The 55640-nt window shown below is 67.2% G+C and carries 62 protein-coding genes (1 of these 62 running past the window's edge); 9 read left to right on the top strand and 53 right to left on the bottom strand.

Annotated elements, in window-relative coordinates:
* The 4 genes from Q4A20_RS05195 to Q4A20_RS05180 all read left to right on the top strand — a co-directional run.
* Positions 1–172, top strand: partial view of an ABC transporter permease gene (locus Q4A20_RS05195; protein ID WP_303121036.1) — the 3' end only. 587 nt of this gene lie to the left of the window's left edge; only the last 172 of its 759 coding nucleotides appear in the window; the start codon falls outside the window, past its left edge; it ends in the stop codon at positions 170–172.
* Positions 169–1008: an ABC transporter permease gene (locus Q4A20_RS05190; protein ID WP_303121034.1), complete on the top strand. Its 840-nt coding sequence runs from the start codon at positions 169–171 to the stop codon at positions 1006–1008. The genes Q4A20_RS05195 and Q4A20_RS05190 overlap by 4 nt, the downstream gene beginning before the upstream one ends.
* A gap of 107 nt (positions 1009–1115) precedes the next feature.
* Complete coding sequence (locus Q4A20_RS05185) at positions 1116–2279, top strand: sensor histidine kinase (protein WP_303121032.1); 1164 nt, start codon at positions 1116–1118, stop codon at positions 2277–2279.
* Positions 2276–2989: a response regulator transcription factor gene (locus Q4A20_RS05180; RefSeq protein WP_303121030.1), complete on the top strand. Its 714-nt coding sequence runs from the start codon at positions 2276–2278 to the stop codon at positions 2987–2989. Before Q4A20_RS05185 ends, Q4A20_RS05180 begins: the two co-directional genes overlap by 4 nt.
* 138 nt (positions 2990–3127) lie before the next feature.
* Here Q4A20_RS05180 and Q4A20_RS05175 read toward each other — a convergent pair whose 3' ends face one another.
* A complete protein-coding gene (locus tag Q4A20_RS05175) occupies positions 3128–4855 on the bottom strand; it encodes a bifunctional ADP-dependent NAD(P)H-hydrate dehydratase/NAD(P)H-hydrate epimerase (RefSeq protein ID WP_303121041.1) in 1728 nt (575 codons plus the stop codon).
* Positions 4856–4981: 126 nt separating this feature from the next.
* The gene (glmS, locus tag Q4A20_RS05170) at positions 4982–6919 is read right to left on the bottom strand and encodes a glutamine--fructose-6-phosphate transaminase (isomerizing) (RefSeq protein WP_303121028.1); all 1938 of its coding nucleotides are present in this window, start codon (positions 6917–6919) and stop codon (positions 4982–4984) included.
* A gap of 169 nt (positions 6920–7088) precedes the next feature.
* On the opposite strand from glmS, the gene coaA reads away from it, so the two are divergent.
* Positions 7089–8087, top strand: a complete 999-nt coding sequence (gene coaA, locus Q4A20_RS05165) for a type I pantothenate kinase (protein ID WP_303121025.1) — start codon at positions 7089–7091, stop codon at positions 8085–8087.
* 7 nt (positions 8088–8094) lie between these two features.
* On the opposite strand, the gene Q4A20_RS05160 is transcribed toward coaA, so the two are convergent.
* Together Q4A20_RS05160 and Q4A20_RS05155 are read right to left on the bottom strand one after the other, a co-directional pair.
* Positions 8095–8295 carry a hypothetical protein gene (locus Q4A20_RS05160; RefSeq protein WP_303121023.1) on the bottom strand — a complete coding sequence of 67 codons (201 nt, stop codon included), beginning with the start codon at positions 8293–8295 and terminating at the stop codon, positions 8095–8097.
* A gap of 162 nt (positions 8296–8457) precedes the next feature.
* Complete coding sequence (locus tag Q4A20_RS05155) at positions 8458–8652, bottom strand: hypothetical protein (protein WP_303121021.1); 195 nt, start codon at positions 8650–8652, stop codon at positions 8458–8460.
* Positions 8653–8749: 97 nt separating this feature from the next.
* Here Q4A20_RS05155 and Q4A20_RS05150 point away from each other — a divergent pair, with 97 nt between their 5' ends.
* The gene (locus Q4A20_RS05150; protein WP_303121019.1) at positions 8750–10306 is read left to right on the top strand and encodes a Re/Si-specific NAD(P)(+) transhydrogenase subunit alpha; all 1557 of its coding nucleotides are present in this window, start codon (positions 8750–8752) and stop codon (positions 10304–10306) included.
* 4 nt (positions 10307–10310) lie between these two features.
* Positions 10311–11792: an NAD(P)(+) transhydrogenase (Re/Si-specific) subunit beta gene (locus tag Q4A20_RS05145; protein WP_303121018.1), complete on the top strand. Its 1482-nt coding sequence runs from the start codon at positions 10311–10313 to the stop codon at positions 11790–11792.
* A gap of 123 nt (positions 11793–11915) precedes the next feature.
* Here the strand turns inward: Q4A20_RS05145 and glmM are convergent, their stop codons facing one another.
* The 4 genes from glmM to truA all read right to left on the bottom strand — a co-directional run bounded on the left by glmM (position 11916) and on the right by truA (position 15605).
* Positions 11916–13274 (bottom strand): phosphoglucosamine mutase, encoded by a 1359-nt coding sequence (gene glmM / locus Q4A20_RS05140; RefSeq protein ID WP_303121016.1) that lies wholly within the window; start codon positions 13272–13274, stop codon positions 11916–11918.
* A gap of 138 nt (positions 13275–13412) precedes the next feature.
* Positions 13413–13904 (bottom strand): 30S ribosomal protein S9, encoded by a 492-nt coding sequence (gene rpsI, locus Q4A20_RS05135; protein ID WP_303121014.1) that lies wholly within the window; start codon positions 13902–13904, stop codon positions 13413–13415.
* A gap of 39 nt (positions 13905–13943) precedes the next feature.
* A complete protein-coding gene (rplM, locus tag Q4A20_RS05130; protein WP_303121012.1) occupies positions 13944–14387 on the bottom strand; it encodes a 50S ribosomal protein L13 in 444 nt (147 codons plus the stop codon).
* Between the two features lie 237 nt (positions 14388–14624).
* Entirely contained in the window at positions 14625–15605 is a 981-nt protein-coding gene (gene truA / locus Q4A20_RS05125; protein ID WP_303121010.1) for a tRNA pseudouridine(38-40) synthase TruA, read from the bottom strand.
* 676 nt (positions 15606–16281) lie between these two features.
* Between truA and Q4A20_RS05120 the strand changes: the two genes are divergently transcribed.
* On the top strand, positions 16282–17040 hold the full coding sequence (locus Q4A20_RS05120) for an ROK family protein (protein ID WP_303121008.1): 759 nt from the start codon (positions 16282–16284) through the stop codon (positions 17038–17040).
* Between the two features lie 94 nt (positions 17041–17134).
* Here Q4A20_RS05120 and rplQ read toward each other — a convergent pair whose 3' ends face one another.
* The 22 genes from rplQ to rplN form a co-directional block, all read right to left on the bottom strand.
* Positions 17135–17737 (bottom strand): 50S ribosomal protein L17, encoded by a 603-nt coding sequence (gene rplQ, locus Q4A20_RS05115; RefSeq protein ID WP_303121006.1) that lies wholly within the window; start codon positions 17735–17737, stop codon positions 17135–17137.
* A 30-nt stretch (positions 17738–17767) separates the two neighbouring features.
* Positions 17768–18769: a DNA-directed RNA polymerase subunit alpha gene (locus Q4A20_RS05110; protein ID WP_303121004.1), complete on the bottom strand. Its 1002-nt coding sequence runs from the start codon at positions 18767–18769 to the stop codon at positions 17768–17770.
* A 170-nt stretch (positions 18770–18939) separates the two neighbouring features.
* A complete protein-coding gene (gene rpsK, locus Q4A20_RS05105) occupies positions 18940–19341 on the bottom strand; it encodes a 30S ribosomal protein S11 (protein ID WP_303121002.1) in 402 nt (133 codons plus the stop codon).
* 57 nt (positions 19342–19398) lie between these two features.
* Positions 19399–19773, bottom strand: coding sequence for a 30S ribosomal protein S13 (gene rpsM / locus Q4A20_RS05100; RefSeq protein WP_303121000.1), 375 nt, complete (start codon positions 19771–19773; stop codon positions 19399–19401).
* Positions 19774–19932: 159 nt separating this feature from the next.
* Positions 19933–20046, bottom strand: coding sequence for a 50S ribosomal protein L36 (rpmJ, locus tag Q4A20_RS05095; RefSeq protein ID WP_009748913.1), 114 nt, complete (start codon positions 20044–20046; stop codon positions 19933–19935).
* 33 nt (positions 20047–20079) lie between these two features.
* A complete protein-coding gene (gene infA, locus Q4A20_RS05090) occupies positions 20080–20301 on the bottom strand; it encodes a translation initiation factor IF-1 (protein ID WP_303120995.1) in 222 nt (73 codons plus the stop codon).
* Positions 20302–20491: 190 nt separating this feature from the next.
* Entirely contained in the window at positions 20492–21136 is a 645-nt protein-coding gene (locus Q4A20_RS05085) for a signal peptidase I (RefSeq protein WP_303120993.1), read from the bottom strand.
* A complete protein-coding gene (locus Q4A20_RS05080; RefSeq protein ID WP_303120991.1) occupies positions 21114–21731 on the bottom strand; it encodes an alternate-type signal peptide domain-containing protein in 618 nt (205 codons plus the stop codon). The genes Q4A20_RS05085 and Q4A20_RS05080 overlap by 23 nt, the downstream gene beginning before the upstream one ends.
* 61 nt (positions 21732–21792) lie before the next feature.
* Positions 21793–24441, bottom strand: a complete 2649-nt coding sequence (locus Q4A20_RS05075; protein WP_303120990.1) for a sialidase family protein — start codon at positions 24439–24441, stop codon at positions 21793–21795.
* A gap of 173 nt (positions 24442–24614) precedes the next feature.
* A complete protein-coding gene (gene map, locus Q4A20_RS05070) occupies positions 24615–25496 on the bottom strand; it encodes a type I methionyl aminopeptidase (protein WP_303120988.1) in 882 nt (293 codons plus the stop codon).
* A gap of 20 nt (positions 25497–25516) precedes the next feature.
* Positions 25517–26101 carry an adenylate kinase gene (locus Q4A20_RS05065; RefSeq protein WP_303120987.1) on the bottom strand — a complete coding sequence of 195 codons (585 nt, stop codon included), beginning with the start codon at positions 26099–26101 and terminating at the stop codon, positions 25517–25519.
* Positions 26098–27390, bottom strand: a complete 1293-nt coding sequence (gene secY, locus Q4A20_RS05060; RefSeq protein WP_303120985.1) for a preprotein translocase subunit SecY — start codon at positions 27388–27390, stop codon at positions 26098–26100. Before secY ends, Q4A20_RS05065 begins: the two co-directional genes overlap by 4 nt.
* Before the next feature lie 343 nt (positions 27391–27733).
* The gene (gene rplO, locus Q4A20_RS05055) at positions 27734–28204 is read right to left on the bottom strand and encodes a 50S ribosomal protein L15 (protein WP_303120983.1); all 471 of its coding nucleotides are present in this window, start codon (positions 28202–28204) and stop codon (positions 27734–27736) included.
* A gap of 1 nt (position 28205) precedes the next feature.
* Positions 28206–28421, bottom strand: coding sequence for a 50S ribosomal protein L30 (gene rpmD / locus Q4A20_RS05050; RefSeq protein WP_303120981.1), 216 nt, complete (start codon positions 28419–28421; stop codon positions 28206–28208).
* Positions 28421–29128: a 30S ribosomal protein S5 gene (rpsE, locus tag Q4A20_RS05045; RefSeq protein WP_303120979.1), complete on the bottom strand. Its 708-nt coding sequence runs from the start codon at positions 29126–29128 to the stop codon at positions 28421–28423. The genes rpmD and rpsE overlap by 1 nt, the downstream gene beginning before the upstream one ends.
* 31 nt (positions 29129–29159) lie before the next feature.
* On the bottom strand, positions 29160–29534 hold the full coding sequence (rplR, locus tag Q4A20_RS05040; protein WP_303120977.1) for a 50S ribosomal protein L18: 375 nt from the start codon (positions 29532–29534) through the stop codon (positions 29160–29162).
* Positions 29535–29536: 2 nt separating this feature from the next.
* Positions 29537–30076 (bottom strand): 50S ribosomal protein L6, encoded by a 540-nt coding sequence (gene rplF / locus Q4A20_RS05035; RefSeq protein ID WP_303120975.1) that lies wholly within the window; start codon positions 30074–30076, stop codon positions 29537–29539.
* A gap of 21 nt (positions 30077–30097) precedes the next feature.
* Positions 30098–30496, bottom strand: coding sequence for a 30S ribosomal protein S8 (rpsH, locus tag Q4A20_RS05030; protein ID WP_303120973.1), 399 nt, complete (start codon positions 30494–30496; stop codon positions 30098–30100).
* 58 nt (positions 30497–30554) lie between these two features.
* The gene (locus Q4A20_RS05025) at positions 30555–30740 is read right to left on the bottom strand and encodes a type Z 30S ribosomal protein S14 (protein WP_092532989.1); all 186 of its coding nucleotides are present in this window, start codon (positions 30738–30740) and stop codon (positions 30555–30557) included.
* A gap of 1 nt (position 30741) precedes the next feature.
* Positions 30742–31323: a 50S ribosomal protein L5 gene (gene rplE, locus Q4A20_RS05020; protein ID WP_303120971.1), complete on the bottom strand. Its 582-nt coding sequence runs from the start codon at positions 31321–31323 to the stop codon at positions 30742–30744.
* Positions 31324–31325: 2 nt separating this feature from the next.
* A complete protein-coding gene (gene rplX / locus Q4A20_RS05015; RefSeq protein ID WP_303120969.1) occupies positions 31326–31670 on the bottom strand; it encodes a 50S ribosomal protein L24 in 345 nt (114 codons plus the stop codon).
* Between the two features lie 3 nt (positions 31671–31673).
* Positions 31674–32045, bottom strand: a complete 372-nt coding sequence (gene rplN, locus Q4A20_RS05010; protein WP_303120967.1) for a 50S ribosomal protein L14 — start codon at positions 32043–32045, stop codon at positions 31674–31676.
* 437 nt (positions 32046–32482) lie between these two features.
* Between rplN and Q4A20_RS05005 the strand changes: the two genes are divergently transcribed.
* Complete coding sequence (locus Q4A20_RS05005) at positions 32483–32848, top strand: Imm51 family immunity protein (protein WP_303120965.1); 366 nt, start codon at positions 32483–32485, stop codon at positions 32846–32848.
* 316 nt (positions 32849–33164) lie between these two features.
* Here the strand turns inward: Q4A20_RS05005 and rpsQ are convergent, their stop codons facing one another.
* The 23 genes from rpsQ to Q4A20_RS04890 form a co-directional block, all read right to left on the bottom strand.
* Positions 33165–33398: a 30S ribosomal protein S17 gene (rpsQ, locus tag Q4A20_RS05000; RefSeq protein ID WP_103063304.1), complete on the bottom strand. Its 234-nt coding sequence runs from the start codon at positions 33396–33398 to the stop codon at positions 33165–33167.
* 71 nt (positions 33399–33469) lie between these two features.
* A complete protein-coding gene (gene rpmC, locus Q4A20_RS04995) occupies positions 33470–33718 on the bottom strand; it encodes a 50S ribosomal protein L29 (protein ID WP_303120962.1) in 249 nt (82 codons plus the stop codon).
* Positions 33718–34137, bottom strand: a complete 420-nt coding sequence (rplP, locus tag Q4A20_RS04990) for a 50S ribosomal protein L16 (protein WP_303120960.1) — start codon at positions 34135–34137, stop codon at positions 33718–33720. The genes rpmC and rplP overlap by 1 nt, the downstream gene beginning before the upstream one ends.
* A 3-nt stretch (positions 34138–34140) precedes the next feature.
* Positions 34141–34941: a 30S ribosomal protein S3 gene (rpsC, locus tag Q4A20_RS04985; protein ID WP_303120958.1), complete on the bottom strand. Its 801-nt coding sequence runs from the start codon at positions 34939–34941 to the stop codon at positions 34141–34143.
* Positions 34941–35318, bottom strand: a complete 378-nt coding sequence (rplV, locus tag Q4A20_RS04980; protein ID WP_303120956.1) for a 50S ribosomal protein L22 — start codon at positions 35316–35318, stop codon at positions 34941–34943. Before rplV ends, rpsC begins: the two co-directional genes overlap by 1 nt.
* Before the next feature lie 30 nt (positions 35319–35348).
* A complete protein-coding gene (gene rpsS / locus Q4A20_RS04975; RefSeq protein ID WP_092533016.1) occupies positions 35349–35627 on the bottom strand; it encodes a 30S ribosomal protein S19 in 279 nt (92 codons plus the stop codon).
* 12 nt (positions 35628–35639) lie between these two features.
* Positions 35640–36476, bottom strand: coding sequence for a 50S ribosomal protein L2 (gene rplB / locus Q4A20_RS04970; RefSeq protein ID WP_303120953.1), 837 nt, complete (start codon positions 36474–36476; stop codon positions 35640–35642).
* Positions 36477–36497: 21 nt separating this feature from the next.
* Positions 36498–36803 (bottom strand): 50S ribosomal protein L23, encoded by a 306-nt coding sequence (gene rplW / locus Q4A20_RS04965; RefSeq protein WP_303120951.1) that lies wholly within the window; start codon positions 36801–36803, stop codon positions 36498–36500.
* Complete coding sequence (rplD, locus tag Q4A20_RS04960; RefSeq protein ID WP_303120950.1) at positions 36800–37447, bottom strand: 50S ribosomal protein L4; 648 nt, start codon at positions 37445–37447, stop codon at positions 36800–36802. The genes rplW and rplD overlap by 4 nt, the downstream gene beginning before the upstream one ends.
* Positions 37448–37451: 4 nt before the next feature.
* On the bottom strand, positions 37452–38114 hold the full coding sequence (gene rplC, locus Q4A20_RS04955; protein WP_303120948.1) for a 50S ribosomal protein L3: 663 nt from the start codon (positions 38112–38114) through the stop codon (positions 37452–37454).
* A gap of 11 nt (positions 38115–38125) precedes the next feature.
* A complete protein-coding gene (gene rpsJ, locus Q4A20_RS04950) occupies positions 38126–38434 on the bottom strand; it encodes a 30S ribosomal protein S10 (RefSeq protein WP_003786051.1) in 309 nt (102 codons plus the stop codon).
* Positions 38435–38760: 326 nt separating this feature from the next.
* Positions 38761–39648, bottom strand: a complete 888-nt coding sequence (locus Q4A20_RS04945; protein ID WP_303120932.1) for a class C sortase — start codon at positions 39646–39648, stop codon at positions 38761–38763.
* Positions 39649–39877: 229 nt separating this feature from the next.
* Positions 39878–40954, bottom strand: a complete 1077-nt coding sequence (locus Q4A20_RS04940; RefSeq protein WP_303120930.1) for a SpaH/EbpB family LPXTG-anchored major pilin — start codon at positions 40952–40954, stop codon at positions 39878–39880.
* Positions 40951–41391, bottom strand: a complete 441-nt coding sequence (locus Q4A20_RS04935) for a SpaA isopeptide-forming pilin-related protein (RefSeq protein WP_303120928.1) — start codon at positions 41389–41391, stop codon at positions 40951–40953. Before Q4A20_RS04935 ends, Q4A20_RS04940 begins: the two co-directional genes overlap by 4 nt.
* A 650-nt stretch (positions 41392–42041) precedes the next feature.
* Positions 42042–43232: an elongation factor Tu gene (gene tuf / locus Q4A20_RS04930; protein ID WP_303120926.1), complete on the bottom strand. Its 1191-nt coding sequence runs from the start codon at positions 43230–43232 to the stop codon at positions 42042–42044.
* 200 nt (positions 43233–43432) lie between these two features.
* Positions 43433–45568 (bottom strand): elongation factor G, encoded by a 2136-nt coding sequence (gene fusA, locus Q4A20_RS04925; RefSeq protein ID WP_303120924.1) that lies wholly within the window; start codon positions 45566–45568, stop codon positions 43433–43435.
* A 75-nt stretch (positions 45569–45643) separates the two neighbouring features.
* On the bottom strand, positions 45644–46114 hold the full coding sequence (rpsG, locus tag Q4A20_RS04920; protein ID WP_073327560.1) for a 30S ribosomal protein S7: 471 nt from the start codon (positions 46112–46114) through the stop codon (positions 45644–45646).
* On the bottom strand, positions 46114–46488 hold the full coding sequence (rpsL, locus tag Q4A20_RS04915; protein ID WP_103063286.1) for a 30S ribosomal protein S12: 375 nt from the start codon (positions 46486–46488) through the stop codon (positions 46114–46116). Before rpsL ends, rpsG begins: the two co-directional genes overlap by 1 nt.
* Positions 46489–46978: 490 nt before the next feature.
* Entirely contained in the window at positions 46979–47476 is a 498-nt protein-coding gene (gene tpx / locus Q4A20_RS04910; protein WP_303120919.1) for a thiol peroxidase, read from the bottom strand.
* 110 nt (positions 47477–47586) lie between these two features.
* On the bottom strand, positions 47587–48441 hold the full coding sequence (locus Q4A20_RS04905) for a hypothetical protein (protein WP_303120917.1): 855 nt from the start codon (positions 48439–48441) through the stop codon (positions 47587–47589).
* Between the two features lie 226 nt (positions 48442–48667).
* On the bottom strand, positions 48668–49684 hold the full coding sequence (locus Q4A20_RS04900; RefSeq protein ID WP_303120916.1) for a hypothetical protein: 1017 nt from the start codon (positions 49682–49684) through the stop codon (positions 48668–48670).
* A gap of 20 nt (positions 49685–49704) precedes the next feature.
* Positions 49705–51168 (bottom strand): hypothetical protein, encoded by a 1464-nt coding sequence (locus Q4A20_RS04895; RefSeq protein ID WP_303120915.1) that lies wholly within the window; start codon positions 51166–51168, stop codon positions 49705–49707.
* Between the two features lie 491 nt (positions 51169–51659).
* Entirely contained in the window at positions 51660–55625 is a 3966-nt protein-coding gene (locus Q4A20_RS04890; protein ID WP_303120913.1) for a DNA-directed RNA polymerase subunit beta', read from the bottom strand.
* Between the last annotated feature and the right edge of the window lie 15 nt (positions 55626–55640).

The raw sequence follows: 55640 nt of genomic DNA, 5'->3' as shown, positions 1-55640 counted from the left end.
TCCGTGGGGCATCGCGGGCGCGGCCAGGCCCGTGCTGCAGCCCTCCCAACAAGCCGGGGAGGTAATCCTGGTCGGCAGCCCCTGGATCAATGCCCTGTGGGCGGCACTCTCCGCCGTTCTTTGGACCGCACTGGCCGGATTCGTCATCAACTACCGGGAGAATCACCGATGAGTACAGCATTTTCCTCTACCTTGCAGACACCCCAATCGTCCCTGCCCCACCCGCCGGCACCTGCCGCAGGGCCGCTCGGCTCCACCACCGCGGCGTCTTCGATATGGGCGGCCTGGAAGTGGGAGAACCGCAAGTCCGCGACCCGGTGGTACTGGCTGGTCCTAGCGCTGATATGCGGCGTCGGCATGTTCAACGGAGCGAGCAACTACCTTGACTTCCGTGCGGATTTCGACGCTCAGGGCACGACCTGGCTGGCGGTCTGGGGCCAGGCCACCTTGCTGACGACCATGCTTGCCTTTCCCCTGCTGGTCGGCTCCTTCATCGCTCAGGTCTGCGTCGGCGAACACGGCGGACGCAACTGGCAGCGCATGCGCGCCAACCACCTGCAGGAAACCATGCTGCGAGGCAAACTCATGCACATGGCGCAAATCGCCTTGTTGACCACCGCGGTGCTACTGGGCGAGTTCCTCCTCACCGGACTGATTCTCGGATTCGGCCTGGCGGGCATCGGCCCCTTCCTGCTGCGGGGGATCCCCATCGCGCTGGCCATTTTCGCCACCGAGCTGTTCGTCACCTGGCTCGGCGTCTACCTGACATCCTTCGCCTCCATCATGACCCTGGTGCTGCTGGGAACCGTTATGGGCACCTTCCTCGTGTTGGTGATCCCGCCGCTCGTCCCCTATTTCCCGCTGTCTGTCATAACGGCCGCATGCAGCCCGAGGGATCTTTATGGTGTTACGTCCATCGGCTCCATCCTGACCACAACCGCAATTGGCGCCGTCTGGGCAGGCGTGTGGATGGTGGCGCTGCGCCGAGCCATTGCTAGGGTCGCCTGATGGACGCCGCATCACCGGCGACATCAAGAGTGCCGCGAACCCTTATCGATCGGTTTGCTGCCTGGTGGCGCAATAGCACATTTGGGTTATGGGCCGGCGTCATCGGTATGGGTCTGTTCGAATTGATTGTCCTGGCCCATATGCTGGCCGCAGGATCGTTGCCCGGGGCACGTATGTGGGCAGCACTCAGCGGGCTGGTCGTCCTCGCCCTGCTCGCGCGGAGGCGTTGGCCTCTCGCAGTGTTGATTCTGGCTACCGTCGCCTCTGCCGCCGCGGAGATGTGGGGGCCGGGAGCGATTCTCAATCTGCCCCCGCTGGTCGCCCTGTACTCCCTGTTCGTGAGTGCCGAATCGATCCAACGCCTGATCGGCGCGTTGGTGCTGCTCGCCGGCTGGGTACTGCCTCTGGTGCCCAGGGGGCTGTCATATCCGCTGACCACTCGGCTCACACCGTATATCTTCTTCTCCGTGGCCGTGATCGCGGCGGCGACGATCTCGCGGGCGCGGCGTGAGGCGCTGGAACACGGCGATGCGCAGCTCACGGCGCAGGCCGCCGAGCACCGCCTGACGGCGCAGCGTGATGTCGCCCGCCGTCAGGCACAAGTGGCCGGGGAGCTACACGACTCGGTGGGCCACGATCTGACCGCCATCATCGCCCTGTCGGAGGGGCTGGCGGGGACCACTGGCAGGGATGACGTCGACGAGGCCATTGCACTCATCAATACCCTCGCCCGTGATGGGCTCGCCGATACGCGGCATGCCGTCGATGCCCTCCGACCGGAGCCTCCAGGCGCAGCTCCCGGCACCGTCACCGGCCTCGGGTCTCAGCCCGGTTCCGCCTCGGCCAACATCGGTGGAGCCCCTCGCGGCTGGGAAGAGTTGTCGGGCCTGTTGGACACGACTCGGCGCACCGGCATCGCCGTCGCCCTGACCGAAACCGGTCACCGCCCTGCAAACGGCGAGCTCGGAACGCTGGTCTACACGGTGGTGCGTGAGGCCCTGACCAACGTCATGCGGCACGCCGTTGGAGTCACGCGCATTGTGATCTCCCTGGATCACGCCGACCCACACACCCGAATCACCGTATCCGATGATGGCCAACTCACCCAGAGCGCCGACACCGAGGCGCCATTGGTTGATCTCCAGGATGCCGGCCACGGAATTGCGCATCTGGCGGAGGTGTTGGGGGAGGTAGGCGGTACCCTGAGCGCCGGCCCCGCCCCGGGAGGTTGGCGTCTGCAGGCCCTCATTCCGCATCCGGAGGCCGCATGAGTCCTTCAACCGACCCACTTATCGGCGATACCACCAGGGTCGTCACCGTGATGGTGGTAGATGACCAGCGCGCTGCCCGCATGGGCCTATCCCTCATCATCAACCGGGCAGACGACCTAGAGGTAATCGCCCAGGCCACCCATGGCCAAGACGCACTCGATCAGCTCGCGAATCTGAGCGCGACACACCACCCCCTGCCCGACGTGGCACTGATGGACATCCGCATGCCAGTCTTAAACGGTGTAGACGCCATCGCACGCATCGCACAACTCCACCCCTCGGTCAAAACATTGGCGCTGACCACCTATGACCAGGACGACTACGCCTTCGGCGCTCTGTCAGCGGGAGCTTCCGGATTCCTACTCAAGGACACTCGCACCGCGCAGCTGCATCAGGCGATCCGGGCGGTTGCCTCCGGGGACGCGATACTCACTCCACGCATCACCCGTGAACTGCTCAAACGTCACTCCTTCCGCCCTGTCACCTCGCCGCAGCAGCGCTCGGCTCGAGAGCGGCTGGAGCGGTTGAGCCCACGGGAGCGTGAGGTCGCCGAACTGGTGGCTCAGGGGTTGACCAATTCGGAGATCGCCCAGCGCCTGGTAATCGCCACCGACTCGGTGAAGAAGAACGTCACCCGCATCCTGTCCAAGCTGGGCCTGCGCGACCGGGTGCAACTCGTCATCCTCATGCGTGACATTGACTCCCGGTGAGAAGCCGTGCGGCAAAATGTGTCCATCGGTGACCACTTTCAGGAACAAGCCCCTTGGCGAGCTGCAGCCGAACGGCTCCAGAACAGGGAAATATCAAGTTGGCTCGGAGGCCGGGCAGCCGCAGCAACGGCAAACTGGTCACCGATGGACATTTTTCCCGCGGAAGGCACGCCCAGGCGCGGCACCGGCAGGCAGCGAGCTAGAGACTCGGTGCGCGCCGGCTCTCCAGAGCCGTTCCCAGACGGCCGGGATCGCCTCAGCCACCTCCAGCGCAGCAATGGGATGACCTGGTGATGTATACGGCGGGCCGGCCTCAGCAGTGGCCGCACACGCAACGGATGCGGCTCCCTCCACTCCGGCCGCCTGCGCCGCAGCGAGCGCGTGCAGCCGCACGCCCAGGGCCGCACGGCGGGCGGAGGTTTCCGCCGCAACATCCGTCGCCTCGCCCCGGCCGGCCCTGCCGTTGTCGGCATCGGCCCGGGAGGCCGCCAGCAGCGCACCGATGATTCCGGCCAACACGTCGCCGCTGCCGGCAGTGGCCAGCCAGCCCGGACCGGAGTCGACCGATAGCAGCGTCCCACCCGGGGAGGCGATCAACGTCGGCGTGGTCTTCAGGAGCACAGTCGCCCCGGTCAGCTCGACCAGGCGCCTCACTGCGGCGGCCGGGGCAGCCTCGACCTCTTCCCGCGAAGCCCGCTCCCCCAACCCACTTAGCAGGGCGGAGGCCTCCCCGGCGTGTGGGGTGAGCACCTGCCGCTGCGAGCAGCGTCCACCGCAGGCGAGTCTGGCGGCGAGGAGGGGCAACGCCCCGGCGTCAATCACCGCATCGACCGACTCACCGGCCTCGCCCAGTACCCGCCCCAGGGCCGCGTCGAGTTCGGCGGCGCGCGGGGCATCGGTGGGGTCGGTGCCGGGGCCGATCACCAGCGCCTGACAACGCCCGTCGGCAGGCACGACCTCGGGGCGGCGGGTGAGCACCAGATCGACCGCCCGCGCCGGTGCCGCCAGCCGCACCATGCCGGCGCCCGTGTGCACCGCCGCCGAAGCGGCCAGCACCGCGGCTCCCGGGTAGGTTCGGCTGCCGGCCCACAGGCCGACCACGCCCCGGGTGTATTTGTGGTCGCGGTCCCCGGGCACGCGCAGCAGGCGCCCCAGTTCCGCATCCGCAGGCCGGGCCGTCAGCGGCATCGTCTCCGGCACGGGCAGCCCCAGGTCGACCACCTCCACGCGCCCGCACCGGGGCGCCGCAGGCGGCAGCAGGTGGGCGGCCTTGAAGCAGGTGAAGGTGACGGTGCGGTCGGCGTCCAGCACGGGACCGGGCAGAGTGCCGTCATCCACGCCGACACCGGAGGGCAGGTCGACGGCCAGCACCCGAAAGGGCCGCTCCCCCGGTTCCCCGGCGGCGCGCAGCGGAGCGATGAGCCGGGAGGCGGCGGGGCGCAGCGGCCCGGTGGCGCCAATGCCGGTGAGGCCGTCGATCACCAGGTCGGCTCCTGAATCCGCCTCGGCGGCGGCCCGGGCAGCGGCCAGTGGGTCGGCGGCGAGGCGCACACCGGCGGTGCGAGCAGCCGTCAGAGCCGTAGCATGCAGCCGGGCAGCGTCGGTCGCGGGGGCGGCAATGACTGCGCAGCCGCGGCGCGCCAGCAGGGCTCCGGCCAGCAGGGCGTCGCCGCCGTTGTGGCCGGCGCCCACGAGCAACAGCACGCGTGCGCCGGCCAGGGCTCCGCGCGCGCCACGGAGCTCCGCCACGGCGGCCTGGGCCACGGCGTGAGCGGCGGCATGCATGTAGCGGTCGGTGCCCGCGGTCAACGGCGCCTCGGCGTCGGCGACGGCGCGGGCAGGGTAGGCGGTGGCGGACGCCGGGATGGGCCCCCAGACGCACCGACCATCGGCGCTGCCGTTGTCTTCGGATGGACAGGGCGCAGGAACGGGCGGGGGATTCGTTGTGCTCACAATCCCATCATCGCTGCGCTGCGCCGTCTGCTCCACCGGCTACTCCACGGTGACGGACTTGGCCAGGTTGCGTGGCTGGTCCACATCCAGTCCCTTGGCCTTGGCCAGGGCGGCCGCGAAGATCTGCAGCGGCACCACAGTCAGCAGCGGCCACATCAGGGTCGGGGCAGCCGGGATGCGGATGACCGTGTCGGCGAAGGGGGTGACCGCCTCATCCCCCTCCTCGGCGATCACAATGGTGCGGGCGCCGCGGGCACGCACTTCCTGAATGTTGGAGATGACCTTGTCATGCAGAACGGGGCGGCGCGGGGTGGGGACGATGACGAACACCGGTAGCCCGTCCTCCACCAGGGCGATGGGACCGTGCTTGAGCTCGCCGGCGGCGAAGCCCTCGGCGTGCACATAGGCGAGTTCCTTGAGCTTGAGCGCCCCTTCCAACGCCACCGGGAAACCGACGTGCCGCCCCAGGAACAGGAAGGAGGTCTGGTCGGCCAGCTGCGCCCCGAGTTCGCGGATACTGCCCTCCTGCTCGGTCAGCAGGCGCTCCAGCTTCGCGGGCATCTTCTCCAGATTATCCAGGTACTCGGCCACCTCATCGGGCCACTTGTTGCCACGCAACTGCGCCAGGTAAAGACCCAGCAGGTAGCAGGCGGTGATCTGGGCCAGGAAGGCCTTGGTGGAGGCGACGGCCACTTCCGGACCGGCGTGGGTGTACAGCACGGCGTCGGCCTCACGGGCGATGGTGGAGCCGTAGGTGTTAACGATGGCCAGTGCCCGGCTGCCCTGTTCGCGGGCGTGCCGGATCGCCTGGATGGTGTCCATGGTCTCACCGGATTGGGAGATCGCTACGGTCAGAGTCTTCTCCGAGACGATCGGATCCCGGTAGCGGAACTCGTGGGCGAGTTCGATCTCCACCGGAATACGGCACCAGTGCTCAATGGCGTACTTGGCCACGTGCCCGGCGTAGGCGGCCGTTCCGCAGGCGACTACGATGATCTTGTCAATGCTGCGCAGCACCGACGGGTCGATGCGCATCTCATCCAGGACCAGTTCGCCGCGATCGTTCACGCGCCCGAGCAGAGTGTCGGCGACGGCGGTGGGCTGGTCGTGGATCTCCTTGTCCATGAAGGTTTCGTATCCGCCCTTGACGGCGGCGGAGGCATCCCAGGAGACCTCCCACTGACGTGGGGTGACGACGTTGCCTGCAGCATCCCACACGGTGACGGCATCCGCCGTCACCGCCAGCACCTGATCGTCGTCGACCTCGGCGGCACGAGAAGTGAAGGCGACGAAGGCGGCCACGTCGGAACCGAGGAAGTTCTCCCCCTCCCCCAGGCCGATCACCAGCGGGCTGGAGCGGCGGGCGGCGACGATCGTGCCGGGGGCGAGCTCTGTGACGGCCAGCAGGGCGAAGGTCCCCTCCAGGCGGGCGGTGACGGCCCGCATGGACTCCACCAGTAAGGCCGCGGCCCGCTGGGCGTCGACGCCGCCGTGCTCCTGGCCCGCGTCGGCCAGCCGGGCGGTGAAGTCGAGGTCGAGCAGGTGGGCGACGACCTCGGTATCGGTGGCCGAGAGCAGCGCACGTCCTGCCGCCTCTACCTCGGCGCGCAGAGGTCGGAAGTTCTCAATGATGCCGTTGTGCACCACGGCCAGGGAGCCGGCCCGGTGAGGGTGGGCGTTTTCGGTGGTGGGGCCGCCGTGCGTGGCCCAGCGGGTGTGACCGATGCCGGCGGTGGCCGGTGCGGGAGCGGCGGCATCCAGGTCGGCGCGCAGGTTGTCCAGCTTGCCCGCGGCCTTGACAGTTGTGAGTCGCTCGCCGCCCTCGGGGCGCACCAGGGCGATGCCTGCGGAGTCGTAGCCGCGGTACTCCAGGCGGGACAAGCCGTCGAGCAACACCTCCAGGGAGCGGCCGGATCCGGGGGCGCCTGCGGGGCTGGTTGAGTTCAGGGGGCCTACATGGCCGACGATTCCACACATGGGCCCGATGGAACCACCAACCCGCCTCCCGGTTCAACGTCTCCAACGCCCCGGTGGTCTGGGAATCGTCTTAGCGCCGCGGGCCTGCTCCGAATGAGATATGCGGCATCACAGCCCCTCTGCCTCACAGTGGCGTGCCCTGGAGCCGTCTATGCGCCACACTGGTGTGGTGAACAACCCCGTGTCCCCGGCGGACTACGCGGCCCAGCCCGATTCGGCCCCCTCGCCGTACATCGAGCTGCACCGCGATCAGTGGCGCGCGCTCGCATCCTCCGCACCGCTGCCACTGACTCAGGCCGACGTCGAGAAACTGCGCGGTTTGGGCGATCCCATCGATCTGGCTGAGGTCGATGTGGTCTACCGGCCGTTGACGGCGCTGCTGGAACACTTCATCACTACCGGCCGCGAGCGCGCCCGCCGCACCGCCGGCTTCCTGGGGGTGGATGAGCACCCGACCCCGTTCATAGTGGCGGTGGCGGGCTCGGTGGCGGTGGGCAAGTCGACCACGGCACGTCTGCTCGCCCACCTGTTGGCCCGCTTCCCGGACACTGCGCGGGTGGACCTGGTTACTACCGACGGCTTCCTTCTTCCCAACGCCGTATTGGAGGAGCGGGGACTCACTGCCCGCAAGGGCTTCCCGGAGTCCTACGACCAGCGGGCGCTGTTGGATTTCGTCAGTGCCGTGAAGTCGGGGGCGCCCCGCGTGGAGGCGCCGGTGTATTCGCACACCTTCTACGACGTCGTGCCTGGAGCCAAGAAGGTGGTGGAACAGCCCGACGTGCTGGTTCTGGAGGGGCTGAACGTGCTGCAGCCGGCCCCCCGCGCGCAGCGGGACGGGGGTGACCGGTCGGCGGCGTCTGCCTTGGCGGTGAGCGACTTCATCGATTTCTCTATCTATGTGGACGCCGACCCGGAGGACATCCGCCGCTGGTACCTGGACCGCTTCCTGACTCTGAAGCACACGGCTTTCAAGGATCCCAGCTCCTACTTCCGCCGGTTCGCGGCCATCCCCGATGACATCGCGCTGGTGGCCGCCAATGAGGTTTGGGAGAGCGTGAACCTGGTGAACCTGCGGAAGAACATCGCGCCCACACGCGGGCGGGCCACGCTGGTGCTGCGCAAGGACGCCGACCATCACATGAGCCGCATGCTGCTGCGCAAGGCCTGAACACTCATCACCGGGCGCTCGGGTACTCGCCCGCGCCGAGGGCGAGGCAGCGTTCCGTCGCCCGGGCCCAGATCTCATCGACCTCCGCCTCCGCTCGCGCCCTGAGGTAGCCGCCGGAACCACCTACGAGTCGGGGCGCTCCCAGCTTGAAGCTGCCCACGGCCGACGACGCGATGACAGCGGACGCAGCGTCCGGTCCTGCATTCATGGTCCGCGTCCCCTTCCCAGTCCTCTGCCTCGTCGGTCAGACGGATATAGTCCCCTGGAGGCAACGACAAAAGTACAGGCTACAGATTTCGCCGCCGTCCCGCGTAGGGAACGGCGGGCGAAAGCGCCGCATGATCCGGGGAAGGTCCAACAGGATCCCGCTTCACTTGACGACGGCGAAGCCCCCAGTCCAGACGATCTGCTCGCTCAGCGCCAGACCGATCTGCAGCGCTCCCATGGCCTCCAACTCGTGCGCCCGCTTGAGCGCTCCGGCGTCCGCGTAGGCCAGGCCGGCGGTGAGGGTCGCGGCACCGTCGAACCGCACTCCGGTGAGACTCGACGTGACACTGTCCCCCATAACGTCCTACCGTTACGCAGGTCACCCTTCCGCGTGCCCGCACCCCATGCGCAGCCCAGCGTTGCGCCGCCGGGCGCGCCCGCTGAAAGGAGTTTCTATGCGTCTTGGAATCCCCTGTCAGCCTCCGGACCGTTCCATGACCGCGGCCACCCCGCAGACGGTCGAGCGGCTGATCCGCCTGGGCTACGACGTAGTCGTCCAGCGCGGAGCCGGAGAGCCGGCACACTTCACCGACACCGCCTACGAGGATGCAGGCGCCCACTTGGCCGACCGCGCCGAGACCTGGGGATGCAACATCGTCGTCACCGCATACGCTCCGGAAGACACCGAACTCGACCTGATGCACCCCGGTGCGACCCTCATCGGCCGGCTCGACCCCGCCCGCCATCCCGAACTCGTACAGAGCCTGCAGGACCACTCCCTCACAGCACTGGCGATCGATACGGTGCCACGCATCTCCCGGGCACAGAGCATGGACGTGCTCTCCTCCCAGGCGAACCTGGCCGGCTACCGGGCCGTAATCGAGGCCGCCGCGCACTTCGGACGCCTGTTGAACGGCCAGGTGACGGCGGCCGGCAAGTTCCCACCCGCCTCCGTCTACGTGATCGGCGCGGGTGTGGCCGGTCTGGCGGCTATCGGTACCGCCTACTCACTGGGGGCTGTCGTCAAGGGCACCGACGTGCGCCCGGAGGTGGCCGACCAGGTCAAATCGGTGGGCGCCGAGTTCGTACCCGTACCCACCGCGCAGGAGGTATCCACCGACGGCTACGCCAAGGAACTGAGCTCCGACCAGGCCGCCCTGGCGAACGCCCTGTACGCGGAGCAGTCCGCCGCCGCGGACATCGTGATCACCACTGCGAACATCCCCGGTCGCCGCGCCCCCATGCTACTGGACCGCATCGCCGTGGAGTCGATGCGTCCCGGTTCGGTGATCGTGGACATGGCGGCCGCAAACGGCGGAAATACGGAGCTGACCGTGCCCGGAGAGGTGGTCACCACCGAAGGCGGAGTGACCATCGTCGGGTATACCGACCTGGCCGAGCGCCTGCCCGCCCAGGCCTCCCAGCTGTTCGGCCGCAATATCCTCAACCTGCTGACCCTGCTCACACCCGCCAAGGACGGTGAGCCGGTCCTGGACCTGGAAGACCAGGTGGTGCGGGCCATCACCGTGTGCCAGGCGGGCGAGCTGTTGTGGCCGCCGCCCCCCGTGGCCGTGTCAGCCGCAGCCAAGGCGCCTGCCGCCTCACCGGCCCCGAAGCCATCGGCCGCGCCGGTCGACGCCGAGGCGGAGGTCGCCGCCCGGGAGCGCTCACGCCGACGCCGGACGGTGGGCATCGCGCTGGCGGCCTTCGCCGCGGCCGTGTTGGTGCTGATCACGCCCGCCGCCGCCACCAGCCATTACATCGTGCTGGCCCTGGCGATCATCCTCGGCTTCCACGTAATCTCCAACGTAACCCCGGCCCTGCACACCCCGCTGATGTCGGTTACGAACGCGATCTCCGGCATCATCCTGCTCGGAGCCATCTCCCAGGTGGGCAACGCCAACCCGGCGATCAGCGCCGTCGCCTTCGTCGCGATCATGCTCGCATCCATCAACGTCTTCGGCGGCTTCGCGGTCACCCACCGCATGCTCGCCATGTTCAGGAAGGAGTGAGCGGATGTCGTATGCAGCAGTACTCGGTCTTCCTGCCGCGCCACCCGCCGCCGCGCAGACCATCGACCTCGCCCTGCCCTCGCCGGTAGCCCTGGCCTACATCGCGGCAGCGGTGCTGTTCATCCTCGCCGCCGCCGGGCTGTCCCGACACGAGACCGCGGTGGCCGGGAACATCGCCGGCGCCGTTGGCATGGCAGTGGCCGTTGTAGCCGCCATCGGTCTGGCCCTGACCTCCGCCCCCGGCCGCGGCGTGGTGGCCACCGCGATCCTGATCCTCCTGGCCATCGGGATCGGCGCCGTAATCGGAATGGTGCTCGCCGGAAGAGTCGCCATGACCGGTATGCCGCAGCTGATCGCCGTCCTGAACGGCCTGGTGGGCCTGGCCGCCGTGCTGGTGGGATACAGCTCCTATGCATCTCCCGATGCGCTGTCGGAGTCTCTGGGAGGCTTCCACCTGGGTGAGGTGTTCCTGGGCGTGTTCGTGGGTGCGGTGACCTTCACCGGTTCAGTGCTGGCGGCCCTGAAGCTGGCCGGCCGCGTGCCGGGTCGCCCCATCACCCTGCCGGGTCGCAATAAGCTCAACCTCGCCGCTCTGCTGGTCAGCCTCGTGCTAATGATCGCCTTCATCCTGTTGCCCGCGGGCTCGACGGCGGCCTGGGTCTGTCTGGCAGTGATGACCGTCATCGCCCTGGCTCTGGGCGTGCACCTGGTGGTGGCGATCGGCGGCGGTGACATGCCCGTGGTGGTGGCCATCATGAACTCCTACTCCGGTTGGGCCTCCGCCTTCACCGGTTTCATGGTCAACAACGACCTGCTGATCATCACCGGCGCCCTCGTGGGCTCCTCCGGCGCCTACCTGTCCTACCTGATGTGTCAGGCGATGAACCGCTCCTTCGTAGCCGTGCTGTTGGGCGGATACGGCACCGAGGGTGCGGTGGTCGCCCCCACCGAGGGTGAAGATGGCACGATTCAGCAGACAGATGTGGGTGCCGTGGCCCGTGCGCTGCAGGATGCCAAGCGGGTGGTGATCACGCCCGGATACGGCATGGCTGTGGCCCAGGCCCAGTACCCCGTGGCCACGCTTACGGAGATGCTGCGGGGTGAGGGTGTTAACGTCACCTTCGGCATCCACCCGGTGGCCGGCCGTCTGCCCGGGCACATGAACGTGCTGCTGGCGGAGGCCAAGGTCCCCTACGACCTGGTCCTGGAGATGGATGAGGTCAACGATGACTTCTCCGACGTCGACATGGTGCTCGTCATCGGGGCGAATGACACGGTCAATCCGGCGGCCGAGGAGCCCGGCTCCCCCATTGCCGGCATGCCGGTGCTGCGGGTGTGGGAGGCACAGCGGGTGGTCGTGTTCAAGCGCTCCATGGCCTCCGGCTACGCGGGTGTGCAGAATCCGCTGTTCTTCAAGGACAACACCGCCATGCTCTTCGGCGACGCCAAGGAGACCGTGGAGGAAGTCATCCGCGCCATGGAGTGAACTCCAAGTCAGCACTAAGTGAGTCGCACTCGGTCGTGTGTGCCCAGCCCGGAGTTCCGGGCTGGGCACACACGTGGTTTGAGACGCAGCGGCCCAAGCCGCCGGGGCGGCCCGGCCGCGCCGTCACAGTGCGAGGTTGTCCTTCACGACCGCGGCCAGACCCGCGGCGACGCGGTCGGCCTCCTCCTGGGTGGCGGCCTCCACCATGACGCGGACCAGCGGCTCGGTACCTGAGGGACGCAGCAGCACCCGGCCGGTGTTTCCCAACTGCTTCTCTGCGTCGGCGACGGCGTCCAGCACCGCCTTGTTGGTGCCTGCGGCCGACTTATCGACCCCGGGGACGTTGATGAGCGTCTGGGGAAGGCGCTGCACAATGCTGGCCAGTTCGGCCAGGGACTTGCCGGTACGCTTCATGCGGGCCGCAACCCGCAGGGAGGTGAGCACACCGTCGCCGGTGGTGGCGTGGATGGTGTCAATGACGTGCCCGGACTGCTCGCCGCCGAGCGTGTAGCCGCCCTGCAGCATCTTCTCCAGCACATACCGGTCGCCCACGCCGGTCTGGACGATCCGGATGCCGTGCTCACGCATGGCCAGGATCAGGCCGAGGTTGCTCATGACGGTCACCACGAGTGTGTCGGAGCCGAGGGTGCCGTCGGCCTTCATCCCGACGGCGAGCAGACCCATGATCTGGTCGCCGTCCACCAGGTTGCCCTCGGCGTCCACAGCCAGGCAGCGGTCGGCGTCGCCATCGTAGGCCACACCCATGTCGGCGCCGACGCTGCGCACATAGGCCTGCAACTGCTCGGGGTGGGTGGAGCCGCAATCGGCGTTGATGTTCAGCCCGTCCGGGGAGGCGTTGATGGCGATGACCTCCGCGCCGGCGTTGCGCAGGGCGGCGGGGCCGACGCTGCTGGCGGCGCCGTTGGATGCGTCCACTACGATGCGCAGGCCGGACAGGTCGGTGGCCACAGAGTCCACCAAGTGGTTGATGTAGGTCTGGTCGGCAACGGTCTCGCCCTTGATGACGCGCCCCACATCGGCACCGGTGGGGCGGGGCAGGTCTTCGGCCAGAGCCGCCTCAATACGGTCTTCAACCGCGTCCTCCAGCTTGTAGCCGCCGCGGGCGAAGAACTTGATGCCGTTGTCCGGGAAGGGGTTGTGGGAGGCGGAGATGACCACACCCAGGCTGACGTCCTGGCTGGCGGTCAGGTGGGCGATGGCGGGGGTGGGCAGTACTCCCACCCGGGTTACGTCCATGCCGGAGGCGGCCAGGCCGGCGCTGATGGCGTGGTCGATGAACTCGCCGCTGGCACGGGTGTCGCGGCCGACGACCGCGCGGGGCCGCCGCCCCAGCCGGTGGGGGGAGTCATCCGAACCGACCAGTACGCTTGCGGCGGCGCGGCCGAGTCCCACTGCGAGATCAGGGGTGAGCAGTTCGTTGGCGAGTCCCCGGACGCCGTCGGTGCCGAAGAGTCGTGTCATGGGATCCTCCTGTTGGTTGACAGCGGCCCCATCATTTCACGCCGGAACGTAACCCGGCGGTCACCTCCGCTAAGGAGGTGACCGCCGGCAGGTAGAGGTGCGAGTCGGCGTGGCCCCGGAAGGCGGGCGCCGCCGCGGTCAGCGCTTGGAGTACTGCGGAGCGCGGCGGGCCTTGTGCAGACCGGCCTTCTTACGCTCGACGACGCGCGCGTCGCGGGTCAGGAAACCGGCCTTCTTCAGGGCCGGACGGTTGGCCTCACGGTCGATCTCGTTCAGGGCGCGGGCGATGCCCAGGCGCAGGGCGCCGGCCTGGCCGGAGATGCCGCCGCCGTTGATGCGGGCGACCACGTCAAAACGGCCCTCGAGCTCCAGGAGGGTGAAGGGGGCGCGCACGAGCTGCTGGTGCAGCTTGTTGGGGAAGTAGTCCTCCAGGGTGCGGCCATTGATCTTCCACTGTCCAGTGCCGGGAATGAGGCGGACGCGGGCGACGGCCTCCTTGCGGCGGCCCAGTCCCATGCCGGGGGCGGTGATGGACTGGCCGCGCCCCTCGGTGGGGGTGGATTCGGTGGTGTAGCTGGCGGGGGCGTTGTCCTCGTCCAGCGCGTCGATGTCGACGGTGGTCTCAGCCACGATATGTCCTTTGCTTGTCGGGTGCCGGGCGCTGGGCGCTTACTGGGTGACCTGGGTGAGCTCGTAGCTCTGCGGATTCTGGGAGGCGTGCGGGTGCTCCGGGCCGGCGTACACCTTCAGCTTCTTCAGCTGGGCGCGGCCCAGTCGGTTGTGCGGGAGCATGCCCTTGATGGCCTTCTCCACGGCTCGCTCGGGGTGGGTGGCCAGCAGCTCCCGGTAGGAGACGGCCGTCAGGCCGCCCGGGTAGCCGGAGTGGCGGTAGGCGAACTTCTTATCGGCCTTGCCGCGGGTGAGGACGACCTTGTCGGCGTTGATGATGACGACGTAGTCGCCGCAGTCCTCATTCGGGGCGAACTGCGGCTTGTGCTTCCCACGGAGCAGAGTTGCGGCCTTGGCCGCGAGCTGGCCGAGCACGACGTCGCTGGCGTCAATGACGTACCAGTTCTTCTTGACGTCGCCTGGCTTCGGTGTGTACGTGCGCACTGGCGTTGCCTTCGTTTCTCTTGGCGGGCGGGCACGCGAATGCAGCGCGGACGCTGGCATCGGCGGGACCGCCATGGTCAGATGAGGTGGTCGGAGCACCGGCCGTTAGTGGCGAGTGGGATGGCACCACGAACAAGATCGCGTGCTGCACGACGGTGCCCAACCCTACCGGCAGGCCCTGGGACCGGTCAAAGCCGTTGACCCCCCGGGCTCCGTGAGACCTGACACGCCACCAGGTTACTGGCAGCAGCCCGGCGGCCGGCGCAGGATACGCGCCCGCTCGGCCTGCGCGGCCAGCTCGCCGTCGTCGGGGTAGGTCACCTCCTGAAGGGTAAGGCCGTGCGCGGGTGCGACGGGCGCGGCCCGACGGCGGCTGCGGGCGGCCAGCAGCCGGGCGGGCCAGTCGACGTCGCGCCGTCCGGTCCCGACATCGAGGGCGGCCCCCACCAGGGAGCGCACCATGGAGTGGCAGAAGGCGTCGGCGACGACGGTGAGGACCACCAGGCCGCCGTCGGGCCCGGGAGCGGCCGCGTCCACCCGCTGCCAGTTCAGTTCCTTGAGGGTGCGGATGGTGGTGGCGCCCGCCCGGGGACGGCAGTAGGACAGGAAGTCGTGCTCACCCAGCAGGGGGCGGGCGGCGGCCTGCATGGCGTCGACGTCGAGCGGTTCTCGCAGCCACAGCACCTGCCAGCGCCGGGCGGGGTCACGTGGGGCACCGGTCGGGCCGCCGTCGGCGATGCGGTAGCGGTAGCGGCGGGTCAGGGCGGAGAAGCGGGCGTCGAAGGCGGCGGGGACCAGGCGCGCACCGTGTACTACGAGGTCGGCGGCGCTGCGCGGGGCGGGGACGACGCCGCCCTGGGCCTCACGGGCGAGCACGCCGGCCAGCCGGTCCAGCAGGGCCTGCTCGGGCGGGCGCGTGGAGCGTCCGGGCAGTGCCCGCCAGGCCACGGCGGGCACGTCCAGGTGGGCGACCTGCCCGCTCGCATGCACACCGGCGTCGGTGCGCCCGGCCACGGTCAGTCTCACCGGGGTGCGCAGCACCGCGCTCAGGGCGCCGGTCAGCACGCCCTCGACGGTACGCAGTCCGGGCTGGGCCGCCCAACCGTGGAAGCCGGTGCCGTCGTAGGCCAGGTCCAGGCGGACGCGCACCGTATCGGGGCCGGTGGGATCGGCGTTGTGCGTAGGGTCGGCATCGCGCGTGGGCTCGGCGTCGGTCATGGCAACCATGAGACCACAGCCCGGCAGTCCCCTGCGTCCGGCTGCCTCGGTGCTAGACGTCGGAACGTGTCTCACTTGCACGACCTTGGTGCCATTGCACGACCTTGGGGTGCGTTCCACGACCACCCCGGGGTCGTGCAAAACACCCGGAGGTCGTGCAACGTGGCCCATCGTCGTGCGACAGCAAACAGGGGCGCAGCCCGTCGCCTACAAGAGCACAAACCCACTCCCCGGCACGCGCCCGCCTCCAAGGACGCTACCCGCGCAACTCGGCCGCAGTGGCGCCCGGACGCCAGGTCCGCACGCGTGTCGGCCGCCAGATAGCGTATGCCCAGGAACGGAATACTGATGTTCCGCAGGCATGCGACTGCCGGCGGACGCGGTCTCGCCCTTCGAGTTCCCGTACAGATAGCCGACCCCGTGCAGCGTAGAGCCATCGTCCTCGAGCGTCATCCCTAAGCCCGCTGCCGGAGACATCGCCTCGCTCGCAGCGCGTCGGCTCATGGGCGAACGTAAACGCGGCGCTCGGCACGCAGGTCGTTGGCGGTGGCGGCCAATACGGCTCCGAGCCCGCGCAGTGCGCATTCGGCCCGCTCGCTAGCATTTCACAGGCTACCAACGGCCTGTTCTGGATCATGTGACACTCCGGTACGCCGCAAGACGGTAGCGTCTAGGCGTGACCACTACGACCACACTCAGCGTCGACTGCGGCGGCGGCGGCATCAAGGCCTCCGTGCTCGACGCCGACGGCGCCATCATCTCCCGCGCCCTGCGCACCCCCACCCCCTACCCGCTGCCGCCCGAGCTGCTGGTAGACACCATCAAGGACTTGGCCGACCAGCTGCCGCCCGCCGACCGGGTGACCGTGGGCATGCCCGGCATGATCCGCCACGGGGTCGTGATCGCCACACCCCACTACATCACCAGGGACGGACCCCGCTCCCGTGTGCTGCCCGAACTGGTTGAGGCCTGGGCGCGCTTCGACATGGGCGGCAACCTGCAATCGGTGCTTGGCCGCCCCGTGCTGGTGCTCAACGACGCCGAGGTCGCCGGCGCCGGCGTTGTCACCGGCCACGGCCTGGAGATGATCGTGACCCTGGGGACGGGCCTGGGAAACGCCGTCTTCGACAACGGGGTGCTCGCCCCCCACGTGGAGGTCTCCCAGGGGCCGGTGCGCTGGGGGCTGACCTACGACGACTACATCGGAGAGCATGAGCGGCTGCGCCTGGGGGACGCCCACTGGTCGCGGCGGGTGCGGCGCGTGGTCGAGGCGCTGCGTCCCATGTACATGTGGGACCGGCTCTACCTGGGCGGCGGCAACTCCCGCCGCATCACCGCCTTCCAGCTGAACAGGATCGGGGACGACGTCGTCGTCGTCCCCAATGAGGCGGGCATGACCGGCGGCGCCCGCTGCTGGGAGATGACCCGAAGCTGAGATGCGGGGAGGGGTCGGGCCACCTCGCGGCGGCCCGACCCCTCCCCCTATGGATTGTTGACGCACTGTTGCGCACAGCCCTAGTGGGCCGGGTTCACTCCTGGACCTTCTGCGCCTCGGCGCCGTCGGCGACCTCCGAGTCCGCGGCCTCTCCGGCCTCGGCGGCGGTCTCCTCGGTCGTCGTGTCCGTCTCCTCGCCGGCCTGGGCAGCCTCGTCGTCGGGCTCGGCGGCGGAGGCCTCCTCAGCCTCGGCAGCCGCCTCCTCGACCTCTGCCACCGCCTTCTCGGCCGCGCGCTTGGCGGTGCGGACCGCGTCGTCGACGACCTCCTTCTTGGCGACCGGCTCCAGCACCAGCGAGATCACGGCCATGGGGGCGTTGTCGCCCCGGCGCGGCGCGGTCTTGATGATGCGGGTGTAGCCACCGTCGCGGTCGGCCATCTGCGGGGCGATCTCGTCAAAGAGGCGGTAGACGGCGTACTTGTCCGTGATCTTCTTCATCACGGTGCGGCGCGCGTGGAGGTCGCCACGCTTGCCCTTGGTGATGAGCTTCTCAACATAGGGGCGCAGACGCCGGGCGCGGGCCTCGGTGGTCGTGATCGACTCGTGGACGATGAGCTGGGTGGCCAGGTTGGCCAGCATGTGACGCTGGTGCTGGGGCGATCCACCCAGCCGGGGACCCTTAGTGGGGCGAGGCATGTTGTCTCCTAGTGGAATGGCGAGCCGGCGTCAGGCCTGCTGCTCGTCGCTGAAGGTGGGGTTGGTGTAGTCGCCCTCCGAGGCGAAGTCGACCGGGGAACCCTTGAGGGACAGCCCGAGTTCCGCCAGCTTGTCCTTGATCTCGGAGATCGACTTGGCACCGAAGTTGCGGATGTCGAGGAGGTCTGCCTCGCTGCGCGCGACGAGCTCACCGACGGTGTGAATGCCCTCGCGCTTGAGGGCGTTGGAGGAGCGGGCCTGCAGGTCCAGCTCGTCGATCATCATGGCCAGATCCTGCTGGAGGGCCTGGTCCATCGGCGAGGGGCCGACCTCAATGCCCTCGGCCTCAACATTGAGCTCTCGAGCCAGCCCGAAGAGCTCGACCAGCGTCTTGCCGGCGGAGGCCAGCGCGTCACGGGGAGTCATGGAGGCCTTGGTCTCCACGTCCACCACCAGGCGGTCGAAGTCCGTGCGCTGCTCCACACGGGTGGCCTCCACCGCGTAGGAGACCTTCTTGACCGGGGAGTAGATCGAGTCCACCGGGATGCGGGAGATCTCGGCGTTCGGGTCCTTGTTCTGGTTGGCGGACACGTAGCCGCGACCGCGCTCGACCGTCAGCTCGATCTCCAGTTTGCCCTTCTCATTCAGGGTGGCGATCACCAGCTCCGGGTTGTGGATCTCCACGCCCGCCGGCGGGGTGATGTCGCCGGCGACGACGACGCCCGGACCGGATTTGCGCAGGTACATGACCACCGGCTCGTCGTTCTCCGACGACAGGACGATCTCCTTGATGTTCAGGATGATCTGGGCGACATCCTCCTTGACCCCGGCGATGGTGCGGAACTCGTGGGGCACGCCCTCAATGCGCACGGAAGTCACCGCCGCACCCGGGATGGATGACAGCAGTGTACGACGCAGCGAGTTGCCTAGCGTGTAGCCGAAACCGGGCTCGAGGGGCTCGAGGACGAACCGTGAGCGGCGGTCCTCCTCAATGACCTCCTCTGAGAGTGTGGGTCGCTGTGCAATGAGCACTGGGGGTTTCCTTTCGTCGCGGCGCCCGCTATATGACGCCGTTCCTCATGGTGTTGGCCATCGACATCAGTCGACGGCCGGCCCGTCCTGTTGTCTGGGCGGAGCCGATGGTCGACGTCGCTTACCGCCGGTGCGGAGTGGACGCCGACTGCGGTGGTTGGGTGACGGCGTCAGACCCGGCGCCGCTTCGGGGGCCGGCAGCCATTGTGCGCCTGGGGGGTGACATCCGTGATCGAACCGACTTCGAGGCCGGCGGCCTGGAGCGAACGGATCGCGGTCTCACGGCCGGAGCCCGGGCCCTTTACGAATACGTCGACCTTCTTCATGCCATGGTCCTGGGCGCGACGGGCGGCGGCCTCGGCAGCAAGTTGGGCGGCGTAAGGGGTCGACTTGCGGGAGCCCTTGAAGCCGACCTGACCGGAGGAGGCCCAGGCGATGACGGAGCCTGCGGGGTCCGTCAGGGACACAATCGTGTTGTTGAAGGTGGACTTGATGTAGGCGTGACCGTGCGTAACGTTCTTGCGGTCCTTGCGGCGCGGCTTGCGCGCGGCCGTACGAGACTTGGGGGGCATGCTTCCTTCTTCGCGTGAGGTCTGATTCCGGGCCTGCGGCGCCCGGACGGGGGCTGGTTACTTGGCCTTCTTCTTGCCGGCCACGGTGCGCTTGGGACCCTTGCGGGTGCGGGCGTTGGTCTTGGTGCGCTGGCCGCGGACCGGCAGGTGCCGGCGGTGGCGCAGGCCCTGGTAGCAGCCGATCTCGATCTTGCGGCGGATGTCCGCCTGGACCTCACGACGGAGGTCGCCCTCAACCTGGTAGCTGGAGTCGATGTGATTGCGCAGCGCGACCAGCTCGTCCTCGGTGAGATCCTTCACGCGGGTGTCCGGGCTGACCCCGGTGGCTTCGAGCGTCTTGACGGCGCGCGTGCGCCCGATTCCGTAGATGTAGGTGAGCGCAACCTCGACTCGCTTCTCACGAGGCAGGTCGACGCCGGAAATGCGTGCCACTGTGTGGTTCTCCTGATGTGTTCCCGGAGGTCGTCACCCGTCCTCTCCACCGTCTGCCGGTGGCTCCGGCCTCCAGGAACCGGGGGTGGTGGCGCGGGGCGCCACTGGGACGGGTGCTGAATTATCTGCCGCCGGTGGTGCACCGACGACATGCGGGTGTCAGCCCTGACGCTGCTTATGCCGCGGGTTGTCGCAGATGACCATGACACGGCCGTGACGACGAATCACCTTGCAGTTGTCACAGATCTTCTTAACGCTCGGCTTGACCTTCATGATGTTCCTCCGTCCTCCCGGTGGGGAGGACTGTCACTTGTACCGGTAGACGATGCGGCCCCGGGAAAGGTCGTAGGGGCTGAGTTCAACAACCACGCGGTCCTCCGGCAGGATGCGGATGTAGTGCTGTCGCATCTTGCCGGAGATGTGCGCGAGCACGAGGTGCCCGTTGCTAAGCTCAACCCGGAACATCGCGTTCGGAAGGGCCTCGACGACCGATCCCTCGACCTCGATGACGCCGTCCTTCTTAGCCATGTTCCTCCGTCGGTGCTTTCTCGCTGGAAACTCCTCCCGGCGACGACGCCGCCGGTCGGCGCACCGGGCCGGCCACCCCGCCGCGCCACGACCGACAATCCGGCGGGCATGCTGCAGGGCGCCACGTCTTAGGCGCGCCGGAGCCCAACAATACGGCAAACCCTCCACGGCTGACCACCGCGGAGGGGCACTATCCATCGGTGTTTCCCGACACACTGGGCAGCTCGGTCTGCGCGTGTCGCCGGCGCCGGTCCGCACGGGGTCCACGGCGCTCGCTGACGGCGGCTCGGACCTGATACAGGGCGTACACCACCAGTCCCCCTACCAGCACAGTCCTGCCGACTTGCTTCTCACCCGGCTGCAGGAGTGTGAGCACGCGCCCCGCAGCGGGCACGTGGTAGCGCCTCAGCCCACGGATCTGTTCGGGACGGACCGGGTCTGGATCCGCCTGCGGATTGGCGTCGCCCTGGAAGACGTATGTGACGGCCCCATCGATGCCTGCGGACATTCCGACGATGCGATGAGTGATAAGCGCATCACTGCCCGCACTAGGCAGGTAGGTGGCCACATCGCCTATGGCCAGACGCGCCGCCCGTTTCTGACTGACCGGTTCGACGACGACCAGACTGCCCGGCGGCATGCCGGGCGACATCGACGAGGTCAACACCGTCAGCGGCGCCCAGCCGGTCGCGGCTGGAACCAGGTACAGGAGCATCACCGCCGCGAGCACCACCGTGGCGGCGAGCGCCTCAACGACGCTCACCGCCACAGCCGCCAAAGGGCGCACCACAAGCGGGCGGGGGCGGACGTGTTCAGGGACGCGCGTTCTGCTCAAGGACAAGCTTGTATCCGTCGAGACTGATGGTCCGCTCCTGCGCCTGGGGCGCGGCCTGCCAGCCATCACCGTGAATTCCTTCGGAGTTGCCGAGGTTCTTCTCCGGCAGCGCCGAGGTGGTGTCATCCGCGCCGATCGGATAGGTGATGGTGGTCCTCACGGTGCAGGTCTTGCCGTTGTCGGCCTCGGTGAGCAGACTCATATTGGCGCCCTCGCATTCGGCACTGTCCACCTGGGCGACGATGTCATCGCCCAGTCCCTTGGCATCCGGGGGCAGGACGGCGAAGGAGGCCTGCAGGTTCTTGCCCACCAGGTTCACCTTGACCTTCGTGGTGTAGCTGACCACGTCCCCGGGCACCACCCGGTCGACGGCGGGATTGAAGGGTACGGAGGGCTCGGCGTCGGAGTCCTCATTGGCCCGATTGATCAGCCACGAGTCCGACCCCTCGACGGCGCTGAGCGACAGGCTCCCCGTGGTGATCTGGCCCGGATCGATCGCACGTTCGTCATACCAACGGGCGAACGTGGCACCGGATCCGGCTACGAGCGCGGCGGCGACGCCAATGGCCACTAAGGCGCGGGTTGAACGGGACATGAATGTTCTCCTTGTCAATTGAGTTGATGCTGGTGAAATCGGATTCGGATGAGACCTGCGTTCAGGCTTTGGGGACGAGCACGTCCTTGCCCTCCTGGCGCGTCACTTCCAAGTCGCCCTTGGGCACCTTGATCGATTGCGTGGCGGCACTGAGCGGGTGCGTTTGCAGCAGAGCGGTGGTTCCTCGCACCAGCGCGAGGCTGTCACGGCCGTCTCCGTCCCAGTCGCCCACGTACACCCGGTCGGCGGCGCGTCCGAGCACCAGCACGGTCAACGGTTTCGCGTCATTGGCGTTCTCGGCGTAAAGGACTACGCGCGTACCTACGCGCACGCCATAGGTGGCCCGGCCGTCACCGTCCCAGTCACCGAACAGCACCGTGCCGGAGCCCGCAGCAGCAACCTGCTCCACATAGGCCGGTCGTACGGCGGCAGTGACATTCACGACCGCATTCGTCGTCGCCATCACCGTGCCATCTGCGGCACGCATCTCAACGGTCAGCGCGTGCTCCCCGACGGCCGCGTCACGCGGCAAGGCCAGACGAATGGCGCCTTCCGCCCCGGCTTCGAGTTCTACGTCCTGAGCGCTCCAGCCCTCCGGCAGTCCGGTTACGGCAAGCGTCCCACTCGGAGCGGTTCCGACGGCATCGGTAATGGCCACTGCGATCTGCGCCTCACGAACGCCCGCCTCCACCTGCGTCCCGGTTGCCGTCACGGTCGGGCACGCAGCTCCGATCCAACTCAGCGGCAGGCTGCGGTAGTAGATGCCCCTGCCATTGTCCTCACTGACCAGGCCGAGTCGGCCGTCCTGCTGAACGGCAATGGTCGAGTATCCGGTGTTGCCGGCATTGAAGACACGCTTGTTGGCCCCCAGCCAGGTGTTGCCGTCATCGCAGGAGACCGAGAGCGTGCCCCGGTCGCGCACACTCCATGAGCCGGTGCCCGGATATCCGGACGCATTGGTGAACAGCAGTACTTTCGCCCGCGGGTCGTCACCGGTGGCATTGGGGAATGCGCGGATGAGCTGGGCGTTGTTGCGCGAGTCGGGCAGGTCCTGAGCCATGCGCTCGCCGGTCCAGGTCTGGCCGCCGTCACGCGACAGTGCCACGATCCTGCGTCCCGAGGAGTCCCGATCGCGGGAGTTGAGCATGAGCGAGCCGTCGGACAGCTCCACAACCTTGTTCTCATCCATGTGGGTGCCAACACCCTGACCGCGTTGCCACGTGGCGCCATGATCGTCGGAGTAGACGGAGAAGGCGATCTGAGGGCCGCCGCGGTAGGGAGCCTCGGTGAACTGCTGCACTAGTCGACCGGCGTGGGGGCCGTTCTGAATCTGGATGCCCTGACCGGATGCGGCGAAGCGCCAAACGCTGGACTTGTCCGGATTCACGACTTCGGTGATGACCCGGTGCGTCCAGGTGTATCCGTTGTCGGTGGAGACCGAGACCTCGGCGTGGACCACATCGCGGTTGTCCGGGTGGTTGTCCCGCGAGGAGGCGTTAGGAAGACCGGCCCGGAAGCTCTTAACGTGGAAGTTGAATATCGCGCCGGTCTGCTGGTCCACCACGTACGACGGGTCCGAGTAGCCCTCAATCTGCGAAGTATCCGTGGTGGGGTTGCCGCGGTGGATGTAGGTGGGCGGTCCCCACGTCTTGCCGCCGTCGGTGGAGCGACGCTGGACGATTGAGTTCGGGTTGGGAGAGTCACCCCCACTGGCCATCCAATTTCCAGTGGGGCGCTCGTCGTAGGAGACCAGCAAATCCCCGTTCGGCGCAGTCGCTACAGCCGGAATCCGGTAGTTGACTCCACTACGGCTCTCCGCCAACGCAACCGGCGCGGTGATGTCTCCCGAAAGGCTCGGATCGGCGTCGACGGCGGGCGCCGGTACGGCCTGCGGGTAATCGCCGGCGACATTCAAAGCGGCGGCGGCGAGGACCTCCCGGTGCACCTCGCCGCCCGCGGCGTCGACGGCGGCGACGGCGACCTTGGGCTGCCAGGTCTGGTTCAGCGCATCGGCGTCGGTCATGGTGTGAGTCAGAGGGCCACAACTGACGACCCCTGCGCCGTCGGGCGCGCACTGACCCACGGTGTCGAATGAGGATTCGACGACCGAGTAGGCGTGGTGCGGGGAGACACCGGCGAGCGTGGCGGTGTAAACAACCTCATCCCCGGCACGGAAGGTCGTCTCGGTGTCCACGTCGGTACTGAGCGCCTCGATCCAGAAGTGCGATGCGTGCACCGCCACTGGTTCTCCGGTGATCGTTCCGGTGGTGGCGATCGTGTCTCCCAGGTAGCCTGCCTGCTGCGTCTTCAGCGCGACACTGGGCGTGAAAGAGCCCGCCAGGACGTCCTCCTTCGTGACCACGTGCGTGATGAAATGGTTCGCGGCCGAGGCCTTGCAGTCCGTCTTGGTGACTCCGGGATCGATCGCACGCCACTTGCATCCGGCGTAGTTGGTGAGGTTGGAGTCGGTGACGGTCACCGAACGCGTCTGTGCCGATTTGTTGGTGACCTTTAGCTGAAAACCGATCGTCTCGCCGATGTCGTACACCTCCTTCGGGCCGTAGTCCGGATCTAGCACGATCTCCACATCGAGTTCGGCCGCGTCCACCTCGACTGCCGCGGCGGGCGGGGCGGCCGTCAGGCCGACGACGAAAGCTCCGGATGCCAGCAGCACCCCCAGCCGGTGCAACCAGAACCGCTTTGGTCTCATGGGATTCCTCTCGGGTAGGCGTCATTGCCACTAATACATCAGACATGTGACGTCTGACGTCTCGATGAGTGTAGCGCCGACCGGTGGTTGACACAACTCACGTGTAACCGGCATTACTGCACAGTCAGCCCCGGCACGTACCTTGTGCCGGTCCCGGCGGGAAGGGGGTTGGGTCAGTCGAGCGGACGGGGCTCCAGGCCGTAGGGGGCCAGACCCTCCACTCCCCCGTCGGACGCGGTCAGCACCCACACTCCCCCGGGCACAACCGCCACCGTGTGCTCCCATTGGGCGGCGCGGGAGCCGTCCCGGGTGACCACGGTCCAGCCGTCGTCGAGCTCATCCACGTGCGCGGCGCCGGCGGTCAGCATGGGTTCGACGGCAAGCACCATGCCGGGCCGCAGACGCGGCCCCCTGCGCTTGACCGAGTAATTGAGCACGTCGGGGGCCATGTGCATGGCAGTGCCGATGCCATGCCCCACATACTCCTGCAGAATGCCCAGGCGCACGCCCTCCCGCTCGGTCGCCGCCGCAACCGCCGCCTCGACGGCGTCGCCCACAACATTCAGGCTGCCGGAACGTCCGCCGGCCCGCCCGGCCCCAGCCCGGGCAATGGCAGCGATCGCATCCCACAGGGCCTGGCGGGTGGTGGCATCCAGCACCCGATCGGACTCGGTGGCGTAGCTGCCGCCGACGACGGTGGTGAAGGCGGCATCTGCGTGCCACTGGTTGCCGTCATCGTCCAGGATGTACGCACCACAGTCGAAGGTGACCAGGTCACCGGCTTGAAGCAGCCGCTCACCCGGGATGCCGTGCACTACCTCTTCGTTGACGGAGACGCACACCGTCGCCGGGAAGCCGTGGTAGCCAAGAAAGTTGGAGCGGGCTCCGCCCCGGGTGATCGCGTCGGCCGAGACCGCATCCAGCTCACCGGTCGTGATGCCGGGGCGCACCGCCTGGCGCAGCGCCGCATGAATATCAGCGACGACGAGCCCGGCCCGCCGCATCAGGCGCACCTGGTCGGGGGTCTTGAACTCGATACGCTCCCGCGTCAACACGGCGATCCGTCCGGCGCCGCTCAGGCGGTCACGCCGCGGGAGGCGAGCGCCGTCATGATGCGGCCGGTGACCTCGTCCAGTCCGCCCACGCCGTCGACGCGAACCAGCAGCCCCCGCTGCTCGTAAAGGGCCGCCAGCGGCTCGGTCTGCTCGGCGTACACCTCCAGGCGGCGCCGGATGACCGTCTCGGTGTCGTCGGCGCGCCCCTGCTCGGCGGCACGGCCGAGCAGCCGTTGCACCACTACCTCGGCGTCGGCGGTGATCTCCAGGACCAGATCCAAAGCGAGATCGGCTCCGGCCAGTATGGCGTCCAACTCATGCACCTGCGCCTCGGTACGCGGGTAACCGTCCAACAGGAATCCGCCGGCGGCGTCATCGGCGGCCAAACGATCGGCGACCATGGCGTTGGTGACCGAGTCGGGCACGTACTCGCCGGCATCCATGTACCGCTTGGCCTGTCGGCCCAACTCGGTGTCACCGGCCACGTTGGCGCGAAAGATGTCGCCGGTGGAGATGGCCGGCACGCCCAGGTGCTCGCAGATGCGTGCCGCCTGTGTGCCCTTGCCGGCCCCAGGAGGGCCGAGGATGACCATACGTGCGCTCATGCGAGGAACCCTTCGTAGTGCCGCTGCTGCAGCTGCGTATTGATTTCCTTGACCGTCTGCAGCCCGACCCCCACCATGATCAGGATGGTCGTACCACCGAACGGAAGATTCTGGGACAGACCCAGCTGCATGACGGCCAGCGTCGGCAACAGCGCCAGGATCAGCAGGTAGACCGCACCCGCCGCAGTGAGCCGGTTAATGACGTAGCTGAGGTAGCGCACCGTCGGTTCGCCGGCGCGGATTCCGGGGATGAAACCGCCGTACCGCTTCATGTTGTCGGCGATCTCCTCGGAGTTGAAGGTGATGGCCGTGTAGAAGAAGGTGAAGGCGAAGACTAGCGCGCCATAGGCGACCAGGTAGAGCGTGTCCGTCTGCCCCAGGTTGGTGGCGATCCACTGCACCCATGAACTGGTGGGGCTGCCGAACTGCGCGATCAGCTGCGGCATGGCCAGCAGGGAGGAGGCGAAGATGACCGGGATGACGCCGGCGGTGTTGATCTTGATGGGGATGTAGGTGGTTGAACCGCCGTACTGGCGTCGTCCCACCATGCGCTTGGCGTACTGAACGGGAATGCGGCGGGTGGCCTGCTCGACGAACACCACCGCAAGTGTGGCAACCAGAATGACGGCGACCACCGCCAGGAAACGGGACAGTCCGCCGGACCCGCCCAGGATCGAGAAGAGGTTCTGCGGCATCTGGGCCACGATCGAAGTGAAGATCAGCAGGGACATGCCGTTGCCGATGCCGCGCTCGGTGATCAACTCGCCCAGCCACATGATCAGGCCGGTGCCGGCGGTCATGGTGACGATCATCAGCGCCAGGTTGAGCGGAGAGTCGTTGGGGATCACCGGAACCGAGCAGCCGGTGAACAGGTTACCGTTGGCGGCCGTGGCCACGATGGTGGCCGATTGGAGCACACCGAGCCCGATGGTCAGGTAGCGGGTGTACTCGGTGAGCTTGGCGGTACCGGACTGCCCCTCCTTGTACAGCTCCTCAAGGCGCGGGATCACCACGCGCAACAGCTGAATGATGATGGAGGCGGTGATGTAGGGCATGATGCCCAGCGCGAACACACTGAGCTGCAATAGGGCGCCGCCGGAGAAGACGTCGATGAGGCCGAGCAGTCCCTCATCCGAACTCTGCCCCACACAGATCTGCACGTTGGCCAGATCCACGCCGGGGGTGGGCAGCACCGAGCCGAAGCGGAACAACGCCATGATTCCCAGGGTGAACAGGAGCTTTCTCCTCAGATCCGGCGTCTTGAACGCCTGGATGAATGCATTGAACACTCGGTCTCCTGTGTACGGCTGATGGTTGGACGTGGGGCGGCGTGCCCACCGGCGCATATTACGCATCGGCGGACGCCCGGACCGCACCCGGAGGACACCCCCAGAGTACAGCCCTGGGCCACCCTACCCCTCCGGGCCGCCGACACCACGCCCGTGGGGCCCTGGGGAACGGGGTATCGGTCACGCGAGAGAACTGTTACCGGGCGATCCGAGGATCCTCACGCTGCGACGGCGGTGACCGCACAAGAACTCAGGCCGGGTACCGGGGTCATCCCCGGCCCGGCCTGAGCCCTTGTGTCTGCTATGCGCTCCGGTCACCCCAGCATTGGCGGCCGGGGCCCGATCAGCGACCCGCGAGCGTTCCTCCCGCGGCCTCGACCTTCTCCTTGGCGGAGTTGGACCAGGCATCGACGGTGATATCGAGTTTCACCGCCACGTCACCGCCGCCCAGGACCTTGACCGGCTTGCCCTTGCGCACAGCACCCCGGGCCACCAGGTCCTCGACGCCGATCTGGCCGCCTTCCGGGAACAGTTCGGCAATGCGCCCGACGTTCACGGGCTGATACTCGACCCGGTTCGGGTTGCGGAAACCGCGCAGCTTGGGCAGACGCATGTGCAGCGGCATCTGGCCACCCTCGAAACCGGGGCGGACCCGGTAGCGAGCCTTGGTGCCCTTGGTGCCGCGACCGGCGGTCTTGCCCTTGGAGGCCTCACCCCGACCCACACGGGTCTTGGCCTTCTTGGCCCCCGGAGCGGGGCGGAGGTCGTGCAGACGAATGATCTGCCCCTCCTCGTGTTTCTTCGTGTCAGCCATCTCAGGCCTCCTCAACGGTGACGAGGTGCGCCACCTTGGCGATCATGCCGCGCACCGACGGGTTGTCCTCGCGGACCACGGACTGGCGGATCCGGCGCAGGCCAAGGGACTTGAGGGTCTCGCGCTGACGACGGGTGCCCCCGATGCCGGAACGGACCTGAGTGACCTTGATCTGCCGGGCGTCCGGCTGTGTCTTTGCGGTAGCTGCGTCAGCCATCACACACCCACTCCTTCAGCGGCCTTCTCGGCCTCCTTCTTCTCGGCCTCGGCGCGCTTGGCGGCCTCGCCCTCGGCGCGGGCGCGCAGCATCGACTGCGGCGCGATCTCCTCCAGGGGCAGGCCCCGGCGAACCGCGACCGTCTCCGGCTGCTCAAGCTGCTTGAGCGCGGCAACCGTCGCGTGGACGATGTTGATCGCGTTCGAGGAGCCGAGCGACTTCGACAGAATGTCGTGCACGCCGGCGCACTCCAGGACGGCGCGCACCGGACCGCCGGCGATGACTCCGGTACCGGGTGAGGCCGGACGCAGCAGCACAATGCCGGCAGCGTCCTCGCCCTGGACCAGGTGCGGAATGGTGCGCCGGATCATCGGGACGTGGAAGAACTCCTTCTTCGCCGCCTCGACGGCCTTGGCAATGGCGGCGGGAACTTCCTTCGCCTTGCCATAGCCGACGCCGACCGTGCCCTCTCCGTCACCGACGACGACCAGCGCCGTGAAGGTGAAGCGGCGGCCGCCCTTGACGACCTTGGACACGCGGTTGATGGTGACGACGCGCTCGATGTACTTGTCGTCATTGCCCCGGCCGGTGCCCCGGTCGCGGCGGTCGTTGTTGCGGTCACGGCGCCCGCGGCCCTCGCCGCGGTCGCTCTCACGCCGGGCCGAGCCGTCGGACGACGCGGACCTGTCTCGCTGCGGTGCAGCCATCAGAAACTCCTTAGCTTTCTCGTCGTCTGGCTCAGAACTCCAGGCCGCCCTCGCGGGCGCCCTCGGCTACGGCCGCGACGCGACCGTGGTACTTGAATCCGCCGCGGTCGAACACGACCTTCTCAATACCGAGCGCCTTGGCGCGCTCGGCCACCAACTCGCCGACGCGGCGGGCGGCGCCGACCTTGTGCCCCTCGACGCCCCGTGCGGCGGCCTCGTGAGTGGATGCGGAGCAGAGCGTGTGGCCGATCGTGTCGTCGATGACCTGCGCCACCATGTGGCGGTTGGATCGACTGACGACCAGCCGCGGGCGCTCGGGCGTACCGCCCACGCGCTTGCGCACACGCTGGTGGCGGATCTTGCGGGCGACGGCCTTGGTCTTGTCCCTCTTGATCGCGTAAGCCATGGTCACTTACCAGCCTTTCCGACCTTGCGGCGCACGTTCTCGCCGGCGTAACGCACGCCCTTGCCCTTGTAGGGCTCCGGCGGACGGATCTTGCGAATGTTCGCGGCGACCTCGCCGACCTGCTCCTTGGAGATGCCCGAGACGATCACCTTGGTGGTGCCGTCCACCTTCAACTCGATGCCCTGGGGAGCATCGACTACAACGGTGTGGGAGAAACCGAGGGACAGTTCGACGCCGGTGCCCTTCTGGGCGGCGCGGTAACCGGTGCCGACGATCTCCAACTGCTTGGAGTAACCCTCGGTGACACCGATGACCATGTTGTTGATCAGCGTCCGGGAAAGGCCGTGCAGCGAACGCGAGCGGCGCTCGTCATCGGGGCGGGACACCAGGATGGAGCCGTCCTCCTGGCGCTCGACCGTCAGCGGCTGGGCGATGGTGCGGGTCAGAGTACCCTTGGGGCCCTTGACCGTCACCTCGTTCCCCTCAATGGTGACGTCCACTCCGGCGGGAACCGGGACGGGAAGGCGTCCAATACGAGACATGGTTCTTCTCCGCTCCTTCTCTCACCAGACGTAGGCGAGCACTTCGCCGCCTACGCCCCGGGACTCCGCCTGCCGGTCGGTCAGCAGACCGGAGGAGGTGGACAGGATCGCCACCCCCAGGCCCCCGAGGACCTTGGGCAGGTTGGTGGACTTCGCGTACACACGCAGACCGGGCTTGGAGATGCGCTTGAGGCCCTGGATGGCGCGCTGCCGGTTGGAGCCGTACTTCAGGTTCAGCGTCAGCGTCTTCCCGACCTGTGCGTCAGTCACCTCGTATCCGTCGATGTAGCCCTCGGACTGAAGCATCTTGGCGATGTTCACCTTCAGCTTGCTGGAGGGCATGGAGACGGTCTCGTGGTATGCATTGTTGGCATTGCGCAGACGAGTCAGCATGTCTGCGATTGGGTCTGTCATTGTCATTAGTGGGCCTGCGCCCTTCCTCGTCGCGGTTTCCTCCTCGGACCTGCGACGTAAGTTCTTACCAGCTGGACTTGCTCACGCCGGGGAGCTGGCCGCTGAGGGCCATCTCGCGCAGGCAGATGCGGCACAGGCCGAACTTGCGATACACCGAGCGCGGCCGGCCGCAGCGCTGGCAGCGCGTGTAGGCCCGGACGCCGAACTTCGGCTTGCGGTTCGCCTTCGCGATCAGAGAGGTCTTTGCCATGTCACTTCTCCTTGAAGGGGAAGCCGAGCTGCTTAAGCAGCGAGCGGGCCTCCTCGTCGGTCTTGGCCGTGGTGACCACGGTAATGTCCATACCGCGCACGCGGTCGATGGCGTCGGGATCGATCTCGTGGAACACGGACTGCTCGGTGAGACCGAAGGTGTAGTTGCCGTTGCCGTCGAACTGCTTCGGGCTGAGCCCGCGGAAGTCGCGGATGCGCGGCAGTGAGATGGAGATCAGCCGGTCCAGGAACTCCCACATGCGGTCGCCGCGCAGCGTGGCGTGGGCACCGATGGGCTGGCCCGCACGCAGCTTGAACTGGGCGATCGACTTGCGCGCCCGCGTGACCTGCGGCTTCTGGCCGGTGATGGCCGCGAGGTCACGGATCGCGCCCTCGATCAGCTTGGAGTCGTGGGCGGCCTCACCCACACCCATGTTGACGACGACCTTGGTGACGCGCCCGACCTCCATGACGTTGGAGTGATTGAACTCCTCCTGCAGGGCGGGACGCACCTGGTCGGTGTACTTGGCCTTCAGTCGCGGAGCGACAGCCTTGGCCGTGGTCTCAACGGTGTTCTCGGCCATGGTCACAGATCCTCCCCGGACTTCTTGGCGTAGCGCACGCGCACCGTGCGCTTGCGGCCGTTGGGACGCACGCCCTCCTCGACCCGGAAACCGACGCGCGTACGCTGCTTGGTCTTGGGGTCGATGGGCATCACGTTGGAGATGTGGATGGGTGCCTCGACGGTCTCGATGCCACCGGCGCGGGCCCCCTGGGCGGTCTGGGTGGGGCGCGTGTGCTTGGTGACGCGCTGCACACCCTCAACGACGACCCGGTCCTCCTTCGGAATGACCCGAAGGACACGGCCGGTCTTGCCCTTGTCCTTGCCGGCGATGACGATGACCTGGTCGCCCTTCTTTACGCGTGCCATGGGTCAGATCACCTCCGGGGCTAGTGAAACGATACGCATGAACTTCTTCTCGCGAAGCTCACGGCCGACGGGGCCGAAAATGCGCGTGCCGCGCGGCTCACCGTCCTTATCCCTGATGATGACGGCCGCATTCTCATCGAAGCGGATGTACGAGCCGTCCGGGCGGCGACGTTCCTTGGCGGCGCGCACCACCACCGCCCTGACGACCTCGCCCTTCTTGACGTTGCCGCCGGGGATGGCGTCCTTAACGGTGGCGACGATCTGGTCGCCGATGCCCGCATAGCGCCGACCCGAGCCGCCGAGTACCCGGATGCAAAGGATCTCCTTGGCACCGGTGTTGTCGGCGACCTTCAGTCGCGACTCCTGCTGGATCATTGAGTGTTCTCCTGTCGTCGAGCCGGTTCTCAACCCGCGCCTGGCGGGATGAGCCTGGCCGAACGTTCTTCCTGCATGTGCGCACGACCCACCGACGGCGGGTCTGGTCTCGGCACGCCGATGCCGACAGACACACGCGCACTGGCACGAGGTCTCTGCCGGGCGCACCGAGGGCGCGCGCAACTCCCCAACCCTAGTGCAATGCCGGGAATGGCCGGTAGTCGAGCCGGAAGTACGGGCCTGTGCCTTTGCTCACCACTGTGAGCCGACCGGCCGTGCCACCTCTACGAGGTGGCAGCGGGCTTCTCCCGAGCCGGGGCGGGCCTCAACGATTCGGACAATCGGGACAACTCAGAAGGAAGTCGGCCATGCCGGTAACTCGCACCGATGCCCTGTAAGCTCGCTGCCACTGTACGCGATCGCCCAGAAAGGCAATCATGGCCCCTTCCGATGCAGCTGCGTCCTTGCAGCTCCCCGGCTATCTCCGCCTGCGCAACTTACCCGAGTTCAACCAGTGGTCTTTACACTTCGACGTCGGCGGACCGCGCACGGCCGAGCGAGTCGCCGAGCTCGGCCACGAGCCCAACGGTTACTTCTGGGCCGGTGTGGTTCAGCGTCTGGTCGAGCTTGGTGAGCTCCCCGAAGTCGAGACCGACCCCGAGGGCGACACGTTCAGTGCCTATGGCACCCGCACCTTGATGGAACGGCTGTCGCAAGCGCTCGTTCCGTACTTGACGGATCCAGGCGCACTGACCGCCCTCGTCACTGCGGCAGACGCGGACGGTTTCGACTTCGACGACTGATTCCCCACTGCCTCACTTGGACCGCCCTAGATGCTGTCTCAGGCGGTCCAACCGGGGGAACCGGGTCCAACTGGGGGGAACGCGGTCCAAGTAGGTGCACCCCTCCTGCGCCTGCCCATCACGCCACGCACCGCGCGCACCGGGACGCGCACACAAACAACCACCCGGAGGCCCCACCACGAGGTCGAACACGAAGAGCCCCGACAGCTCTCCGTCCAATAAGACGACGCCGCAGCCCGGGCTGCCCCGGAGGCTGCGACGTCGTCGTTGTGATGAGGGCGGAGCGGACCAGCGATCTACCGGCCCCTACGAGCGGTCACTTGGCCTTCTCAATGATCTCCACCAGCCGCCAGCGCTTAGTCGCGCTGAGCGGACGCGTCTCCATGATGAGCACGAGGTCGCCGGGGTGGGCGTCGTTGTGCTCGTCGTGGACCTTGTACTTCTTCGAGCGACGCAGCACCTTGCCGTACAGGGAGTGCTTGTAGCGCTCCTCCACCTCTACGACGATGGTCTTCTGCATCTTGTCCGACACGACGTAACCGCGACGCACCTTGCGGTGGTTGCGCTCCGGGGCGCCGGCCTGCTCTTTCTGGCTGGTCTCGTCCTGGGTGGTCTGCTCGCTCACTTGGCCTCCTCCTCGGTGCTCGGAGCGGTACGGATGCCGAGCTCGCGCTCGCGCACGATGGTGTAAATGCGGGCGATGTCCCGACGCACGGCCTTCATGCGGCCGTGATCCTCGAGCTGCCCGGTCGCCGAGGCGAACCGGAGGTTGAACAGCTCGGCCTTCGCCTTGGAGAGCTCCTCTGCGAGTCGCTCATTGTCCATGGCGTCCAGGTCGGCGGGGGTCAGCCCCTTGGAACCGATGGCCATCAGACATCACCACCCTCACGAGTCACGAAACGGGTTTTCATCGGAAGCTTGGCCTGGGCGCGACGCATGGCCTCACGGGCGAGGTCGACGTCAACGCCGCCCAGCTCGAACATGATGCGTCCGGGCTTGACGTTGGCAATCCACCACTCCGGCGCACCCTTACCGGAGCCCATACGGGTCTCGGCCGGCTTCTTGGTCAGCGGACGGTCCGGGAAGATGTTGATCCACACCTTTCCGCCGCGCTTGATGTGGCGGGTCATGGCGATACGAGCCGCCTCGATCTGCCGGTTGGTGACGTAGGCGGGCTCGAGGGCCTGAATGCCGTAGTCGCCGAAGGAGATCTGGTTGCCGCCCTTGGACATGCCCGAACGGTGCGGGCGGTGCTGCTTGCGGTACTTGGTACGGCGGGGGATGAGCACGGCTCAGGCCTCCGTTCCCTGATCGGGGGCAGCGTTCTCTGGGGCCGGCGCCTGCTCGACCTGCTGCTCGCTTTGGCGCGGGGCGCGCTCACCGCGGCGTCCGCGACGCTCACCGCGACCGCGTCCACGCGGGGTGGACTCGGCCTGCTGGCGGGCGAACTCGCGCTCGGTCATGTCGCCCTTGTAGATCCACACCTTCACGCCGATGCGACCGAAGGTGGTCCTGGCCTCGTAGAAGCCGTAGTCAATGTTCGCCCGCAGGGTGTGCAGCGGCACGCGGCCCTCTCGGTAGAACTCGCTACGACTCATCTCGGCGCCGCCGAGACGGCCGGAGCACTGTACCCGCACGCCCTTGGCGCCGGCGCGCATGGCCGATTGCAGCCCGCGGCGCATGGCGCGGCGGAAGGAGACACGGCTGGCCAGCTGCTCGGCGATGCCCTGGGCGACCAGCTGCGCATCCATATCGGGGTTGCGCACCTCGAGGATGTTGAGCTGGACCTGCTTCCCGGTCAGCTTCTCGAGCTGACCCCGCAGGCGCTCGGCCTCCACGCCACGCCGACCGATGACGATGCCGGGTCGGGCGGTGTGCAGGTCGATGCGAACCCGGTCTCGGGTGCGCTCGATGTCGACCTTGGAGATGCCGGCGCGCTCCATGCCGTCCTCCATGAGACGGCGGATCTTGACATCCTCGTCCACGAAGTCGCGGTACCGCTGACCGGGCTTGGTGGAGTCGGCGAACCAGCGTGAACGGTGGTCCGTGGTGATGCCCAGGCGGAACCCGGTCGGGTTGACCTTCTGCCCCATTACCGGGCTCCTTCCTGCTTGGGGGCGTCGGCGCGGTCGCCGACGACTACGGTGATGTGACTGGTGCGCTTGAGGATGCGGGCCGCACGCCCCTGGGCGCGTGGGCGGAACCGCTTGAGGGTAGGTCCCTCGTCTGCGTACACCTCGGTGATGAACAGGTCGTTCTCGTCGAAGCGCTCACCGTCGCGCTCGGCCTTGTACCGGGCGTTGGCGATCGCGGACTCGATGACCTTGCGGACGGGCACCGCAGCGGCCTGCGGTGCGAAACGCAGCACGCCCACGGCGTCGACGGCGCGCTTGCCGCGGACCACGTCCACGACCCGGCGTGCCTTCATCGGCGTGCAGCGCACGTATTTGGCCTGCGCCTTGGCTTCCATGTTCTTGCCTCTCAAACTCTCCGGCGCCCGTCAGCGACGCGCCTTGCGGTCGTCCTTGACGTGCCCACGGAAGGTGCGGGTGGGAGCGAACTCACCGAGCTTGTGACCCACCATGGACTCCGTCACGAACACCGGGACGTGCTTGCGGCCGTCGTGAACGGCGAAGGTGTGCCCGATGAAGTCCGGCGTGATCACCGAACGACGGGACCAGGTCTTGATGACATTCTTGGTGCCCTTCTCGTTCTGGACGTCCACCTTCTTCTGCAGGTGGTCGTCGACGAAGGGACCCTTCTTAAGGCTTCGCGACATGACTGGCTCCTATCAGCGCTTCTTGCCGGTCCGGCGACGGCGCACGATAAGCCTGTCACTGGACTTGTTGGGACGACGGGTACGGCCCTCAGGCTTACCCCAGGGCGAGACGGGGTGACGGCCACCGGAGGTGCGGCCCTCACCACCGCCGTGGGGGTGATCCACCGGGTTCATGACCACACCGCGGACGGTCGGGCGCACGCCCTTCCAGCGCATGCGGCCGGCCTTACCCCAGTTGATGTTCGCCTGCTCGGCGTTGCCGACCTCGCCGACGGTCGCCCGGCAGGCGGCCTCAACATTGCGGATCTCACCGGAGGGCATGCGCAGCTGCGCGTACTTGCCCTCCTTGGCGACCAGCTGCACCGAGGTGCCGGCGCTGCGGGCGATCTTCGCACCTCCTCCGGGGCGCAGCTCGACGGCGTACACCACGGTACCGGTGGGGATGTTGCGCAGCGGCAGGCAGTTACCGGGCTTGATGTCGGCCTCGGGACCGGACTCGACGCGGTCGCCCTGGCGCAGCCCCTCGGGGGCGAGGATGTAGCGCTTCTCGCCGTCCAGGTAGTGCAGCAGGGCGATACGGGCGGTGCGGTTGGGGTCGTACTCGATGTGCGCCACCTTCGCGGGCACGCCGTCCTTGTCATGCCGACGGAAGTCGATCAGGCGGTAGGCGCGCTTGTGGCCACCGCCCTTATGGCGGGTGGTGATACGGCCGGTTGAGTTACGGCCACCGGACTTGCTCAGCGGCCGCACCAACGACTTCTCGGGCCGACTGCGGGTCAACTCGCTGAAGTCGGCCACGGATGCGCCGCGGCGACCCGGGGTCGTCGGCTTGTACTTACGGATTCCCATCTCGATCTTCTACCTTCCGTGTCAGTCCGTCACGTCGCCGAAGATGTCGATGGTGCCCTCACGCAGTGTCACGATCGCGCGCTTGGTGTCCTTCGACTTGCCGATGCCCGTGCGGGTGCGGTGGGTCTTGCCGCGACGATTGAGCGTGTTCACCGAGGCGACCTTGACATCGAAGATGGACTCGATGGCGATCTTGATCTCGGTCTTATTGGCGTCCGGGGCCACCAGGAAGGTGTACTGCCCGCGGTCCATGCAGGCGTAGGACTTCTCGGAGACGACCGGCGCAATGATGACGTCGCGGGGGTTCTTGCTCTTCACGAAGCTCACTTGGACTCCTCCTCACCCTTGCCCAGGAAGGCGTCCAGGGCGGCGGCGGTGAAGACGACGTCGTCGGAGTTGAGGACGTCGTAGGTGTTCAGCTGGTCCGCCTGGAGCACGTGCGCCTCGGGGGCGTTGCGCAGACTGAGGCGGGTGAGGTCGTCGTCACCCAGGGCGACCACCAGGGACTTGGGACGGTCCGTGAGGTTACGCAGGGCGGCGAGCGCCGACTTGGTGGACGGCTTCTTGGCGGTGACGAACTCGGTGATGACGTGGATGCGGCCGTTGCGGGCGCGGTCCGACAGCGCCGAACGCAGCGCCGCGGCCTTCATCTTCTTCGGGGTCCGCTGGGAGTAGTCGCGCGGCTGCGGGCCGTGAACGGTGCCGCCGCCGGTGAACTGGGGGGCGCGGATGGAGCCCTGCCGAGCCCGGCCGGTGCCCTTCTGGCGGTACGGCTTGCGGCCGCCGCCACGGACCATTCCACGAGTCTTGGTGGCGTGGGTGCCCTGGCGGGCCGCCGCCAGCTGGGCGACGACCACCTGGTGCATCAGCGGAATGTTGGGCTCGACGTCGAAGATCTCGCCGGGCAGCTCCGCGGTGCCGGTCTTGGCGCCCTCGGAGTCGACGATGTCGACGGTAATGGTCTTAGCCATGGTGTCAGGCTCCCTTCACGGCGGTGCGGATGACGACCACCGAGCCCTTGGGGCCGGGGATGGCGCCGCCCATGAGCAGCACGCCCTTGTCGGTGTCGACGCCGCGGACCTTGAGGTTCTGGACGGTCGTGGTGGCGTGGCCCATGCGGCCGGCCATGCGCAGGCCCTTGAAAATGCGGCCCGGCGTGGCGCAGGCGCCGACGGAGCCGGGCTTGCGGTGGTTGCGGTGGGCGCCGTGCGAGGCTCCGACGCCGGCGAAGCCGTGCCGCTTCATAGTTCCGGCAAAGCCCTTGCCCTTGGAGGTGCCGGTGACGTCGACGAGCTGGCCGACCTCGAAGGTGTCGGCCTTCAACTCCTGGCCGGGGGTGAACTCGCCGGCGAGCGAGGTGCGCACCTCGGCCACGTGCCGGCGCGGGGCGACCCCGGCCTTGGCGAAGTGGCCGGCGAGAGGCTTGGTGACCTTGCGCTCGTCAATGTCGCCGAAGGCGAGCTGGACGGCCTCGTAGCCGTCGGTCTCGACGGTGCGGACCTGAGTGACCACGTTGGTGTCCACGCGCACGACCGTCACCGGACGCAGAGCACCGCTGTCATCCCAGACCTGGGTCATGCCGAGCTTGGTGCCGAGCAGCGCCTTCGTGGGCGCCGCGGAGGGCGGATTGGTTGTCATGGCTTCAGTCCTCAGAGCTTGATCTCAATGTTGACGTCAGCCGGCAGGTCGAGCCGCATGAGCGAGTCGACGGCCTTCGGCGTCGGGTCGACGATGTCAATCAGCCGCTTGTGCGTGCGCATCTCGAAGTGCTCACGGCTGTCCTTGTACTTGTGGGGCGACCGGATGACGCAGAACACGTTCTTCTCGGTCGGCAGCGGCACCGGACCCACGACCGTCGCGCCCGCGCGGGTCACGACGTCGACGATCTTGCGCGCCGAGGAGTCAATGACCTCGTGGTCGTAGGACTTGAGCCGGATGCGGATCTTCTGTCCCGCCATGGCGCCTAACCTCTCTTGCTTTCGGTGACCGGTCCACGCGCTCGGGCGTGTCGCTTCGCGACGCGCACCTCGACCCCTGCGGGCTGGTGAACCGGCCTGGACACACGGAAACCCGATGGCGATCGGGTCCGTCAGACTGGATTCCGGGGTGGGCCCCCGGTGCGGCCTAAGCGGGCTGGGTGTCCGCCGGCTGGCCTACGTTATCAGCGCTCGGCCCAGATGCGGAAGCCGAGCGACCCCGCCGGGCCTGTGAGACCGCGCACGGGTCCACGCGCTCGGGCGTGTCGCAAGGGCCCCGATACTCCCGGCATCATTGGTCCTGTGAGTCACGTGTGGCGCACAATGCCCGTGCGCCAAAGGTATACGCCGTCGAGCAGGACACCGAGTGCCAACACCACGGCCCACCAGGGGAAGCGCGGCACCTGCGGACGCGCGCCCGCGACCACCTGCGGGGCGGACGTCGCAATCCGCTCTCCCGTCACCAGAATCCGGTGGGTGTTGACACCCAGGGGCGTACACGTCACCAGGGTCACCAGGTCTCGCTCCGAGTCCGCCCGCAGCTCCTCGGTCTGCGCGGGCTCGACGACCTTGGTCTCGATGACGCGGTAGGTGAGCACCTCTCCGAAGACTTCAATGGTGAACTCGTCGCCGGCGGAGACCCGGTTGAGATTGGTGAACATGGTCGCAGTCGCCAGGCCCCGATGCCCGGTGATCACGGCTCTGGTGCCCACGCCGCCCACGGGCAGCGAAGTCCCCTCCAGGTGTCCCAGACCCTCCAGGAGGGTCTCATCGGAGGTTCCGTGGTAGACGGGCAGGTCCAGGTCAATCGCAGCGATGCGCAGCCGCGCCATCAGCCCGTCGCCGTTGGCATCCAGGATCGCACCGTAGTCGAGCTCGGCTCCGGAGTGTCCCCTGCCGACCGGCACGTTACCGTTGGCCTCTAAGACGGCTCCGGCGCTGAGAGCCGCGTTGTACGCCCGTGCCCGCGCCAACTGTGTGGCGGCGTCGGGATGCGCGTGCTCAACCGCCTCGGCGTAGTCCGACACCACCTTGGACTGGTTGTACTGGGAGATCCGACTCGCAGCGGTCGGGTAGGCGAATACGAGCATGCCGACCAGGGCCAGCAGAGCCGATACCAGGGCCGAACGCGATAGGCGCCACGTTACAGCTTCGCCCCGGATGCTGCGAGAGAGCCCGGGCCTGAGGGAGCTCAACGGCGGTTATCCTCTCCTGAAGCTGTCCTGAAGTTACCGACACGCGCACGGCGTGGCGGGAAGAATCATGCCCTCCCCGCCACGCCGTCAGGCTTCTAAGCCCACAGACATGGTCCGCTGACACGGCCGCTTATATGGCCTGCTGACAAGCCCTATTGCCAAGAGCTACTGCCAAGAGCAACTGGCAAAACATAGCCCCGGAGTCAGTCGCAGTGTCATCGCCGTCGGGTCAGTCCTGCGAGTCCCGCCTCTTCGAACGGGAGACGAAGGCCCTGCCGACCCCGATCATCACGAAGACGGTGCCGGCCAGCATCATCAGCAGCGCACCGTTGGCGCCCGTGAGGGGCAGCTGCGGAACGTTCTGCTTGGTGTTGGGCACCGTCAGGTCGTAGCCGGCATTCGCGGTCAGTCCGGCCGTGACGGTCAACGGTGCATCGGCGTTGGCCGGCAGCACGTATCCGGCCGGCGCCGCGGTCTCCACCAGCACGTAGCAGCGCTGGGTGCGCTCGGGCACGACCGTGGTGTCCGTGGCCGCACCGGCCTTCTGATCAACGAACAGGCCCGCAATGTAGACCAATCCGTCCCCGTCCGAGGTGAACTCGGTGGCACCGTTGACCGCGATCGGGCCGCCGGTCTTGACGGCGTTGTCGCATGAGGCGGCATAGGGGTCCGCGGCGTTGTAGACCTGGAAGGTCGCCCCCTGGAGGGCCTTGCTGTTGTCCTGGTCGAGCTTGGTCAGGCGCGCGTCGCCCCACGAGGCGACGACCTTGTTGGTGGGTGTGCCCGGCTCATTAGGAGGCGTCACGGGCGGCTGTTCCGGGGTGGCTCCCGACGTGGTGTCGACGTACAGATTAGCGGTGTTCTCAATCACTCCGGAGGCGGGCACGCTCACGGCCCTGGCGTTGAACACGACCTCGATCTGTGCGTTCGGCTGGGTCTTCAGGTAGGCCAGACCGGCCTGGTTGAAGCCGACCGATACGGTCTGCCCGTTAGTCGCCGTGTAGTAGGACGGGTCGACGTCAGTGCCGTTTATCTTCACCGAGGCGACGGCCCCGTCGGAGAGGTTGGAGTCCAGCGGGTCAGAGATCACGAAGTACTTGAACGAGTCGGTTGTGACGATGCTAGGAACCTTCGCCGTCACCGGGAAAGAGATCTGGTCATCGGCGTTAAGGCCGTTGGCGGTCACGCTCACACTCTTGGTGGGGGCCAGGACGACGACGTTCTTCGGGTAGACGTTCACGTCATACAGCCAGTTCCCATCGGCGCTGGCAGTGTTGGCCGCGTTGTTCGGGAAGGGAATGGTCACCAGGAAGGCGCGGCATCGGTCTGGACCGTACTGGGCGCACTGGTCTCGCACACCAGGTGCGCGGCCACCGGCAGCGGGTTGATACTGGTCTGGCCATTGCCGTCCGTGGCAGCACTGGCCGTGCCCGCATCGAAGGTGTAGTTGCCGAACTGCGGCGTACGGTTGTCGGAGCCGCACGCGTCTGCGGGAACCAGGACGTCGGCCAGACCGTCCCACGCCCCCTGGGTGGTCAGATCGAGGTTCGTGATCCGGTAGGCCGTGAAGACGACCCCCGCAACGGGGTCGCCGCCGGTGGCGGTCAGACCATCAGCCGTTCCGTCGGCAGTGAGCGAACCTGCCTCGTACTTGTGGATCAGGATCGATCCGGTGGCCCCGGTGTCGATGTTGGCCAGGTCGGCAGCCTGGGCCGTGACTGCCGTGCCCAGGGCCCTGGGCACGGCGCAGGTGTCCGCGAAGAGAGTTTCGCATGAGGATGAGCGTCCTTTCAGCGTCCGGTTTTGCGGTGGATGAGATGGCTGGAGATGGGCATGCGATCGTCATTGCGAGGGTCGTATCGTCCCGGAGCCTGCTGACGTGCTGCCCGACGCCTTAGTACGACGGAGCTTGCTACTCAGGGAACTGGCGGAGCCGCAACGGAGTGACCCGCTGGCCCCGACTGCGGCCGCCGCACCCCCTGAGTGTTGAAGGACACGCGTAGAACGGGACGAAGTCATGGCACTCCAGCTCGAGAACGACGGACCGCAGTTTCGAGAGTCGCCTCGAAGCGCCTTTCGAACACCTAAGAAGGCTACGGCAGGTTTTCTGAATGTCTTGCACGGCCAGGATGCGTTAAGGCTTCGAATAGACTCTCGTCAGGCACTATCGAATAATGACATCAGCGACTTACCGAGTCTTCGGATTTACGGCCATGGGGGCGACTCGTGTTTGCAACACGCCGCCCTGCCGCACCTCTTCGGCAACCGCCCATGTGCCAGACCCCCTAATCCGCTTCCGCCGCGAAAAGAGGGTCCCCTTCCCCGGCCTCACGGCCGGGGAAGGGGACCCTCCCGAGTAGTGCGCCCGAAAACGCCTCAGAGCGGACGGAACGTCACTTGATGATCTTGGTGACGCGACCGGAGCCGACGGTGCGGCCACCCTCACGGATGGCGAAGCCGAGGCCCTCCTCCATGGCGATGGGCTGGATCAGCTGCACCGACATCTCGGTGGTGTCGCCAGGCATGACCATCTCGGTGCCCTCGGGCAGCGTGATGACGCCGGTGACGTCGGTGGTACGGAAGTAGAACTGCGGACGGTAGTTGGAGTAGAAGGGGTTGTGGCGACCGCCCTCATCCTTGGTAAGGATGTAGACGTGCCCCTCGAACTCGGTGTGCGGGGTGATTGAGCCCGGCTTGCAGACGACCTGCCCGCGCTCGACGTCCTCACGACGGGTACCGCGCAGCAGCAGACCACAGTTCTCACCGGCCCAGGCCTCGTCCATGGATTTGTGGAACATCTCAATGCCGGTGACGGTGGTCTTCTGCGCCTCGCGGATACCGAGAATCTCGACCTCGGAGTTGATCGGCAGCTTGCCGCGCTCCACACGCCCGGTGACGACGGTGCCGCGACCGGTGATGGTGAAGACGTCCTCAATGGGCATGAGGAAGGGCTTGTCCATGTCACGCACGGGGGTCGGGATGTACTCGTCCACCGCGTCCATGAGCTCCTTGATCTTGCCGGCCCACTCGGCGTCGCCCTCAAGGGCCTTGAGCGCGGACACGCGGATCACGGGCGCCTCGTCGCCGTCGTAGTCCTGGGACGACAGCAGCTCACGGACCTCCATCTCGACCAGCTCGAGGAGCTCCTCGTCCTCGACCATGTCGGACTTGTTCAGCGCAACCAGCAGCGCGGGCACACCCACCTGGCGGGCGAGCAGGACGTGCTCGCGGGTCTGCGCCATGGGGCCGTCGGTAGCGGCGACCACGAGGATGGCGCCGTCCATCTGCGCGGCACCGGTGATCATGTTCTTGATGTAGTCGGCGTGGCCGGGGGCGTCCACGTGGGCGTAGTGGCGCTTGTCGGTCTCGTACTCGACGTGCGCGATGTTGATGGTGATACCGCGCTGGCGCTCCTCAGGAGCCTTGTCGATCTCGTCGAAGGGGGTGAAGGGGTTGAGGTCCGGGTACTCGTCGTGCAGGACCTTCGAGATTGCGGCGGTCAGCGTCGTCTTGCCGTGGTCGACGTGACCGATCGTTCCGATGTTGACGTGCGGCTTGGTCCGCTCGAACTTGGCCTTGGCCACTGGTGTCCTCCTGGGACTCGGGTAGTTCTCTTCGTCGGGAGTCGACTAGCACATGGTAGCCGCATCGACTGTGAGAATGTCTACGGATGAATTGTTGGAAATCTTACTTGGATGGGTTGCCCCGGACGCAATTCCGGGGCGCCCGGGGCCGGGTGAATCGGCTCTCGCCGTCAGCGCCCGACCCCGGACGCAGCCGCGGGTTACTCGCCCTTGGCCTTGGCGATGACCTCGTCGGCGACGTTCTTGGGAACCTCGGCATAGGAGTCGAACTCCATTGAGTACACGGCGCGGCCCTGCGTCTTGGAGCGCAGGTCGCCCACGTATCCGAACATCTCCGACAGCGGAACGACGGCCTTGATGACCTTCACGCCCTGCGCGTCCTCCATGGACTGGACCATGCCGCGCCGGGAGTTCAGGTCGCCGATGACGTCGCCCATGTACTCCTCCGGGGTGCGCACCTCGACGGCCATGACCGGCTCGAGCAGAACCGGCTTGGCCTTCTTGGCACCCTCCTTGAAGGCCATCGATCCGGCGATCTTGAAGGCCATCTCAGAGGAGTCGACCTCGTGGTAGCCGCCGTCGACCAGGGTGGCCTTGACATCGACCATGGGGTAGCCGGCCAGTACGCCGGTGGTCATGGCCTCCTGCACACCGGCGTCGACGCTCGGGATGAACTCCCGCGGCACACGGCCACCGGTGATGGCGTTGACGAACTCGTAGTGCTTGTTCGCCTCCTCTTCGTCCGTCTCGTCGACGACGAGCGGCTCGAAGGCCATGAGCACCTTCGCGAACTGGCCGGAACCACCGGTCTGCTTCTTGTGGGTGTACTCGACCTTCTCGACCTTCTTGCGGATGGTCTCGCGGTAGGCGACCATCGGGTTACCGACATTCGCCTCAACCTTGAACTCACGGCGCATGCGATCGACGAACACGTCCAGGTGCAGCTCACCCATGCCGCCGATGACCGTCTGCCCGGTCTCCTCGTCGAGCTCGACCGTGAAGGTCGGGTCCTCCTCGGAGAGCTTCTGGATCGCCACACCCAGTTTCTCCTGGTCGCCCTTGGTCTTGGGCTCGATGGCGACGTGGATCACCGGGTCCGGGAAGGTCATCGACTCCAGGATGATCGGGTCGCCCTGGGCGCACAGGGTGTCACCGGTGGTGACATCCTTCAGCCCGATGAAGGCGTAGATGTGGCCGGCGTGGGCCTCCTCCACCGGGTTCTCCTTGTTGGAGTGCATCTGGAAGAGCTTGCCGACGCGCTCCTTGCGCCCCTTGGTGGCGTTGAGGACCGTGTCGCCCTGGGAGACCCTGCCGGAGTAGACACGCACGTACACGAGCTTGCCGTAGAAGGGGTGCGTGGCGACCTTGAAGGCCAGTGCGGAGAAGGGCTCGGTCTCGTTCGCCTTGCGGGTCAGTGCCTTGGACTCGTCGCCGGGGGCGTGCCCCTCGACGGCGGGCACGTCCAGCGGCGAGGGCAGGTAGTCCAGGACGCCGTCGAGCACGGGCTGGATACCCTTGTTCTTGAAGGCGGAGCCGGCGAAGACCGGGAAGGCCTGACCGGCGATGGTGAGCTTGCGGATGCCGCGCTTGATCTCGGCGACCGTGAGTTCCTCCCCCTCCAGGTACTTCTCCATGAGTTCGTCGTCGGCCTCGGCGACCGTCTCGACGAGCTCGCTGCGCAGCTGCTCGGCACGGGAGACGAGCTCGGCCGGGATGTCCTCGTACTCCACGACGCTGCCGCGGGTGTCCTTGCCGTCGGCGTCCTTCTCCGGGAAGCGGATCGCCCGCATCTCGATGACGTCTACGACGCCGGAGAACTCGTTCTCGGCGCCGATGGGGAAGTTGACGACGATCGGCGTGGCGTGGAGCCGGTCGCGGATCGTCTGCACGGAGAAGTCGAAGTCCGCGCCCAGCTTGTCCATCTTGTTGATGTAGCAGATGCGGGGCACGTTGTACTTGTCCGCCTGGCGCCACACCGTCTCGGACTGGGGCTCGACGCCCTCCTTGCCGTCGAAGACGGCGACCGCGCCGTCGAGCACACGCAGGGAGCGCTCGACCTCGACCGTGAAGTCGACGTGGCCGGGGGTGTCAATGATGTTGATCTGGTTGTCCTTCCAGAAGCAGGTGGTGGCCGCGGAAGTGATGGTGATACCGCGCTCCTGCTCCTGTTCCATCCAGTCCATCGTCGAAGCGCCGTCGTGCGTCTCGCCGATCTTGTAGTTGATGCCCGTGTAGAACAGGATGCGCTCGGTCACGGTCGTCTTGCCGGCATCGATGTGAGCCATGATGCCGATGTTGCGGACCTTGGTGAGGTCAGTCAGCACGTCTAGTGCCACTAGTGATGTCCTTCGTTCGTATGGTGTGGGATTTGGCGCCGCCCGGGCCCGGTGGGCCTGGGAGACCTCGGATGATTACCAGCGGTAGTGAGCGAAGGCCTTGTTGGACTCGGCCATTCGGTGCATGTCCTCACGCCGCTTGACGGCGGCGCCGAGACCGTTGGAGGCGTCCAGGATCTCGTTCATGAGCCGCTCGGTCATGGTGTTCTCACGACGCTGACGGGAGAAGTCCACGAGCCAGCGCAGGGCGAGGGTGGTGGCGCGGTTGGGCCGGACCTCAACGGGCACCTGGTAGGTCGCACCGCCGACGCGGCGGGAGCGGACCTCCAGGGACGGACGGATGTTGTCCAGGGCGCGCTTGAGTACCGAGACCGGATCCTGATCGGTCTTGGAGCGCACGCCCTCCAGGGCGCCGTAGACGATGCGCTCGGCGGTGGCCTTCTTGCCGTCGAGCAGGACGCGGTTGACGAGCTGGGTGACGACCGGTGAGCCGTAGACCGGGTCAACGGCCAGGGGACGCCGGGGGGCAGGACCCTTACGGGGCATTAGTTCTTCTCCTTCTTGGCGCCGTACTTGGAACGTGCCTGCTGGCGTCCCTTGACACCCTGGGTGTCTAGGGCACCGCGCACGATGTGGTAGCGGACACCGGGAAGGTCCTTCACACGACCACCGCGGACGAGCACGATCGAGTGCTCCTGAAGGTTGTGGCCCTCGCCGGGGATGTAGGCCGTGACCTCAATGCCGGTCGACAGGCGCACACGGGCGACCTTACGAAGGGCGGAGTTCGGTTTCTTCGGGGTCGTGGTGTACACACGGGTGCATACGCCACGGCGCTGCGGACTTGACTTGAGCGCCGGGGTCTTGGACGCCGCGCGCTTGGTCGAGCGGCCCTTGCGGACCAGCTGCTGAATCGTGGGCACTACTGATTCTCCATCTTGAAGTGCTTTCGGGCTGTCGCTGCCCGTGTGCCGATCCGCTCCCCCACGACGGCGCACTGAGCCACGGTGAGGGCCGGCCCGCCCGGCGTCGGCCCGGCCGACGGCGATGCGTCCGGAGCCCCGTGACGGGGCCCGTCGGTTCCCGCCGCGGCAGACCCGCGTCACCCATCGGAGCGTGAACACCGACCGGCTGGGAACGGAAATGGAGAACGGTGACCCGCACGCGGGCACCGGGGATCGAGCCTACCTGCCCCGCTGACGCAATACCAGCCCGCGACAGGGTGTTCCCGGCCACGCAACAACTCGCCGAACCCAATAATGGGACCCTTAGGTGCAAGCCCGCGCAAGTACCGGGTTTCCTTGGAAACACACGGAGTCAACCCCCGACTCACTCCTCAAGTGTGCAAACCCACCGCTCCGGCCCGAACCACACCACCAAACACCCACCCCGCACCCCCAAACACGAGGAACGTTATGCGAGGGCGGCAATAGCGGCGTCGTAGTCCGGTTCCTGCTTCATCTCGGGCACCTGCTCTGCGTGCAGTACCGTGCCGTCGGCGTCGAGTACGACGACGGCACGAGACATGAGCCCGGCCATCGGACTGTCAGTCAGGGCGACTCCGTAATCGGCACCAAAGCTGGACCGGAAGGTGGAACCGGTGACGACATTGTTCAGGCCCTCGGCGCCGCAGAAACGGGCGGCGGCGAAGGGCAGGTCCGCCGAGACACACACGACGGTGGTGTCCTCCAGGCTCGTTGCCAGCTGGTTGAACTGGCGCACGGAGGTGGCGCAGATGCCGGTGTCTATCGACGGGAAGATGTTCAGGACGACGCGGCGCCCCGCCAGCGCCGCCGAGGTGACCGGAGCCAGGTCCGCGCCTGCCAGTTCGAAAGCCGGAGCCTTGGTACCGACCTCCGGCAGGCTGCCGACGGTGTGGACCGGGTTGCCTTCAAGTGTGATCGTAGTCATGGACTAATCGTGTCATCTTTTCAGTCTCCGGTACAGACCCCAGAGCCTCTTATATTCGGCGCTTGCGGTCAGCATGGGCGCCGCCGGGGTTGCATCACCCGGTAGCATAGTCAGCCCTCACCCTTGGCGGCACGAAGAATATCCAGGACCTCGTCCTTACCCGGGACGGTGGCGCCCATTGTTTCGATCCAGGTCATGAGGGCGTCGATCTGCTCAACATCGACCGCGTCGGCGTAGGCCCAGGCCTGCGCGGTCGTCTGCTCCTTCAGCGCAGTCGCCCCGTAATAGGCGCCTGCCACCGTGGCCGCTGTGGGAAGCACCAGGGATGCCAACACCAGCAGCGCCGCAGCCGTCTTCGGGCGGGCCCGCACCACCGCGACGATGGCGACGATGAAGGCGATGAAGGCGAGTACTGCGCCGATGGCGAAGGCCGTGGCCGCAGTCGTGTTGATGAGCGAATGGTCTCCCTGTAGCAGGTTGAACACGTTGAGGGATGTCAGCAACGTGTAGATCCCCCAGCCCAGAAGTGCCGAGGCGAGCAGCACCATCACAGTGCCCAATGGCGTGGCGGCCGTGCGTCGTCTAACGGGCGGCGCCGGCAGACGCATGGGCGCCGGTGCGGTCGGGCCCGACAGTGGCACCGGCCCGGGATCAGGCACCGACGCCGGCCGAGGCGGTGGCGCCGCCCCACGAGTGGTAGCAACGGAGGTCGGCAGGGCCGCGGTCGGCGCCGGATCGGCATCGGCGGGCTCGTATGACGTGGGCAGGGCCGTGGTGGGTGCATCGTCTCCGAGGTTCATCTCGGCACTCACCGCCTGGGTGGGCTGAGCATCCTGCCAGCGGACTTCGGCAGTGCCGCGCTCGAGTCGTCCATCAGCACCGTTACGTCCGAACACGCTGACGCGCCGAGCAGCGCCGGCCGGCCGCGGATCGGGCTCATACTCGGGTGCGGACGAGGTGGACACGGTGCAGACTCCTTACCGACGGTGCACAGAGCGTACATTTACACCGTACCGTTACTTGAAGCCCAGGCGGGCATGCGCTTGGCCACACCCGTGTGATCGCGTGTCACCCAGGCTGTTGACGTTCCGCCGCGAACCACTCCCAATGCATCCAAGGACGGCACGCAAGTGGCCGGCCGAGTCTCCCGGTGGAGTTCGGCCGGCCACTTCGGGCCCGTGAGCCGTGGCCTCACATGCCGTAGTACGGGTTCGAGTTGGTCACGGTGATCGTGGGTTCACCCCCGTCCTGCGGCCACTCGATCGTTCCCGAGAAGGTGTACTTGCTCGTTTTGTCCCGGGGATTTCTGTTCAAGCTGTTCGGGTTGTTACGGGTGGTGAAGGTGATGGAGCCGCTCTTGAACGACTCGCCGTCCACCGTCACCTCCGTAGCCTCGGAGGTGACCGCGAGCGAGTCCAACTCGGTGGACTGCAGCGGATAGGGGCATACCTCCTCCATGTTCCCGGGCGGGGTGACGCATGCGGTCGCCTGGGCCTTGACCGCGTCCAGGACCAGGTTGCTAAGCGTTTCAGTGGCCTCTGCCTCCACCTCAGCGGTGGCGGCGGACGTGGCACCGACTGTCACCGAATCGGTGTCCGGTTTCAGGTAGTCCGATTTGTTCTCACTGATGCCGAGCGGGTAAACGCCGAAGTAGACGTACTGCGTGGCCGATGCGCCAACGTAGGCGGTGTCCTCCAGGGTCACTTCGGCGCCACCGATGGTGACGGTATCGAGCGAGTAGGAATTCAGCGTGATCGCTCGGATGAGCGGGGTGCCTATCTCCCAATTGTTCAACAAGCCGAAGTCCTTGTCCCCGGCTCGCACCGCGAAGGGCACCTCGAACCGTTCGCCGTCCAGTGACAGCTTGGCGGTCACGGTCACCCACTCACCTCCCGAGGTGCCGTCCTCGAAGAATATGTTGTCCGTGCCGTATGAGGAGTCCGTCTGCGAGGTCTCCGCCACGTTCACGACCTCAATACGGGAGGTCGCGGCACCAAGCACCTCGTCTGTGAGTAGTAGCCGTTGTGCGTTGGTAATCCCGGGATCGACCATGGCGTTGGCCTCGGCGGCTCGACCGTCGGCAATTAGGCTGAGATAGGACTCCACCGCCTGCTCCGGGCCGCGCCGGGAGTTCAGCGCATGCACGGTGACGGCGCCTATACCGACCAGTATGAGGCAGGCCAGTACCGCTCCCACGGCCAGTTTCACACGCCGACGAGAGGCCTCGCTCATCGGTTGCGGCTCGGGCAGCGGGGGCGGCGCGGCCCTGTAGCGGCCGCAGTCGTGGGCGCGGGAGCCACCGTCGTCGGCATGTCAGGTGCGGATGCGACCGGGTTCGGCGTCGGTGCGGGAGGCGGAGCCGCGTCGACGACGGGAATGACGGGTTCTGTTGCCGGGGCGGTCGGCTGCGGGGCGCCCGGCGCCGGCGGTGCCGCCGCGGCGGGCACACTGCCATAACCAGCCGGTGCGAAGGCCGACGCGGGTGTCGGCGCGGCCGGAGGCGGAACCTGCGTCCCGGGCATGCCGCTTCGGACAAGACCCGCGATCCATTCGTCCACCGCTCTACCTCCGGCGCACAAGCGCAGTAAGGAGTTGGCATTGGCGTAAAGCCACGTAGGCACCACCTCAGCCAGCGCGGAGATGAGCAGCACGAAAACGGCCAGGGTCAGACTCGACCACCACGACGGGCCGATGCTCGCCGACGTCTCCGGTCCTATTAGGCGTGCCGACACGCTTGCGGGCACCAACAGGTGCAGCATGATCAGGCCGACCACAAAGCCCGCAACCGGCAGCTGCCACGTCCGGCCCATGTCTGCCGCCGCCAGCCGGGGACGGCGTACACCGATGCGGGCAGCCGCGGCGAGCACCACCAGCGCCACCGCGACGAAAAGCAGAATCGACCAGGGCCCCAGCAAGGTCCACGCGAAGGCATCGGAGGAGAGCACCGGGATGTCCTGTTCCACCAGCTCGCTCCCGAAACCCGTGTTACCGGTGATGGCGCCGAAGGTGCCCAGGGTGAGCATGTAGACGATCAGGTTTCCAAGCAGCACCGGGATCAGGGGGACGGCCGCTGCGGCGTCATTGGTCAGTGCCGCCAAGCCGGTGCCGACGATACTTACTACGCCGAGCACACTCCCGGCCACCAGTACCAGTGCTCCGAGTTCACGCAGTACCTGGCTAACGGCTGGAGCCATCCGGGCCAGGAGCAACACGCCGGCGCGGCCGAGGAACAACGCACCGAAGACGATCGCCCACACCACGATCGCGAGCCAGCCCGCAGACGCACTGATCGTCATCTCTCCCGCGGGTCCGGGGCTGTATGAGGCCAATCCGGTGAACAGGCAGGACACGAGGGCGACCACCGCCGCCTCCACTGCGGCACGCACCGCGACGACGCCGATCGGGCCGGCCGAGAAGTCGATCACAGTCCGACGCCGAGCCAACAGGAAAACACCGATGGCGATGGCCGCCAAGCTTCCCAGCGGCAGCAGTGTCGCCGAGCCGCCGGCCGAGACCACGTACATGGTGGTGGCGGTCATCCCCAGTCGGCCGCCGAGGCTGTATCCCATCAGCACCGGCACCATGGTGGAGGAGGCCGGCAGGTCCTCCTCCCCCAGCGTGCTGATTGCGCCCATTATCAGCAGCGCGGAGATCAGGGCGGTGCCGAGGACGACGACGATCACCAGTCCCACGGTCGCCAGAGCGGGTCCGCCCCCCAGGGGTCGCAGCGCCGTACTGACGATTCCAGGTGAGGTTGGTCGAACCGGCTGGGTGGGGAAGGCTGCGGCCGGTGCGGGCGGTGGTGCGGCGCTGGCCGGCGCGGCGTTTATCACCGATTGGGGTGCCGCAACCGCCTCGGGGCCATAGGCCGGGTTGGCTGCAGGAGGCGTCGGCTCGCCGGTAGCCGCCGTCGGCTAGGCGCCGGTATCGGGAACGGAGGGATCGGGTGAGGAGGAGTCGGGGGGAATCGGGGTGTTTGTCATCGAATACCTATAGGGGTCGGGAACAGCTGACGATGCGGCATCGTGACATATGTTGCCGACCGTCGCAAAAGCTGTGCGTACGGTGAGACGGGCGCCGTTTCCCCGGGCAGCGCGCCGGCCCCGGCGAGCACGGTGACTCGCCGGGGCCGGCGTTGGATTCGTCGTCGGTTCAGACCTTGGTCCGCGGCCGACTGCGAAGGTTAGAACTGGAAGTTCTCCGAGGAGGTGTTGAAGCCGGTACGGAAGTCGTCGGAGAAGTCCGCCCGGAAGTCGCCGCCGAAGGAGAAGTCGTCCAGCGCCACCGAGTCTCCCACGCTGAAGGCGTCGCCGCCGGCATAACCGGCTCGGGAGAACACCTCCGCCTTGACCTCCTCGGTGGGCTCCACCTCGATGTCCGAGTAGCGGGCCAGCCCGGTGCCGGCGGGGATCAGCTTGCCCAGGATGACGTTCTCCTTCAGACCCAGCAGCGGGTCTGACTTGCCGTTCATGGCGGCCTCGGTGAGCACGCGCGTGGTCTCCTGGAAGGAGGCGGCGCTCAGCCAGGAGTCGGTCGCGAGCGAGGCCTTGGTAATGCCCATGAGTTCGGTGCGCGCGGACGCGGTCTTGCCGCCCTCAGCCATCACCCGGCGGTTCTCCTCGCGGTAGCGGGAGACGTCAACCAGGTCGCCCTGGAGGAGGTTGGTGTCACCGGTGTCCAGCACGGTCACGCGCCGCAGCATCTGCCGCACGATGACCTCAATGTGCTTGGAGTGGATATCAACGCCCTGAGAGCGGTAGACCTCCTGGACCTCGTCCACCAGGTGACGCTGGGTGGCACCGACACTGCGCAGACGCAGGAGCTTCTTGGGGTCGACCGGCCCCTCGGTCAGGGCGTCGCCCGGCTCGACGTGCTCGCCGTCGACGACCAGCAGCCGCTGCCGGCGGGAGACCGGAACCACCAGTTCCTCCTCCCCGTCGTCCCGGGTGATGACCAGGCGCTTGCCGTCGGCGTCGTCCTCGATCTTGAGGGTGCCGGCGGCCTCCGCCACGGCGGCCTCGCCCTTGGGGGTGCGGGCCTCGAAGAGCTCCTGGACACGGGGCAGACCCTGGGTGATGTCGGCGGCACCGGCCGCGCCACCGGTGTGGAAGGTGCGCATGGTCAGCTGCGTACCGGGCTCGCCAATGGACTGGGCAGCGATGATGCCCACAGCCTCGCCGATGTCCACGCGCTTGCCGGTGGCCAGAGAGCGGCCGTAGCAGGAGGCGCAGGTGCCGACGGCGGAGTCGCAGGTCAGCACCGAGCGGCAGACGACCTCCTCAATGCCCGCGTCAATGGCCGCGCGGATGTCGCCGCCGGTCAGGTCGGTGCCGGCCTCGATCACGACGTTCCCATCGGCGTCCACGGCGTCACGCGCCAGGGTGGTGCCGAACACGGTGGTCTCCAGAATGTCGGAGACCTCCTTGGTCCGCTCGCCGCCGACCTCCCGCCAGGTGAATAGCCGCTTAGTCAGACCCTTGCGGGTGCCGCAGTCCTCCTCGCGGACGATCACGTCCTGGGAGACGTCTACCAGACGGCGGGTCAGGTAGCCGGAGTCGGCGGTGCGCAGGGCCGTGTCGGCCAGACCCTTGCGGGCGCCGTGGGTGGCGATGAAGTACTCCAGGACGGACAGGCCCTCCCGGTAGTTGGACTCGATCGGCCGCTCGATCAGACGCTGTTTGGGGTCGGCCACCAGGCCGCGCATGCCGGCGAGCTGGCGGATCTGGTCCCAGTTGCCGCGGCCCCCGGAGGCCACCATCTGGTAGACGGTGTTGCGCTCGGGGAAGTTGGCACGCATGGCCTCGGCGACCTCGTCGGTGGCCTTAGTCCAGATGTCGATCAACGACTTGTAGCGGTCGTCCTCCGTGAGCGCACCGAACTCGAACTGCTCCTCGATCTCGGCCGCCTCCGCCTCGTAACGCGCGAGGATCTCCGGCTTGGAAGGCGGAGAGACGACGTCGGCGAAGGCGACCGTGATACCGGACCAGGTCGACCAGTGGAAGCCGTTGTCCTTCAGCTCGTCCAGGCAGGCGGCCACCTCGACGCGCGGGTAGGACTCGGCCAGGGTGTTGATGATGTTGCCCAGCTGCTTCTTGTCAACGGTGTAGTTGACGTAGGGGAAGGACTCGGGCAGCGCCGTGTTGAACAGGGCCCGGCCGAAGGAGGTGCGCAGCGTGATCGGGTCGCCCTCGCTCCAGCCCTCGGGAGCCTGCCAGCCCTCGGGAGCCGCGATGCCCTCCTCGAAGCGGATGTCGCAGGTGGCGTTGACGTCGAGCTTGCCGAAGTCATAGGCCATGAGCGCCTCCGCGTAGGAGGAGAACGAGGGCACGATCGGCTCGCCGTGCTCGTCCTTGGCCACAGCCACGTCCGGGTCGGGCTCCTGCGTGAGGTAGTAGGTGCCGATGATCATGTCCTGGCTGGGCATGGTCACGGGGCGGCCGTCGGAGGGCTTGAGGATGTTGTTGGACGAGAGCATGAGGATGCGGGCCTCGGCCTGCGCCTCGGCGCCCAGCGGCAGGTGGACGGCCATCTGGTCGCCGTCGAAGTCGGCGTTGAAGGCGCCGCACACCAGCGGGTGCAGCTGGATGGCCTTACCCTCGATCAGCTGCGGCTCGAAGGCCTGGATGCCCAGGCGGTGCAGCGTGGGGGCGCGGTTGAGCAGCACCGGGTGCTCCCGGATGACCTCGGCCAGCACGTCCCACACCTTCGGGTTGGCCCGCTCAACCATCCGTTTGGCAGCCTTGACGTTCTGCGCCTCCTTGAGTTCCACGAGCCGCTTCATGACGAAGGGCTTGAACAGCTCCAGGGCCATCTGGCTGGGCAGTCCGCACTGGTGCAGCTTCAGCTGCGGGCCGACGACGATCACGGAGCGGCCCGAGTAGTCCACGCGCTTGCCCAGCAGGTTCTGCCGGAACCGGCCCTGCTTGCCCTTGAGCATGTCGGACAGGGACTTCAGCGGACGGTTGCCGACCCCGGTGACGGGGCGGCCCCGGCGGCCGTTGTCGAACAGGGCGTCCACGGCGTCCTGCAGCATGCGCTTCTCGTTGTTGACGATGATCGTCGGCGCACCCAGGTCCATCAGCCGCTTGAGACGGTTGTTGCGATTGATGACACGACGGTAAAGGTCGTTGAGGTCTGAAGTGGCGAAGCGACCGCCGTCCAACTGCACCATGGGGCGCAGGTCCGGGGGGATGACCGGGATGTTGTCCAGCACCATCGACTCGGGTGCGGTATCGGTCATGCGGAAGGCGTTGATGACCTTAAGCCGCTTGATGGCGCGGGTCTTGCGCTGGCCGGTGCCGGACTCGACGATCTCGGTCAGGGCGGCGGCCTCCGCCTCCAGGTCGAAGGTGCGCAGACGGTCCTGGATGGCCTCCGCCCCCATGGCGCCCTTGAAGTAGATGCCGTAGTCGGCGGCCATGTCCCGGTACAGGACCTCGTCTCCCTCCAGGTCGCCGACCTTGAGGGACACGAAGCGGTCCCACACCTTGTCCATGTGCTCCAGGGTGCGGGTGTTCTTGCGGCGCAGGGAGGCCATCTCCCGCTCGGCGGTCTTGCGGGCCTTGTCCCGCTGCGCCTGCTCGGCGCCCTCGGCCTCGAGCTGGGCGAGGTCCTCCTCCAGGCGCCGCTGGCGGGCCTCGATATCGGCCTGGCCTGCCTCCTCCACGTGCTTCTTCTTGACCTCGAACTCGTTGCGCAGCGAGGGCAGGTCGTCGTGGCGGGCCTCCTCGTCCACCTCGGTCACCATGTGGGCGGCGAAGTAGATGACCTTCTCCAGGTCCTTGGGGGCCAGATTGAGCAGGTATCCCAGGCGGGAGGGGACGCCCTTGAAGTACCAGATGTGGGTGACGGGCGCAGCCAGCTTGATGTGGGCCATGCGCTCACGACGCACCCTGGAGCGAGTCACCTCCACCCCGCAGCGCTCGCAGACGATGCCCTTGTAGCGCACCCGCTTGTACTTGCCGCAGGCGCACTCCCAGTCACGGGTGGGACCGAAGATCTTCTCGCAGAAGAGCCCGTCCTTCTCCGGCTTGAGAGTGCGGTAGTTGATGGTCTCGGGCTTCTTGACCTCGCCATGCGACCAGGACTTGATGTCCTCGGCGGTGGCAAGGCCGAGCTGGATCCTGTCGAACACGTTGGCGTCGAGCACAGTTCCTACTTCCGA

Origin of the sequence: Actinomyces sp. (genome assembly GCF_030530635.1) — a bacterium.
In the GTDB taxonomy this organism is placed as follows: domain Bacteria; phylum Actinomycetota; class Actinomycetes; order Actinomycetales; family Actinomycetaceae; genus Actinomyces.
This window is presented reverse-complemented; position numbering and strand designations above follow the sequence as displayed.

Bases quoted from the DNA above. Each gene is read 5' to 3' on its own strand.
- glmM (WP_303121016.1), bottom strand. From the start codon at position 13,274: ATGACACGACTCTTCGGCACCGACGGCGTCCGGGGACTCGCCAACGAA.
- Q4A20_RS05065 (WP_303120987.1), bottom strand. From the start codon at position 26,101: ATGAGCGCACGTATGGTCATCCTCGGCCCTCCTGGGGCCGGCAAGGGC.
- Q4A20_RS05025 (WP_092532989.1), bottom strand. From the start codon at position 30,740: ATGGCAAAGACCTCTCTGATCGCGAAGGCGAACCGCAAGCCGAAGTTC.
- rplE (WP_303120971.1), bottom strand. From the start codon at position 31,323: ATGGCCGAGAACACCGTTGAGACCACGGCCAAGGCTGTCGCTCCGCGA.
- Q4A20_RS05075 (WP_303120990.1), bottom strand. From the start codon at position 24,441: ATGAGACCAAAGCGGTTCTGGTTGCACCGGCTGGGGGTGCTGCTGGCA.
- rplO (WP_303120983.1), bottom strand. From the start codon at position 28,204: ATGGCTGACACGAAGAAACACGAGGAGGGGCAGATCATTCGTCTGCAC.
- rpsS (WP_092533016.1), bottom strand. From the start codon at position 35,627: ATGTCGCGAAGCCTTAAGAAGGGTCCCTTCGTCGACGACCACCTGCAG.
- infA (WP_303120995.1), bottom strand. From the start codon at position 20,301: ATGGCTAAGAAGGACGGCGTCATCGAGGTCGAGGGATCGGTCGTCGAG.
- rplD (WP_303120950.1), bottom strand. From the start codon at position 37,447: ATGGCTAAGACCATTACCGTCGACATCGTCGACTCCGAGGGCGCCAAG.
- rpmJ (WP_009748913.1), bottom strand. From the start codon at position 20,046: ATGAAGGTCAAGCCGAGCGTTAAGAAGATCTGTGACAACTGCAAGGTG.
- Q4A20_RS05155 (WP_303121021.1), bottom strand. From the start codon at position 8,652: ATGGGGGACAGTGTCACGTCGAGTCTCACCGGAGTGCGGTTCGACGGT.
- rpsJ (WP_003786051.1), bottom strand. From the start codon at position 38,434: ATGGCGGGACAGAAGATCCGCATCCGGCTCAAGTCCTACGACCACGAG.
- rplN (WP_303120967.1), bottom strand. From the start codon at position 32,045: ATGATCCAGCAGGAGTCGCGACTGAAGGTCGCCGACAACACCGGTGCC.
- Q4A20_RS05185 (WP_303121032.1), top strand. From the start codon at position 1,116: ATGGGTCTGTTCGAATTGATTGTCCTGGCCCATATGCTGGCCGCAGGA.
- rplX (WP_303120969.1), bottom strand. From the start codon at position 31,670: ATGGCACGCGTAAAGAAGGGCGACCAGGTCATCGTCATCGCCGGCAAG.
- Q4A20_RS05180 (WP_303121030.1), top strand. From the start codon at position 2,276: ATGAGTCCTTCAACCGACCCACTTATCGGCGATACCACCAGGGTCGTC.
- Q4A20_RS05145 (WP_303121018.1), top strand. From the start codon at position 10,311: ATGTCGTATGCAGCAGTACTCGGTCTTCCTGCCGCGCCACCCGCCGCC.
- rplB (WP_303120953.1), bottom strand. From the start codon at position 36,476: ATGGGAATCCGTAAGTACAAGCCGACGACCCCGGGTCGCCGCGGCGCA.
- Q4A20_RS05080 (WP_303120991.1), bottom strand. From the start codon at position 21,731: ATGTCCCGTTCAACCCGCGCCTTAGTGGCCATTGGCGTCGCCGCCGCG.
- rpmD (WP_303120981.1), bottom strand. From the start codon at position 28,421: ATGGCTGACGCAGCTACCGCAAAGACACAGCCGGACGCCCGGCAGATC.
- Q4A20_RS05160 (WP_303121023.1), bottom strand. From the start codon at position 8,295: ATGAATGCAGGACCGGACGCTGCGTCCGCTGTCATCGCGTCGTCGGCC.
- truA (WP_303121010.1), bottom strand. From the start codon at position 15,605: ATGACCGACGCCGAGCCCACGCGCGATGCCGACCCTACGCACAACGCC.
- rpmC (WP_303120962.1), bottom strand. From the start codon at position 33,718: ATGGCCATCGGTTCCAAGGGGCTGACCCCCGCCGACCTGGACGCCATG.
- tpx (WP_303120919.1), bottom strand. From the start codon at position 47,476: ATGACTACGATCACACTTGAAGGCAACCCGGTCCACACCGTCGGCAGC.
- rpsE (WP_303120979.1), bottom strand. From the start codon at position 29,128: ATGGCTGCACCGCAGCGAGACAGGTCCGCGTCGTCCGACGGCTCGGCC.
- glmS (WP_303121028.1), bottom strand. From the start codon at position 6,919: ATGTGTGGAATCGTCGGCCATGTAGGCCCCCTGAACTCAACCAGCCCC.
- rplC (WP_303120948.1), bottom strand. From the start codon at position 38,114: ATGACAACCAATCCGCCCTCCGCGGCGCCCACGAAGGCGCTGCTCGGC.
- rpsH (WP_303120973.1), bottom strand. From the start codon at position 30,496: ATGACAATGACAGACCCAATCGCAGACATGCTGACTCGTCTGCGCAAT.
- Q4A20_RS05005 (WP_303120965.1), top strand. From the start codon at position 32,483: ATGGCCCCTTCCGATGCAGCTGCGTCCTTGCAGCTCCCCGGCTATCTC.
- rpsC (WP_303120958.1), bottom strand. From the start codon at position 34,941: ATGGGGCAGAAGGTCAACCCGACCGGGTTCCGCCTGGGCATCACCACG.
- rplF (WP_303120975.1), bottom strand. From the start codon at position 30,076: ATGTCTCGTATTGGACGCCTTCCCGTCCCGGTTCCCGCCGGAGTGGAC.
- rplR (WP_303120977.1), bottom strand. From the start codon at position 29,534: ATGGCTTACGCGATCAAGAGGGACAAGACCAAGGCCGTCGCCCGCAAG.
- rpsK (WP_303121002.1), bottom strand. From the start codon at position 19,341: ATGCCCCCCAAGTCTCGTACGGCCGCGCGCAAGCCGCGCCGCAAGGAC.
- rplV (WP_303120956.1), bottom strand. From the start codon at position 35,318: ATGGAAGCCAAGGCGCAGGCCAAATACGTGCGCTGCACGCCGATGAAG.
- Q4A20_RS05190 (WP_303121034.1), top strand. From the start codon at position 169: ATGAGTACAGCATTTTCCTCTACCTTGCAGACACCCCAATCGTCCCTG.
- Q4A20_RS05150 (WP_303121019.1), top strand. From the start codon at position 8,750: ATGCGTCTTGGAATCCCCTGTCAGCCTCCGGACCGTTCCATGACCGCG.
- rplQ (WP_303121006.1), bottom strand. From the start codon at position 17,737: ATGCCTCGCCCCACTAAGGGTCCCCGGCTGGGTGGATCGCCCCAGCAC.
- rpsG (WP_073327560.1), bottom strand. From the start codon at position 46,114: ATGCCCCGTAAGGGTCCTGCCCCCCGGCGTCCCCTGGCCGTTGACCCG.